Origin of the sequence: Candidatus Vagococcus giribetii, assembly GCF_017316185.1 — a bacterium.
Lineage (GTDB): Bacteria > Bacillota > Bacilli > Lactobacillales > Vagococcaceae > Vagococcus > Vagococcus giribetii.
Genome location: NZ_JAFLVX010000016.1, coordinates 57178 through 114848, shown reverse-complemented (window position 1 = coordinate 114848; position 57671 = coordinate 57178). Strand labels below are relative to the sequence as shown.

Sequence of the window (57671 nt, the reverse complement as noted above, 5' to 3'; positions counted from 1 at the left end):
AGGAACATTAAAAGGATGAATTAGGTTGTTTTAAAAAGTCGATTTCTTCCGGTGTTGACGCTCTACCTAAAACCTCATTACGGTGAGGGTAACGACCAAATTGTTTAATAATATCAAAATGACGGTGCTCAAAGTCTAAGTTGTTTTCTAGTCCAGGCTCAGAAAATAAGAGAACAGCTCTCTCGTGAATTAGATAAGATTCTGAATGCATGAAGGGCATATAAAGAAAAGCTTTTTCTTCGATACTTAAGTCATTTAAGTTGGGTTGCTTCAATGCTTCTTGAGCCAGAATCAAAGCTAAAGAATCATAAGCAAAAGACTCAGGTGTCCCGCGAAACATATTGCGTGAAAATTGATCAAGAACAATGATTTCAGCTAATCGACCGTGAATATTTTGACGCCAAGCGTCTGTTTCACCAGCATCAATACTTTTGTGAATGTCTTTAAACTCTGTTGTGATACGTTTGTCGAGTTCTTCATTTTTTGTGAAATGATCAGTAGGTGTTAATTCGTTAAACCAAAAATCTAAAATAACTTGTGGGTTCATAAGTCAGGCTCCTTTTTTGTTAAATTGTCTTAATAGTTGATTTGAGATTGTGCTTTTAATTCTGTTAATTCTTTGTTTAAATCATCATATTTTTTAGCAAGCTCGTCGATTTTTTTATCGGCACGTTCGTTTGCTTTTAATAATTTTTTATTTTCTGAATCTAGTTTTTGATTTAATTCAGTCACTTGTTTCAAGTCTTTTTTGGCATTTTGCATTTGGCTAAAAGCAAAAATAGATGATAAAGCCAGTAAACCAATCACAGTGATGGTAATAATTTTTTTCATATCCATTAGTAGTAGCCTCCTTTTTGAAGAGTTTCCTTATTATAACGTCTTTTAAGGGAGAAAGACAAAGGATATGGTATAAATTGAGCGGACTTAGGAGGATGAAAAAAGTATCAGTTAAAATTTGTTTATTGATACTACAACCTAAATCTAAGTAAGTACTATAAATGAAATCGTTATTTTGTTATTCTTTGTCCAGGAGCTCGAAAAATTAATAGGAGTGAAAGTAAAGATGACAAAGAATATTGTAGCGGTTACAGCTTGTGCTGCAGGAATTGCCCATACTTATATGGCAGCAGAGTCTTTAGAACAAGCGGGTAAAAAGTTAGGTTATAACATAAAAGTTGAAACAAACGGAGCTATCGGAGCAGAAAACGTTCTTACTGCAGAAGATATTGAAAACGCTGACCTAGTATTAGTGGCAGCAGATATTAAAATTGATCCAATGAGATTTACAGGTAAGCCCTTATTTGTTACTAAATCAATTCCAGCAATTGAAGACCCGGAGGCTTTAATCGCAAAAACACTTGAAGAAGCTGAAGTTTTTGGTAAAAAAGGATCTAAAGTTGGTAAAATTCAAATTGGTAACGATAAAGAAAAAGTAAATTTCTTTACACATATAATGAGTGGTATTTCTTATATGGTACCAATGGTTATTGCAGCTGGACTTATTCTAACAATTGCTAATCTTTATGCGTTTCAAAAAGATGACTTAGGTCGTATTGTTGAGTGGGGATTTAATACAGATACTCAGATGGGACTATTAATGTCTAAATTATTTTATGTTGGTCAAGTAGGATTTAAGTTAATGATTCCTTTATTTGCCGGATTTGTTGCTAATTCAATTGCCGATAAACCTGCAATTGCACCAGCTATGATTGGAGCATACTTAGCAAATGATCCTGAATTTTTAGGTGCTGATGCTGGTGGTGGCTTTATTGGAGCTATTGCAGTGGCCTTTATTGTCGGTTACATGGTAAAGGGTTTGAAAAAAATCAAATGGCCAAAACTTGTTAGACCAATTGTACCAATTATGATTATTCCTTTTCTTGCAACGCTAGCGATTACTTTGATTGTACTTTATGTCATTGGAACACCGATTTCAATAGCTATGGATGGAATGTATGAAGGGTTAACAGCATTGAATGAAAATTATGCTGGTGCTCCAATTCTGATAGGTGCTATTTGTGGGGCAATGATTGGTTTTGACTTAGGTGGACCAGTAAACAAAACAGCTTTAGTTTTTGGTACAGCTATTTTTACAGATACATTAACTAAATATGGAATCGAAGGAGCTAACTTTGTTCCTGGTACAGCAACTCAAGCAGCTATTTCAGTCGCGCCATTAGGTGTGTGGTTAGCAACTATTATCTTTAAAAATAAATTTAGTAAAGATGAGAAAGTCGCAGCAAGTGCCGCATTTGGTATGGGGATTGTTGGTGTAACAGAAGGTGCTATTCCTTTTGTTGCAGCAAATCCAATTCGTATGATTTTTGCTAATGTCACAGGTTCTGCTGTTGCTGGTGGATTAGTAGCTGCAACAGGATGTAAATTCTATGGTGGTATTGGTTCTCCATTGGGAACATTTATAGGCTATATTGAACAACCAATTCCATTTGTTACTTGGATTTTATGTGTAAGTGCTGGTATATTAACAACAGCATTACTAATTGGATTTATGAGAAAACCAGTTGAGGAATTAGCTCCTGTACAAGACTAAAATTATTAATGAGGTGTAGACAAATGAATCAAGAGATTTTTAATAAAACACATATTTTATTTGATACAGAATCAACAACGCAAGAAGAAGCGTTTAAAGCTATTGCAATTTATGCTTATGAAAAAGGGTTCGTTAATGACGCAGAAACTTTTTTCCTTGGTTTGAAGGAAAGAGAAAAAGAAGCAACAACAGGCTTTAAAGACGGTATCGCTATTCCTCATAGTAAAAACAAGTCTGTTATTAAACCAGGGATGTTTTTAGTTAAATTTGAACATCAGATACCTTGGAATGCTTTAGATGGAAAAGATGTTAATGTAGCGTTTGCTTTAACTATTCCTGAAGAAGGAGCAACAGAACATCTAAAATTATTAAGTTTAATTGCAAGAAAATTAATTGATAATAGTTTTAGAGAAGGTATTTTAAATGAGAATGATCCTGACAAACTAGCAGAAATCATTGATCAAATTTCGTTTTAATTTTTGTGAATGAATCAGGCTTGATGGCTTGGTTCATTTTTTATTATAAAGGAGCTAATTTTTATGAAGAAAAAAGTTCATGTCATTCATCATACTCACTGGGATTTCGAATGGTACTTTACCAATCATGAATCATTTATCCAATTAACCTATCACCTTGATGAGGTGATGAATGCCTTAGAAACTAATATGATTGACGTTTACTTATTAGATGGTCAATTAAGTATTTTAGATGAGTATTTACAAAGTTTTCCGGATCAAGAAGAGCGCATCAAACAGTTAGTAACGTCAGGAAAACTGATTATAGGTCCATGGTACACCCAAACAGATGAATTAATTGTAGCTGGTGAATCGATTGTTAGAAACTTAGACTTAGGGATTAGCTTGGCTGAAAAGTTAGGCGGTTACTTTAATGTAGGTTATTTGCCAGATTCTTTTGGACAAGGAAAAGACATGCCGAAAATATATAATGGATTCGGTATGGATAAAACTGTTTTTTGGCGTGGAGTTCCTAATTATATTACAGAAGATAGAGAATTTTTCTGGTCAAGTGAAGATGGCTCAGAAGTATTAGCTTCAAATATTAAAAATGGTTATTTTATTGGCGGTGGTCTCATTTATAGTGATGATGCTCAGGGATTAATGAAAACGATTGAGGAAGGGGCACCGACAGATCAATTGGTATTACCAGTCGGTGGTGACCAACGATATGTTGATTACAATTTAAGAGAACGCATAGAGCTATTTAATAACGAATTAGAAGATTATGAATTAGTGGAAAGTTCATATGATACATTTTTTGATAGTTTAGATACAACGGATTTACAACATGTCTCAGGAGAATTTATTTCAAGCTCTGTTTCTAAAATCCATCGATCGATTTATTCATCGCGCTATGACCATAAATACATGAACGATAAAATTGAGAGACGCTTAATTTATCAACTAGAGCCTTTAATGCTTATGGCTAAAAAACAAGGAATACCATATAAACAAGGCCTATTAGACCGTATTTGGAAATTATTAAGTAAAAATCAGGCCCATGATAGTGCCGGTGGATGCAATAGTGATAAAACAAATAAAATTATTTTAGATCGATTTATCGAGGCGGATCAATTATCGTATTCAGCAGTTGATTACCTAACACGTAAACTAGCAGAATCAAGAGCAGTTGTCTGTGAAAATGATTTACTATTATTTAATACCTTACCTTATAGCCGAAAAAAAATAGAAAAAATAGCTATTTCAATTGAAAGTGAGTATTTTAATCTTGAGTATAATGGGGAAAAAATACCATATCAATTAATTCGAACAACAAAAGAAAATGCAGGGTCTATCCGAAAAAAAAGCGAGGATATGGATCCAAATAAATTTTATTTCATTCATGATATATTAATTGACATTGAGGTGCCTGCTTTAAGTTTTGTTGAGTTAACTATTATCGAAAGAAATGAGCCTAATGAAACTAGTTTGAATGTAACTGACGAAATGATTGAAAATAATTACTATCAGATTAGTTTAGTTAATGGGGATATCGAATTAAAGGATAAAAAAGCAAACATAGTATATGATCAATTTATTTCTATTGAAGATAGTGGAGATGAAGGAGATACATACGATTACTCGCCGCCAGAAGAAGATAAGGTGTATAAATTAGATTTTTCCAATACAAAAATTACGACAATAAAAGGTAAGTTACAAGAAACCTTAGAGATTCAGGGTAAATGGCAGTTACCCAAAGATTTAGCAGCCAGAGTAACAGGAGAAGTCTTAAAAGAAATAAAATATGTTTTAACACTTAGTTTAGAGAGCGATAGTAATTATATTAATGGGCATTTAGTTATTGATAACACTGTTTTAGATCATCGAATGAGGTTACTAATTAAATCAAATATGTCGAATAAACTATCTTATAGCAATACACCTTTTGGAACCGTTGAAAGAGAGGTTATTGATCCTTATTTAGACAGATGGAAAGAATTAGGATGGAGAGAGGAACCAACATCTATTTTTCCCATGTTAAATTATGTCAACGTGCATAATGATGAGACAAATCTAACAGTCTTTTCAAAAGGAATTAAAGAATACCAATTAGTAGGGGATTCTTTTGAAACAGTGGCTTTAACTCTTTTTAGATCAGTTGGTTTTTTAGGCAGACCAGATTTAATAAGAAGACCAGGAATTGCGTCAGGCAATGAGTTTAAATATGTGCCAACACCAGATAGTCAATTAGAAAAAAGACTAAGTTTTAAATTTGGTATTCAATTAGCAGATTATTATGATCCAAGTCAACTAATGAAAGAATTTCAACAACAGGTGGTGACACTTCCTTTTTATCAAATTCAAGAATTGAATCGTTTTACAACGACGTTGAAATATTTTGTGTCTAACCCATTACTTCATGATGTGGTTAAGCAGGAAATGCCAACTATTGAGTTAGAGAAATTGAATTTTAGCTCAATCCGTCAAAGTAGAGATGGTAAGGGAATAGAAATTAGAGTATATAATCCCAACCTTGTTGAAAGTGTCTCTGGCAGTGTCATCGAATTACCACAGGCAACCAAGTGGCATTTTGTCAACCTAAAAGGAGACCAATTAACAGAACCAAGAGTTAATGATAAGATAGAAATAGGTATCGTAAAACCTGGGGAAATTAAAACAATAAAACTTTATTAGGACGTGGTGTTAGTGCAAGATGATATTTTTATACTCATCGAATCTTACAGACTAGAATTGACAGATGTCGAGCAAGTAATTGCCAATTATTTTTTGAGTAAAAAAGCACCATTAACAATTGATAAATTATCAAAGGTATTAGCTGTTTCTAAAGCATCTATTACGAGGTTCTCTAAAAAAATAGGTTTAAATAATTATAAAGAACTCATTTTTTTATATAATTTATCTATGAGAAAAGATGAGGACGAAGCACTGGTTTCTAATACTGTGACAAGTCTGTATCATTCATTAGCAACAAGAAGTTCAAGTAATTATGTGGAAGAAGATGTGGATAAATTTTGTCATTATATTCATGAGCATAAGATTATTCATTTTCTTGGTATGGGGTTTAACTCATATGCGGCAATGGATTTTCAATTTAAATTTTCTAGGCTAGGGAAGTATGTCCGAGTCATTTCAGATGAAAATTCAATTTCAATGTCTGCTGAGTTTGCGGAAAAAGGTGAACTAATTATCGCTTGTAGCTTACGTGGTGTAGATGACAATATGCTTAAAGCTATTAAAGTTGCTAAAAGTAGAGATATTTCTGTGTTACTTATTACTGGAAATGCCAACTCACCTCTAATAAAAGAGGTTGATGTGACTCTGTTAGCAGCAACTTTAACAAGAGAAGAGTCTCTAGGGAGTATCTCGCCGCAAATACCTATCTTAATTCAACAAGATATTGTCTATGAAAGATATATCCATTTATACTCAGATTCAGTCAAGAAATGGTTACAATCAGAGGCTATTTTAACGAATAAATTTGATAATAAATAGAGGGAGTAGTGATTTATGTTAACATTTCCAAAAGGTTTTCTATGGGGGGCTGCAGCATCAGCGCCACAAACAGAGGGACATGCTCTAGGCGGTGGTAAAACAGCGACAACTTGGGATAAATGGTTTGAGTTAAATCCAGAAAAATTTAACAACAATCAAGGTCCAGAAGTGACTTCAAATGTATATGAATTTTATAAAGAGGATATCCAACGTATGAAAGAAATAGGGATGAATTCGTACCGAACATCGATTTCTTGGGCACGATTACTTCCAGATGGTAAAACACTTAACAAAGAAGCTGTTACTTTCTATAGAAGCTATTTTCAAACATTAAGAGAGAATGGCATTGAGCCGATTATTAACTTATTCCATTTTGATATGCCATGGTGGTTAATGGAAAAAGGTGGTTGGGAAACTCGTGAATCTGTAGAGGCTTTTGCATTTTATGCTGAAACAGCTTTTGTAGAATTCGGAGATTTAGTTAAGAGATGGGCAACTTTCAATGAGCCTTTAGTTCATATTGAGTGTGGTTATTTATATGGATTTCATTATCCAGCTATCGTTGATTTTAAAAAAGCAATTCAAGTTGGTTATCATACCTTAATGGCCCACGTTAAAGCTGTTGAAGCTTTTAGACAAGGTCATTTTGAAGGTGAAATTGGGATTATCTTAAATGTCACTCCAACTTATGCTAAAAGTAATGAAGATAGAGATATGGAAGCTAAAAACAAAGCAGATTTATTAATTATCAAAAGCTTTTTAGATCCTTGTGTTTTAGGAGAAGTATCAAAGGATTTAGTTGAACTACTGAAGGACAATGAATTAATACCAACAACAATTGAAACAGATAAAGAAATCATAAAACATAATCGAGTTGATTATATTGGTATTAATTATTATCAACCAATGAGGGTTAAGGCGCCTGAAACAAGCCAAGTACCTGCTCAAACACCAGCAGATTTCTTTGCATCATATGACTGGCCAGAAAAAAGAATTAATCCTTACCGTGGTTGGGAGATATATCCAGAAGCTCTCTATGATGTTGCTATGATGATGAAAAATGACTACAATAATATTCCGTGGTTTGTTTCTGAAAACGGCATGGGAGTGGCTGATGAGGAGAGATTCCTAGATGAAAAAGGGATGGTCCAAGATGACTACCGTGTTGATTTTATGAAGGAGCATTTAGGACAACTTTATAAAGGAATACAAGAAGGTAGTAGTTGTTTTGGCTATCATACTTGGACATTTGTTGATTGTTGGTCATGGCTAAATGGTTACCGAAATCGATATGGATTTTATCGTGTTGATTTAGATAATAACTTGAATAGAAGTTTAAAGAAGAGTGGCTTATGGTATAAAGAATTAAGCCAACATAATGGTTTTTAGGAGGCAATCTAATGGGATTAGCAGTATTTGATATTGGTGGCTCTGCTGTTAAATATGGTTATTGGAATGATAAAGAGTTAACCCAACAAGGTAAGTTTAAAACTCCGGATACATTTGAAGAGATGAAAGCACACTTAAAACAAGTTGTTACGTCATTTGAAGGTACTGTTGAAGGGGTTGCTATGAGTGCACCTGGGGCTGTAAATGAAAACAAACGAGTGATTGAAGGAATTAGTGCCGTTCCATATCTACATAATAGACCAATTTATAAAGAGTTAGAAGAGTACTTATTGCTACCAGTCACCATTGAAAACGATGCTAACTGCGCAGGAATTGCTGAAATTGAATTGGGGTCAGGAAAAGATAATCAACATGTTGTTTTTGTTGTTTTAGGAACAGGTGTTGGGGGCGCGGTTTTTATTAACCGTCAACTGTATAAAGGCGCTCATTTATTTGGTGGAGAATTTGGCTTGATGATGAATCGGACGGAAAATATTTTTAGCTCAAATGGTACAGTTGTAAAGGTAGCTGATAAGTATAAAAGATTAACTAATAATGTTGTTAATGGAAAAGATATTTTTGAGAAAATAGATAAAAACGATCCCTTAGCTTATAAATTATTAAATGATATGTATGATAATGTGGCTAATGCTTTATACAACATTCAAGTATCATTAGATCCTGAATTGGTGATTATTGGAGGTGGCGTTTCAGCTAGACCAGAAATTGCTAACCAAATAAAAAGTCGTTTGAAATGGCTATTAGAAGAGCAAGGTGTCAGTGCGATATTACCAGAAGTTCGTACGTGCTATTTTGGAAATGATGCCAATTTAATTGGAGCTGCGATGAATTTTTATAACAAGCAACACTAATAAATAAAGAAGGATTCTTACTTGATAGTAGGAATTCTTCTTTATTTAATCAAATCATTAATACCGACAGTTATGTTATAATGTGTTCTTGAAATTTTATTTAATGTGAGATATATTTGGATTAAAGGATAAAATGTATGGAAAAATAAAACGAAAGCAGGTTTTATTATGTTAAAAGACAATCATCAAGATATTCCTATTTTTGGTTCTTTATTATCAGATGAAGAGGTGTTATTAAATAGCCTTAGAAAAGAGCCGGTTAATTCAAAGATTGCATACCAATTATTAAAAGATCAACTAATCAACGAGGGCAATGCCCGTCAGAATTTGGCTACATTTTGTCAAACTTATATGGAGCCAGAAGCAGCCCTTTTAATGGCTGAGACTATGGAAAAAAATGCCATTGATAAATCAGAATACCCAGAGACAGCAGCAGTTGAACAAGCTTGTGTTAATATTTTAGCGGATTTATGGCAAGCTAAAAAGTCAGAAAAACCAATCGGTACCTCAACAGTAGGGTCGAGTGAAGCTTGTATGTTAGCTGGTTTAGCGATGAAATTTAGATGGCGAGACAGCCTTAAGAAGAGAGGACTCGATGTGACAGGTCGCACACCTAATTTGGTAATCTCGTCAGGATACCAAGTTTGCTGGGAAAAATTCTGTGTATACTGGGACGTTGAGCTTCGAGAAGTTCCTATGGATAGTACCTGTCTAAGTTTAAACCCTGAGCACGTACTGGACTATGTAGATGAGAATACTATCGGGATTGTTGGGATTTTAGGAATCACCTACACAGGAAAGTTTGATGATATTAAAGGCTTAAATGATGTTGTTAATGAATACAATCAGTCACATGAGCATCAGTTAGTCATTCACGTAGATGGTGCAAGTGGTGCTATGTTTACCTCGTTTATTCAACCAGAGTTACCTTGGGATTTTAGATTAAATAATGTTGTCTCCATAAATACATCTGGGCATAAATATGGATTGGTCTATCCTGGTGTTGGCTGGGTGTTGTGGCGTGGAGAAGCCTATTTACCAAAAGAGCTAATGTTTGAAGTGAGTTATTTAGGTGGTAGTATGCCAACCATGGCGATTAACTTTTCAAGAAGTGCTAGTCAAATTATTGGTCAATATTATAACTTTTATCGTTTTGGTTTTAATGGTTATCGTGACATTCACAGTCGAACACGCGATGTAGCGATGAAAATTGCTCAAGCTATTGAAGCCACTAATCGTTTTGAACTTTTTAACACAGGGGACAATATTCCTATTGTTTGCTACACTCTAAAAAAAGAAACAGATGTCAAATGGACTCTTTATGATTTAGCCGATCGTTTGCAAATGCGAGGCTGGCAAGTCCCTGCGTACCCGCTGCCAAAAGAACTCGATGACATCATCGTTCAACGAATTGTGTGTCGAGCAGACTTAGGAGAAAATAGAGGAGAAGCCTTTATTCGAGATTTCCACGATTGTTTAGAAGAGTTGGATAAAGCTCATATCTTATTCCATGATGATAATAAGAAAGAAACACAAGGATTTACTCATTAAAAAAACACGAGAAGAATTTGATTCGATCAATTCTTCTCGTGTTTTTATTGGTCAGATTTTTGTTTGTTTTTCAAAAATTTCTCGCGCATTTCTTTTAGTTGTTGTTTTTTATCTGCTTTTTCAGGTAAATGCTTTTCATGATATTTCGTTACGGCTGTTTTCCCTTTAGTATCTAATTGGTATTTTCCCATTTTGTCTCACCTACTTATCTAATTTTGAAAGAGTAGCGACTCATCTCTACTAATATACCTTATTTTGTAGAGATTATCAGTAAAAAAAGCCAAGGTCTTGTGTGTAAGCAAGACTTTGGCTTTTTTCGTGTTAATTCAATTGAACAAGTGTGTCATTCTTTTTCCCTTTTCTGACAATGATGTAGGTATCATCAATGGCAAGAAGGGGTGTGACTTCAAGTTCTGTATCAGTGACTTTATCACCATTTAAAGAAATAGCTCCATTAGTCACGTCTTCTCGAGCTTGACGTTTGGAAGGCTCAATGCCTGTTTCAACTAACCAATCAATCAAGTTAAGAGGCTCTTTTGAAATAGTAGAGCTTGGCATGTTGCTTAGGTTGTCCTTGATTTGACGAGCGCTTAGTTGTTTGATGTCTCCAGAAAATAAAGCATCTGTAATAGCTAGAGCTTCTTCCAAAGCTTCTTTTCCGTGAACAAATAAGGTCATCTCTGTTGCTAGTGTTTTTTGTGCTTCTCGTTTATGTGGCTCAGTAGCTACTTTTTCAGCCAGAACGCTAATCTCTTCTTGTGTTAAGAAGGTAAAGAATTTCAAGTAGCGAACTACATCATGATCATCTTGATTTAACCAAAATTGGTAGAATTCGTATGGAGATGTTTTATCATGGTCAAGCCAAATTGCGCCACCTGCTGTTTTACCAAATTTAGTACCATCTGCTTTTAGCATTAAGGGAATCGTCAACCCAAATGCTTTAGCTTCAGCACCTTCTTTTTTACGAATTAAATCTAGACCTGCTGTAATATTTCCCCATTGATCAGCACCACCAATTTGCAAGCGCACATTTTCATGGCGAAATAGATGTAAGTAATCCATGGATTGAAGAATTTGGTACGTAAACTCAGTGAAAGAAATCCCTGTGTCTAAGCGACTAGAGACAATGTCTTTTGCTAGCATGGTGTTGATATTGACGTGTTTACCGTAATCACGTAAGAAATCAAGTAAGGTTAAATCGTGAGTCCAGTCATAGTTATTAACCATAGTTAATTCTTGCTCATTACTGTCATCAAAGAAAAGGTGCTTCATTTGATTAGTTAAGCAAGTCACATTGTGTTGTACTTGATCCATAGTTTGAAGCTGACGCTCACTTGTACGCCCACTAGGGTCTCCAATAGTCCCAGTAGCACCACCAATAAGAATATAAGGATGGTGTCCTAGTAATTGAAATCTTTTAAGCATCATAAAAGGAATTAAGTGTCCGATGTGCATACTGTCTCCAGTTGGGTCAACACCGCAGTAAAGAGAAATTTTATTGTTTTCTACATACTCACGCAAACCTTCAGCATCTGTTTGTTGATTGATAGCATCTCGCCATAATAGTTCATCAATAATGTTGGTACTCATTTGATATCACCCGTTTCTTTTAAATAGAAAACTCCTTATAAACAACCTGTTTATAAGGTAAAGCCAATCAATTAAGTGGTACCACTTAGCCTGTGTTGAAACCCACAGGTAACGCAGCTGATATCGGTATCTCACCGATTGTTAACAAGCACTAGTGTTGAGTCTTTTTTAGCCAAAAGTCTATTATCTAGCGATAGATTAGTGGTTAATTTGCTCAAATGTTATCAATGTATATACGTTTTATAAATGTATCCTAGAATAAAAGGATTTTTTTGTCAAACGGCCTCAAAAAAATAATCCTAAAAAATGATGAGCATTTGGTGAGCAAATACTCATTTTTTTTATGTTCGTAAAATAATATCTATTTTCATTTTTTTGAAAACCTTGAAAATACAAGGAAATACCTGTGTTTTGCGAATTATCGATTTAAAACTTTAACGCGATGAAGCGTGCATGAATCTATTGTTTTTGCTCATTTTTCTCTCATAAAAATCTTATTTCTTTAATGAAAAGTGCTTTGTGAGAACTTATACTTATCCCCGTTAAGACAACTTCAAACAAGTTACTTAGTTAATTAGGCCTAATGAAAACACAACTTATTTTGAAGAAGAGCATTTGTTTTGGGAAGGGGAAAAAACAATGAGTCAAGGAAATAAAAAATTATCCCTAGTTGGTTTAATTGGGATAACCATGGCGTTCTTCGGAACAGTTCGTAGTGTACCAACATTAGCATCGACTGGTTGGACACAAATATTTTACATGTTAATTGCAGCTTGTGCGTTTGCATTGCCAATCGCTTTAATGTCTGCGGAATTATCAACAGCATGGCCTGAAGAAGGTGGCCCTCAAGTTTGGGTTAAAAATGCATTAGGTGAGAAGTGGGGCTTTGTTACTTCTTGGTTACTATGGGTTCAAATGTTTTTTGGAATGGTAATGGTAGCCTCAACAGTAGGTGTGTTACTAGGATATGTGATCAACAAACCCGAATTAGGACAAAACAGTTACTTTATATTAGCAATGATTTTAATTTCATATTGGACCATCACATTACTTAACTTGAAATTTGATATGGTCAAAATCGCAGGAGACTGGGGTGCTGTGATTGGGGTATACATTCCTTTTCTAGCTTTAGTAACTCTTGGTGTTATGTACACAATTAAAAATGGGATTAACCCAGCCGGATATTTAGCTGATTTTTCAGTAGATAAATTATTACCAGACTTAAGTGATTTAGGTAGTTTACCAACATTAACAGGGATTATCTTTATTTTTGCGGGAGTAGAAATTTCTTCTGTTCACGCCAACAATATTGACAACCCTAAAAAGAACTACCCAATAGCCGTTATTGTTTCTGTATTAGTTTTAGTTTTCTTCAACTTAGTAGCAGGTTTAACAGTTGCCAACTCAGTACCAGCTGGCGAAATGAACTTAGCTAATATCACTCAACCATTTGTCATTATGACAGAGGATTTAGGTATTCCAGCTATCTTCAATAACATTATTTCATTAATGATTTTAATTGGTGTTCTCGTTCAATTGAGCGCTTGGGTCTTAGGACCAAGTAAATCAATGATTAAAGTGGCAGACGAAGGTAACTTACCTCCATTCTTCCAAAAGAGAAACAAACAAGGGATTCCAATCAACATTGTATTAGTTCAAGCAACAGTTATTTCTATCGTGTCTTTACTATACGCCGTTATCCCAGATGTTAGTTCAGCCTTTTTAATTATCACGATTACGACAACGATTCTTTACTGTATTGTTTACTTACTTATTGCGATTTCAGCTATCAAACTACGTTACAAAATGCCTGAAATTGTTAGACCATTTAGATTAGGTGCTAAAGGAAATGGCTTAATGTGGTTTGTGGCAGGAATTTCAATCCTTAGCGTTATTCTAACGATTGCGGTGAGCTTAATTCCACCAGCATCAGTAGCAGCTAACCAACACACAGCCTACATTATTTACCAAGTCGTTGCGACAGTGGTTATGGTAGCAATAGCGTTAATTATCTTTAAAAACAAAAAAGAATCTTGGAAAAAGAAATAAATTTAATGAACAGATAAGGGGAAGAATATCATGACTGACAAACACATTATTGATCCAACAAATACAAATTTAAAAGCATTGTTCCTTGGGGACAAAGGAGAAAACGTTGATATTTACAAACGTATCTTAAACCGTATGATCGATGAGCATGTAGGTTGGAGACAAAACTACATGCCTCAAGATTTACCTGTCATCACACCACAAGATCGCCGCGAAGAATCATTCCAAGCGACAGTTGATAATATGGAACAAGTATTTAACGTATTAAGCTCTCGTTTACGTACAGATTCACTACCTTGGCATTCAGCAGGTCGTTTCTGGGGACATATGAACTCTGAAACATTATTACCTTCTATTATTGCTTACAACGCAGCAATGCTTTGGAATGGTAACAACGTAGCTTACGAATCTTCACCAGCTACTTCAAAAATGGAAGAAGAAGTTGGCTTAGATTTCGCTGCTTTAATGGGATACAAAAAAGGTTGGGGTCACATTGCTTGTGATGGTTCAATCGCTAACTTAGAAGGTATCTGGTATGCACGTAACTTCAAATCAGCTCCACTTGCTATTAAAGAAGTGATTCCTGAAGCTGTTGCTGGTAAATCTGACTGGGAATTATTAAACATGTCAGTTGATGAAGTTCTAGATATTTTAGAAGCTCATCAAGATAAATATGACGAAATCAAAGAAAGAACAGCAAGAAGTGGTAAAAACTTAGACAAACTAGGTAAATGGATTGTGCCACAAACAAAACATTATTCATGGTTAAAATCAGCTGATATTATTGGTGTTGGTTTAGATCAAGTTATCGCTGCAGAAGTTGATAACGAATACCGTATGGACGTTGAAAAATTAGAAGAAACAATTCGTGGCTTAGCAGCAGAAGGTATCCCAACATTAGGTGTAGTAGCTGTTGTTGGTTCTACTGAAGAAGGTCAAGTAGACCGTGTAGACCAAATTGTTGCTTTAAGAGAAAAATTAGCTAAAGAAGGTATTTACTTCTATATTCACGTTGATGCTGCTTACGGTGGTTATGGTCGTTCAATCTTCTTAGATGAACAGGATGAATTTATTCCTTACGAAAATATTCAAGATGTTTACGAAGAATATCATATCTTCCAAGGAGAAAATCATTGGTTAACAAGAGAAGTTTACGAATCATTTAAAGCGATTGAAAGCTGTGAAACTGTGACAATCGACCCTCATAAAATGGGTTATGTTCCTTACTCAGCCGGTGGAGTTGTTATCCGTGACGTACGTATGCGTGATATGATTTCTTACTTTGCGACTTATGTATTCAAAAAAGGAGCAGACATTCCTGCTTTGCTTGGAGCATACATGTTAGAAGGTTCTAAAGCTGGAGCAACTGCCGCAGCTGTATGGGCAGCGCATAGAACATTACCACTTAACGTGACTGGTTTTGGTAAATTAATCGGAGCAAGTTTAGAAGGAGCATTCCGTTTCTACAACTTTATCGATGGTTTAGAATTCAACGTTAATGGTAAAGTCATTGAAATGCATGCTTTAACTCGTCCAGACTTCAACATGGTGGATTATGTCTTCAATGAAAAAGGCAACACTGACTTAGAAAAAATGAATGAATTAAATGAAGAGTTCTATAACTACGCATCATATGCTAAAGGTGGTACTTATCACAACGAATTCATTACATCACATACAGACTTTGCTGTACCAGATTACGGCAATAGCCCATTATCATTTGTTAAAGGCTTAGGTTTCTCAGATGCTGAGTGGGAAAAAGAACAAAAAGTAACGATTTTACGTGCATCAGCTATGTCACCATATGCTCATGACGAAAAAGTCTTTGCAGAGTATTCAGAAAAAATCAAATCAGCTATTCAAAGTAAATTAGAAGCAATTTACGCAGAGTAGAATTCATACCAGGTAAAAACCAATGTAGAACCAAATTGCATTGGTTTTTACCGGTTATTGATAAAACAAGAGAGAAAGAGGCAGACTATGGAAAAAGAAGTCACATTTAAAGAAGCTTGCTTGTTATTAGTGTTAGTGCTACTTACAATTGGTTTTAGTATTATCGGCTTTCAGTTGCCAGCCCATGTGGGAATTTTAGGAGCAATTTTTGTATTAGTTCTTTTTATGATTTATAAAAAAATGTCTTGGGATGACTTACATGAAGGGATTATAGATGGTATCAAACCTGGATTAATTCCGATTATTCTTTTTTTACTAATAGGATCATTAATCAGTATTTGGATTGCCTCAGGGACTATTCCAACGATTATGGTTTACGGCTTTTCTTTTTTATCTCCTAGTTACTTTTTAGGGGCAGTTTTTCTAATTTGTGGGATTGTTGGAGCAGCAGTGGGGAGCTCATTTACAACTGTTTCAACGATTGGGATTGCCTTTATTGGTATGGGACAAATGATGGGATTTGACTTACCAGTCATTGCCGGTGCCATTGTTTCAGGTGCTTTTTTAGGTAATGTCATTTCACCTCTTTCAGATACAGCAAATCTAGCAGCGGCTACTGCGAATATTGATATTTTTACTCATTTAAAAAACGAGTTAAAAACAACGTTACCTGCAGCCGCTGTATCTCTTTTATTCTTTACTTTCATGAGTAGAAGCGGCAACGGAAGTGCCAACCTCTCTGAAATTGATACACTAAATAACGTCTTAAAAGAGTCATTCGCCATTACACCAGTGATGCTATTACCTGTTGTTCTATTATTTGCTTGTGCGTGGAAAAAAATACCAGCCATACCGTCCCTTCTATTTAATATTGTCTTTTCATTAGTCCTTTTAAAAATCTACGAACCAAGCACAACCTTAGCTAATATGGGAGCTTGGATTCAAGATGGTTATGTGGCATCAACTGGCAATCAAGTGATTGATACATTGCTTTCAAGAGGAGGCATTCAAAGTATGATGTGGTCAGTATCATTAATCCTTTTAGCCTTATCACTAGGTGGTTTATTGATAAAGACACATGTAATTGATATAATACTCAAGAAAATGGAGAGCGGCTTAAATACGCCAGTTAAATTAGTGTTTGCAACAGCTATTACAGCTGTGGGGGTAAATCTTTTAATTGGTGAGCAATATTTATCCATTATCTTGCCAGGAGAAGCTTATAAGGGGAGCTTTTCTAAGCAACATATTGCACCTATCTACCTATCACGAACCTTGTGTGATGCGGGGAGCACCATTAATCCACTTGTTCCGTGGGGAGTAAGTGCCGTCTTCATTTCCAGTGCCTTAGGTGTATCAACGCTAGCTTATCTACCATTTGCTATTTTTTGTTACGCACTACCGCTACTATCAATAATTTTTAGTTTCTTTATCAAACCAGATACAGAAGCGAAGGGGAGAAAATTATGAGAATTGACAAATTATCAAAAGAGGAAACCAAACATTTTTTCGACGCTGTTCTTGCTTTAGAAAATGTGGACGAGTGCTACGGTTTTTTTGATGATTTAATGACTTTGAAAGAAATGAAAGTCTTTGTCACAAGACTCACTGTAGCAGAGATGTTGCTTGAAGGAAAAACGTATCAAGAAATTGAGAAAAGAACACAAGCAAGCACAGCCATTATCTCTCGAGTAAAACGCTCGATTGAAGAGGGAAATGGTTCCTACGAAATGTTAAGAGAACGTGTTATGAATGACAAATAACATAAAAAAAGAAACTAACAAGAAATTGTTGGTTTCTTTTTTTAGTTAGGTATGTCTAGAATGCTTAATAAGAAATAGTAACGGGACTTTTAATAGTTATGTATACTATTTAATAGAAGATACTAGTATTTGCTTAGATAGAAATAGATAAAAAAAGACTCTAGTGTCTGTTTATTTTTAATCCATACCAAAATAGAGAGGATTAGTTTAATGAAAAAGAATGTGTTTATAGGGTTAGTTAGTTGTAGCTTATTGTTACTGTCACCAATGAATACTCAAGCTGTTGAAGAGACATCTCCATTAACTAGTGAGAGTAGTTCATCTCAAGAATTATTAGAAACAACTGATTCAACTGTTGTAACATCAGAGTCGTCAACTCAGGAAGAATCAACAGTAACTAGTACAGAAAACTCAGACTCGACAAAGAAAGAACAGCCAATTGAAGAGATAAAAAATGTAGAAAAAGCAGCTAGTCAAATTGTACAAGAAGAGGTACATACTTACATTAGTCTTAAGGTTGATCGTCCTGTGTTATTCTCAGATAAAGAGCTAACACAACAAATAAACAATGACTTTATAGTTGGTCAAACGTTTTTAGCTAAAGAAAAAATAAAAACTGCAACTAATGGTAGTTATTATGGGGTGTTTAACCACCTAGACCAGTTTGTAGGCTACATTGCAGAAAAAGAAGTTGATGTAGCAGCAAATGAAGGAGGTGTGTATCAATCCTATTGGAAATACGTATCAGTCACTAATCCAAATGTCTCAACTTATTCTAATTTTTCTGGAAAAGTAAAAGGTAATCTACAAGGCTTTACCAATCAAACCTTAAGAGCAAAAGGAAAGTACCATCACTTTGACGGTACTGTGTATTATTCTCTTTATGATAATAAGGACAATTGGTTAGGTTATGTGACATCAGAAAGTGTGGAAATATCAGAAGGAGCTCAAGGTAAATGGTACAGCTCGAATCAATACATTACTATTAGAAGTGGAAACTATACCATCTGGCAAAATTTTTCTTGGCAAAAGAAAGCAAGCAGTTCTGAGTTTCTAAAGAGAACATTTATAGTTAAGGGAGAATACCATCACTTTAATGGAGATACTTACTACTCACTATATGATAGTAACGATAAGTGGTATGGCTATATCAATCAAGCAGGAATAACTAAAACAGCAAGTGCTCAAGGTGATTACGTTGATTTTGGCAAATACGTAACAGTAAAAAATAGTAGTGGTAGTTTGTGGAACAACTTTAGTTGGGATGAACGACAATCAGCTAAGAATGTATCAGGTCAAACTTTCTTGGCAAAAGGTGTGTACTATCATGCCAATGGGTCAGATTATTATTCCTTATACGATAACAATAATAAATGGCAAGGTTATATCAATAAAGGTCTTGTTTCTGTAGCAGAGGGTCCACAAGGTGTGTACCAATCAAAAGGAAGTTATGTGTCAGTAACCAGTAATAATTATACGATGTGGCAAAATTTCAATTGGAAAGAAAAAGGAAATACTAAAGCTATCTATCAAAAGACACTATTAGCAAAAGGTGAATACAAACATTTTAATGGTTCGATTTACTACTCTCTTTATGATAATCAGGGAAAATGGTATGGCTATGTCAATCGATATGCGACACAAGAAACAAATCGGACAGGTCATGCGATAGGCATTAAAAATGTTGTGACAGTGGCTAATGGCAATTATGACATGTGGCAAAACCTAGAATTTTCTGCTCGAAAAGGCACAACAAAAAATATGGTCAATAAACCTTACGAGGCTCGATACAAATATGAACATTTTAATGGTTCTACCTATTATTCACTTTATGATTCAAAAGGCAAATGGCAAGGTTACCTCAATAAAAATGCTATTAAAGAAGCAGCAAGTAGTAATTCTACTTATGTGATGTTAAATGCGCCTCAACACAATCAAAATGATGCAGGAGCACCCATGGGATGTGAGGCGGCTAGTTTACTACAAGCTTTACAATTAAAAGGTTTTGCAATGAACTACAAATTGATGCCTTTCTTAAAAGAGATGCCTGTTTCTAAAGAAGGTAATCCTCATAAAGGTTTTGGTGGATCACCTTTTGTTGTGACGTACGGCATTTATCAATCTATTTTCCCTAAACCCTTAACAGATTGGGCTAATGATTATGCTAAAGGGAATGCAGTAGATATTACAGGAACTTCTTTTGAGAATCTATCAAAAGAATTGGAAAAAGGAAATCCTATGGTGATTTATGTGACGTTGAACTATAACTCACCTATCTATTCTAATTATTTCTGGGGACGTGGGGTGGATAATGCCCACGTGGTTACGCTAGATGGTTATAATAGTCAGACGAATCAATACCATGTGTCAGATCCTAACAGTAAATATACTTATTGGGTCAATGGTAACCAAATGAAAGCTGCTTATAATGCTAATGATAAACGAGCAGTTGTTATTAGATAAAAATATCGATGAAAGAACTCTTTAATAGAGGAACTTTCATCGGTATTTTTTATGGCATAAAATTAATAAGTTGATCAAAGTAGCATAGAGACATATGACAAATCTTAAAATTTAAGCCATAAAAAGTGTATGCTTTTTCAGAAGTAAAGATATATAAATGACAATATTATGTTCATAAATAATAATTAATGGATAATATTTCACTAAGTGATGGCGTAAATTTATAAATTTATCATATGCTAAAAGAGCCCAGATAGGTGATTAATCAAGAAAAAAAGGCTTGTGGAAAATGTATCGAGATAGACAATTCTTTAGATAGTTCATTAATTAGTGCTAATTTTTATCTGTTTTATTAAAGAATCATGATTAACTCGTGAGATATAAGTTAGAAATAGCGTTGACTTCTGTTTGTTTGTGAATTATAATCGAGATGAAAAAATAAATAGATATTAACTGAGTAAGAAATAAAGACACTCTTTTCACATGGTTGACTCTCATTGACCATTGTTTAAAGGTGTCTTTTTTTATGTGTAAAAAAGGAAAGGATGGAGAAGATGGAAAAGAATATGCGAATGAAGAAGATTTTCAAGAGAGATGGTAAGGCAATTGTCGTCGCTTTAGATGGATTTGGTTTTTCTGCTAATACACAAGGGATAGACCGTACCATAAAAAATTTAGATCAGTTGATCGAACAGGGATTAGATGCAGCATTAGTAACTTTTGGACAAGCCGTTACTTACAGTGATGAATTAAGCCAGCTAACAAGTATTTTGAGGGTAGACGCTACGACCAATGTATTTGATAACTCAGTCCCCGATACGGATGGGTATTTTGGGATAGAAGAGGCACTGATGTTAGGCTGTGACGGTGTAGTCTGTATGACTTTTCCTGGAGCAGGGCAAAGAGAAGCTACTTCACACAAGCTATTAAGTGAGTTGGCAAAAACAGGGGCGAAGTGGAGAGTACCTGTTATCGCAGAGACTCTTCCTTTTGGTTATCCTGTAACAAGTCAGGAATCAAATCAAGGCGAAGTGATTGCCACAGGAGCACGTCTAGGTACAGAGTTTGGTGCGGACATTATTAAAACTCGTTTTTCAGGAACAGTTGAGGATAAATTAATTGTTGAGAAGGCGGATCGACCTGTTTTGGCATTAGGAGGACCAAAAACAGATACTCTGAGTTATTTTAAGTTTGTCAAGCATTGTATGGATTCAGGTGCAAAAGGTGTAGCAGTTGGTAGAAATATTACCCAAGACGAAAATCCTATTGGAATGGTTGCGGGTTTGAATGTCATCATACACAAAAATGGCAGTGCTGAGGAAGCATTTGAAACTTACAACAAAGTTTATTAATTGAAGGAGGTTGAATGAATGTTTACGAAGAAAAATATTATACCATCCGTTAGAAACCTGAAATATCTATCAAAAGCATTGAATTCAGCTTCAGAATATATTTTACTGTCAGAAGTCACTATCGGCAACTTAAAAGAATTAACAAAAGTGTGTCACAAGGCAGGTAAAAAAGTGTTAGTTCATGCTGATTTGATTGGTGGGTTTAAAGGTGATAAGGAGGGAATGAATCTACTTAAAACATTATTTAAAGTGGACGGAGTGATGTCGACTAATGTCACAGTGTTAAGACAAGCAAGGCAAAAAGGACTGTATACTATCTATCGTTTGTTCATGATTGACTCACGCTCATTGGATAGGTCCATACACATCTTAGAAAATGAGGCCTTCGATTGTGTAGAGGTATTACCTGGAGACTACGCACTTCAGCAAGAAGGAGATATAAAAAAGTATATTGGAAGCGCTAACTTGATTGCTGGAGGATTTGTTACAACACCGGAATTGGCAAATGAAATTTTATTAGGGAGTTTTATAGGGTTAACAACTAGTGACCCTCAAATTTGGAAATAGGAGTGATGAACGTGTCAAAACGCTATATATTGGGAATAGATAATGGTGGAACAAATACAAAAGCAGCCATTTATGATATGAGTGGTAAAGAATTAGCTGTCTCATCTCGTGGAACCAAAATGCTAACGCCGCGACCATTCTTTACAGAGAGAAGTATTCCTGAATTGATTGAAGCCACAATAGAAGTGATAAAAAACGCTATAAATAAGTCTGGAGTTGATCCTGAAGCAATCGTTGGAGTCTCCTGTACAGGTCATGGAAACGGCTTGTATTTAATGGGTGAAGAGTTCACTCCTGTTAGAAATGGCATTATCTCAACAGATAGTCGTGCTATTGATTATATTGACAAGTGGTATCAGGAAAAAGGTTTTGAAGAAAAAATTCATCCATTAACTATGTCTTCAGTTTGGGCAGGTCAGCCAGTAGCCTTATTAGCTTGGTTGAAAGACAATGAACCAGAGATGATAGATAGAACGAAGTACATTTTCATGGTGAAAGATTTGGTTCGTTATTATCTGACGGGAAAAGCAACCTTAGAAATAACCGATATTTCAGGAACTAACTTGATCAATTTAAAGACAAAAAACTACGATGATGATATCTTCGACTTTTTTGATATTTTAGATTGGAAAGACAAATTACCACCACTTGTCAATTCAACAGAAGAAGCGGGCAAGATTTCTAAAAAAATGGCTGAATTAACAGGCTTAGTCGAAGGGACTCCTGTAGCAGGAGGGGTCTTTGATATCGCTAGCTCAGCAGTGGCTACAGGCTTAGTTAACGATAATCAATTGGCTATTGTGACAGGTACTTGGTCTATTAATGAATACATTACCTCAGAGCCTAAAGCAGAAGCAGATTTATTTATGACATCTATCTATCCAATCGAGGATAAATGGCTTGTAACAGAAGCCAGTCCAACTTCTGCTAGTAACTTAGAGTGGTTTATCAATACCTTTTTAGCTAATCAACCTATTACTACTGGACAATCTATTTATGACTATTGTAATGACTTAGTATGTGACACTACAGTAGATGAGGGTCAACTACTCTTTTTTCCATTTATTTTTGGTAGTAATAGTATTGCCGATGCTACTTCAGGCTTTGTAGGTATCAATAGCTACCACGAGTTAAAACACTTTGTTAGAGCTATCTATGAAGGGGTGATTTTCTCACATATGTACCATATTGAAAAGTTGAGAACTTTTAACCTTAATCTTGAAGGAGCAGCTCGTATTGCTGGAGGTATTACCAACTCAGATGTGTGGTTACAAATGTTTTCAGATGCTTTGGGGATTCCTCTAGAAATCGTTACTGTTAAAGAAAGTGGTACTTTAGGAACGGCAATGGCTGCAGCGGTTATGTTAGGTGAGTACCCATCTTTTGTGGAAGCGGCTGATGAAATGATCCATGTAGCTAAAATAATAGAGCCTGATCTTGAAAAAACCAAAGTCTATCGAAAGAAATATACGAAATACGCAGACGTTGTAGATAATATGGCAAGTCCGTGGAAAATCATGAATGAATCATAAGAGAGGAGGGACATCTTGGAGCTAAAATTAGCACAAAAAAACGCCATTGTAACAGGTGGTGCAAGCGGCCTGGGATCACAAGTTATCAGACAACTCGCTAAAGAAGGGGTAAATATTGCTTTTTCTTATTTATCTAGTGAAAAAGAAGTTCATCAATTTGTTGAGAGCATTCAAAATGACTATGATGTCAAAGTTGTGGCTATAGAAGCTGATTTGGCTGATGAAAAGCAGCTTAATCATTTTTTTGAAGCCAGTGTAGATTATTTAGAAACTATAGACATTCTCATTAATAACGCAGCTATTTGGCTAACAGGTCAAGTGGAAGAAATAACATCAGAAGAGTGGGATTTGACGATGATGGTCAATCTAAAATCTCCTTTTTTACTAAGTCAGTTGTTTGTAAACCACAAAAAGAAATTAAAAAGTGCTGGTCATATAGTAAATATTACCTCACAAGCAGCTTTTCATGGCTCAACAACGGGACACGCGCATTACGCAGCTAGTAAGGCAGGATTGGTGACATTTTCTATTTCTCTTGCTCGAGAGGTAGCGCAGTATGGTATTAATGTAAATAATGTAGCAGTCGGTATTATGAGAACAAAAATGATTGAGAAAAAATTTACTGAAAATCCTGATTATTATCTTAATCGTATTCCCGTTGGTCGAGTCTCAGAACCAAAGGAAATCGCAAAAATTGTAGTCTTTCTAGCGTCTGAGGTAGCAAGTTATATGACAGGAGCCACAGTGGATGTAACAGGTGGTATGTTGATGAGATAGGAGTGGAAATAATGAAGGTTTTAGCAATTTCAGATAATTTAATCAATCAAGAGATGTTAAAGAATGGATTAAAAGAGTTGGTAGATCAGGGGGCTGAAGTAACTATAAAAGATTGGTCTCATGACACTATTGAAAATCTACAAAATGATAACTTAGCTATTGAGCAACACGGGGCTAATGCAGTCGAATTAGGCAAAGAATTCTTTGAAAGTATTGATGAATATGACGTGATTATCACGCAATTTGCACCTATTGGTAAAAAGTTGATCGAGAAAGCTCAAAAGTTACACTATATTGGTGTGTTAAGAGGTGGTATAGAGAATATCGACCAAGAAGCAGCAGCAAAACAAGGCATTGAGGTTGTTAATACACCTGGTAGAAATGCTCGAGCTGTTGCAGAGTTTACGGTGGGGTTGATTTTAGCAGAGATACGTAATATAGCTCGAAGTCATGAAGGGATGAAAAATAATATCTGGCTAAAAGATTTTCCGAATAAAGAAGCTATTCCAGAGCTTGGAGAGCAAACTGTTGGATTAGTTGGTATGGGAAATATCGGGAAATATGTGGCTCAATTTTTAGAAGGGTTTGGGACAAAGATTGTTTACTATGACCCATTTCTAACTAATGCGTTAGACTACGAACAAGCGAAAACTATCGATGAGCTAGTGGAAAAGTCAGATATAGTGTCTCTTCACTTACGTTTATCAGAAGATACCCATCGTATTATTAACCGAGATGTTCTAGAAAAAATGAAACCAACGACCTATTTAATTAATACTGCTAGATCGGGATTGATTGATGAGAAAGCTTTGTTAGACGTATTGAAGAATAAAAAAATCATGGGGGCGGCTCTTGATACGTTTGATGATGAGCCACTTCCAGCAGATAGCCCTTTTCTTGAGCTAGATAATGTCACTATGACACCACACCTTGCGGGAAGCACTATTGATGCTTTTAAAAATACACCTCGACTGCTTGCGAAGATACTATTAAGCAAAATAGAGTTGCCGTAGTTTGTTGTGATAATATTGTTAGGGGGTTAGATAGATGGAAATTATACAAACGATTATCGGCTTAGGGGCTTCGGTAATGATGCCAATTATTTTCTTTATTGTCTCATTGGTTTTTGGTGTTCGAATCAGCCAAGCCTTTAAAGCCGCTATGTATGTTGGGATTGGGTTTGTCGGTGTTAGTATGGTTATTACGCTATTACTAGATAACTTAGGGCCTGCCTCACAAGCCATGATTGAACGAGTTGGCTTAAATCTAGTCGTAGTGGATACTGGTTGGCCAACAGCGTCAACAATTGGTTGGGGTTCTGCGATTATGCCTATTGTGGTGATTGGCTTTTTACTGATAAACATCATTCTACTAGCACTTAATTTAACGAAAACAGTTAATATTGATATTTTTAATTACTGGTTGTTCTTATTGGTAGGCGCTGTTATTTATGCTAGTAGTAAGAACTTTTGGATATCAATCATCATCACCTATGTACTTTTCATTTTAGCGTTAATAGCAGCAGACAAAACAGCACCTTACATGCAAAAAGAATTTGATTTAAAAGGAATCTCCTTCCCTCACTTAACATGCTTAGCATGGGTTCCTTTTGGTATTGCCATTAATTGGATAGTCGATAAGATACCAGGCGTTAATAAAATTGACTTAAATCCAGAAACAATTAGTAAACGTTTTGGGATTATCGGTGAGCCGATTTCTCTTGGTATGATTTTAGGACTTGGCATTGGTCTGCTAGCAGGTTATAGCGTACCAAATATATTAACTTTAGCGATAAATGTTGCAGCTGCGATGCTTTTACTTCCAAAAATGATTAATATTTTAGTTGAAGGACTAATCATTGTCCGTGACGCTGCTGAAGTGAAATTAAAAAAATGGTTTCCAGATAGAGAATTTTACATCGGTATGGATACTGCTCTTTTAATTGGGGAACCTTCAGTACTAGCAAGTGGGTTAATCTTAATTCCGATTGCTATCTTATTAGCCTTTATCCTTCCAGGAAACAAAGTACTGCCATTTGTTGATTTAGCGTCACTTATGTTTTTACTAGCTATGGTGACACCATTTGTTAAGCGTAATATGTTCCGAATGATTCTATCAGGGACAGTTATCTTAATTTGTATTTTTTATGTCGGAACAGCCATTGGACCTGAGTATACAGAAGCAGCCCTCATGTCAAAAATTGAAAAACCAGAAGGCATTCAATACATGACAAACATTGTAGGGACAGCAACTACTTGGATTGGTTGGCTAGCGATTAAAGTAGGAGACTTGTTGCAAAGTGTGTTTAGTTAAGTAAGTTGTTAAAACAGTTGTTTACAAAACTGAAAGTAAGAGGTTGTGACTTATCTTTGGTCACAACCTTTTATTTTTTTTAGTTTTAAGACATTATTAGTAGAATTTTCTGAAAATTCTGTTGACTATTTGACTCTAGTTAAGGATAATGGTTTTTAATTTAAGGAGGGAAATAAAATGAAGGTTGTTAGTAAAACAGATGAAATGATGACTATTTTCTTTAACGAAGATAATCAAGCGAACAAACGAGTGTCAATGGGATTAGTTAAGTTAAAACCAGGAGAAAAAATTCCTAGTGAAGGCTTTTCTCGTCATGAGCAAGATGAGTATTCTTATGTAATCAAAGGGAATGTTCATACGATTTTAGAAGATGGTTCTGATATAGCGGCAACAGTTGGGGACGCTCAATTGATTGAAGCAAACGAAGGTCATATTAATTACAATGACGGAGATGAGGAAGCAGAAGTTGTTTGGATGCTAGTGGAAAGAGAGGGGGAGGCAGATGAAGAGACTCAGTAAAGCAATCTTATTAGGTGGTTTATTAGTAACCTTTGTCAGTGGTTGTTCAGGAAAAGAAAAGGACAAGCCAGACAAACAGGAAAGTAGCTCTATTCATATGATGTTAAATTCCGAGTTGTCATCTCTTAACACCTCAGCTATCTTAAACACACCAGACGCCATTATTCATACTGGCGTATTTGAGGGATTGTATGAATTAAACGAAAAAGAAGAACTCGTTCCTGCTGCAGCAAAAGAGATGCCAGAGATTTCAAAGGATGGTCTGACTTATACGATTAAGTTACGGGAAGATGGCAAGTGGAGTAATGGCGATCCTGTGACAGCGAAGGATTTTGAGTTTGCTTGGAAAGAATTAATCAAGCCAGAAAATGCTTATGTCTACAGCTTTCTTATGTCTGAAACCATAAAAAATGCGGCAGAGATTAATTTAGGGGAGAAGCCAGTGGAAGAGCTAGGTGTTAAAGCATTAGATGACTACACACTAGAGGTTGTTTTGAAAGAACCTAAGCCTTTCTTCACGTCCTTATTAGCTTTTTCCGCCTTTTTCCCACAGCACCAAGAAACCGTTGAAACCTATAAAAAAGAATACGGCACGTCGTCAGAAAAAGCCGTATACAATGGTCCTTACACCATTAAAGATTGGGATCAAGCCAAAACCACATTTGTTTTAGAAAAAAATAAAGATTACTGGAATAAAGAAGTCGTTAAAGTAGACACTATCCAGTTTGAAGTTATCAAAGAGCCATCAACAGCTTTTAACTTATTTGAAAGTGGTCAATTAGATGTCGCGAATTTATCTGGAGAGATGGCGAATCAAAATAAAGATAACCCTAATTTCAAAGCTTACCCATCAGCTACTATGAATTACATTCGCTTAAATCAAGAAAGACAACAGAAAAAAACACCTTTAGCAAATCTCAACTTGAGAAAAGCTCTGGCTCTTTCTGTGGATAAAGAAACATTAGTTAATAACATTATTGCTGATGGTTCTACTGTCTTGAATGGTGCGATTACAAAAGATTTTGTTAGTAACCCAGTGACCAATAAAGATTTTCGTGAAGAGGCAGGAGACGTCTCTGTTTATAACTTAGACGAAGCTAAAAAATACTTTGAAAAAGCTAAAGCAGAGCTAGGAGATAAGATTTCATTAGAGCTTATGACAGTTGATGAAAGTTCTTACCAAAAAATGGCAGAAAGTCTGCAAGGACAATGGCAAGATAACCTAAATGGCTTAACAGTGACTGTTAAATCCTTACCCACTGAAACAGCTCTTAATCTGAGTACAGAAAGTGATTACGACATGTTTTTGATTTACTGGACACCAGATTATCAAGACCCGATTTCAACTCTTAATACCATGAAATCACCAAACAATCGCCATTATGTCAGCAAAGAATTTGATGCGGCATTAAATGAAGCAGCCGTAACTTATGCTAATGATTTAGAAAAGCGTTGGAGTTCGCTTATTGAAGCTGAAAAGATATTAATGGAGGACACGGCAGGTATGATTAGTCTTAGTCAAAATGCCAATGCAGTCTTACAAAACCCAGATATCGAAGGCTTGAGCTATCATACATTTGCGTCACCTATTTCGTTGAAGTATTTGTCTAAGAAGTAAAGAGGAGTGATTGATAAAATTGGGATAGAAATGACAAGATATTCAATCGTTAATTGATTACTAAAATAAGAATATGTAAAAAATCACCCTAATAACTATTCCTTTCACTGGTAAAAAAATCAATGAAAAAGTGATTAGTTGCTAGGGTGATTTTATTTATATAGATAACTTATCATGGAATAGTGATATGACTACTTATCCGTCAAGCTTAAATTATAATTAGTTTCTTCGAACAGACTAAATAATGTCGCTCTCTTATTTATATCAAGTTTCACATAAATATTATGGACATGGGTTTTTACTGTTCCGATGGATAAAAATAATTCATCTGCTATTTCTTGGTTACTGTAATGTTTAAGTAATAGAGCCAAAACCTCTTGTTCTCTTTGTGTTAAATCATATTTTTTTGAAAATTGGGAGAGTTCTTCTATTTCATTAAGATTGTCATCTTTATTATTCTCTTGTTTTGAACAGAATATAATAATAAAAGAAGACATAATAGTTGAAAAAATATCTTCGGAAATATTTCGATTATAGATTTTTAGTTTTAAGTTGGAGTACTGATCAATATTGAAAATGACATAAGAATCCTCTAATAAAATACAAATGCCAGAGAGAACAAAAAGATAACCGAAAAATTGAAGTATTTTTTTATTGTTTAAATTGTCTTTTTGTTTTGATAAATAAAAAGCATAACAACCTAAATAAATTAAAAAAAGTTGATTTGGGAGATAGTAAAGCCAAACATTTAATGCTGAATCCATATAAAAAGGAATACTCATCATCCAAATAACCAATACAACAAGTAATCCAATCTGATAAGGTTGGATTTTTTTATTACCTAAAAATGAAATACACCACAAACAAAAAACATGGTTTGTTAAGAAAATAATAGTTTTTATTATGGGTAAAGTCATAAATAATTGGTTGTATGAGTTGGCAAATGTTTCTAAAAATTCAGTCATGTAGATAATGATATTATCACCTAAAAAAGAAAGCATTAATAAAAAAAATATAAGATAAATACGATTATTATTTTTTTTGTAGTTAATTAATGAGAATGTCATTGAAAATGAATATAAAATGATTAGTAAAATATTATAGATAAATACAGCGACCATCACTTAATCTCCTCTCTTAGGCTGACAAAGTTACCACTTCTACGCTATTAATTATACCATTACTTCTGTTGTAAATATTAAAAAAAATGTGAGAAACATCACTAAACTTTTCTAAACCATTACTATGATAAGGTTATACACCTTTAAATAAACCTTATGAGAAAGCATCTTTCTTATTTAAGGAAAACGATTTCAAACTTTTAGTTGATAGTAAACTCTGGACTAATCTTGCTAAGGTAGTTGTGTAATAACCAACAACTATTTTAGGAGGATTTACATGATGAAAAGAGATTACATTACAACAGAAGATTATACAAAAGAGGAGATGAGTTATTTAGTTGAATTGTCTCTAACTATTAAAGAATGTATTAAAAATGGCTACTATCCACCTCTATTAAAAAACAAAACTTTAGGAATGATTTTTCAACAATCGTCAACTCGAACAAGAGTATCTTTTGAAACTGCGATGACTCAACTAGGTGGTCATGCGCAATACTTAGCTCCAGGACAAATTCAATTAGGAGGACATGAAACGATTGAAGATACAAGTCGTGTACTTTCAAGATTAGTTGACATTTTAATGGCACGAGTAGAAAGACATACAAGTATTCATGATTTAGCAGAACACTCTACTATACCAGTTATTAATGGTATGTCTGATTATAATCATCCTACTCAAGAGTTAGGTGATTTATGTACTATGATTGAGCACCTTCCAGAAGGTAAAAATATAGAAGATTGTAAAGTAGTTTTTGTAGGCGATGCTACGCAAGTTTGTTTTTCGTTAGGTCTTATTGCTACTAAAATGGGAATGACTTTTGTTCATTATGGACCTAAAGGATTTCAATTAAATGATAGTCATCAAGAGAAATTAGCAAAAAATTGTGCTATCTCAGGAGGATCATATTTAGTAACAGATGATGAAGCGTCTGTTGTAGGAGCTGATTTTATTTATACAGATGTTTGGTATGGCTTGTATGAAGCTGAACTATCAGAAGAAGAGCGCATGAATATCTTCTATCCAAAATATCAAGTGGATGCTGAAATGATGGCTTTAGCAGGGGAAAACTGTAAGTTTATGCATTGTCTACCTGCTTCTCGTGAAGAAGAAGTAAGTAACGAAGTTATTGATAGTCCAAATTCTATTTGTTTTGATGAAGCTGAAAACAGATTAACGTCTATTCGTGGACTACTTGTTTATTTAATGAATGACTATGTGGAAAAAAATCCAGTTGATTTAAACAAGCAAGTAAAAGGAAAAACTGATCTAGAATTATTACTTAATAAAGTTCTTTAATACGTTGTATCAATTTATGGATTGGGAAGAACGGTTAGTTGTTTTTTATTAGTAGGTATCAAAAGCTACGTGATAGTGACTTAGCATTTTATGATCGTAGCTTTTGATTCAATCGTTTTGCTTATTTCCATTTACCTTAAGGAGAGGAAACATATGGAAAGTAAAAAAAAATTTAGCTTAATGAGTGCTATATTGTCAGTGATTTGTGTGGTTTTTGTTGCAGAAGCAGCGGCTCCTGTAGCAGCAATTGGAAATTCTCAATTTTTTTGGTGGGTATTCCTTTTAATTACGTTCTTATTACCTTACGGATTAATTTCATCAGAATTAGGAACGACGTACATTGGTGATGGGGGGATTTATGACTGGGTTACAAAGGCATTTGGACATCGTTGGGGAGCAAGGGTATCTTGGTACTATTGGATTAATTTTCCATTATGGTTAGCTTCTCTCGCTGTAATGACACCTGAACTCATTCATACGATGACGGGAATTGAGATTTCAACACCAGTTGCAATTATTATTGAACTCATTTTTACTTGGTTAATTGTTTGGATTAGTTTCTTTCCTGTAAGTGACAGTATTTGGATACTAAATGGCGCAGCGATTATAAAAATGGTTTTAGCATTGCTAGTTGGTGGGTTAGGAGTATATGTGGCTTTGACAAAAGGAATTGCTAATGAGTTTACACCCCAATCAATGTTGCCAACATTTGATTTAAGAAGTTTGTCATTTATATCTGTCATTATTTTTAATTTGCTTGGATTTGAAGTTATTTGTACATTTTCAGATCAGATGGAGAATCCAAAAAAACAAATACCTCAATCGATTATTGTTGCAGGACTTGTTATTGCAGCAATTTATATTTTTTCTGCTTTTGGTATTAGTGTAGCTATTCCTACAGATCAAATCAGTACAGGTAGCGGTATGATTGATAGTTTCAAACTCTTAACAGGTTCAACAGATGGTTGGTTTATCATATTAATGGCATTTCTGTTTCTATTAACACTTTTTGGAAACATGATTTCTTGGTCTTTAGGTGTGAATAATACAGCATGTTATGCAGCAGAAAATGATGATATGCCCTCATTTTTTAAAAAGAGAAGTAAAAAAAATCAAATGCCAATTGGAGCTTCTTTAATGAATGGAATTGTTGCTTCAATTGTCATTATAATGGCACCATTTCTTCCAAATCAAGATTTATTCTGGGCATTCTTTTCATTGAACTTAGTGATGTTTTTACTTTCATATGTGCCTGTATTTCCAGCATTCTATCGATTACGTCAAATCGATCCTGATGTACAAAGACCTTTTAAAGTTAGTGGGAAACCAGCTTTCTTAAAAGTGTTAGTTATTCTACCAATGATTATGATTATTATTTCATTAATTTTCACAGCTGTTCCACTCGATTTTAGTCCTGATGCTTTAACAGAAAAATTGCCAATAACAATTGGAGCTATTATCTTCATTCTATTTGGTGAAGCAATAATAAAAATAAAACATATTAAGAAGGAGAAATAAACATGTCAAAACGAATTGTAAACACAACCCCAAAACAAGATGGATTCAGAATGCCAGCTGAGTATGAAGCTCAAGAAAAAGTTTGGATGATTTGGCCTGAAAGACCAGATAATTGGCGCGATGGTGGTAAACCTGCTCAGGAAGCATTCACAAATGTGGCAATTGCAATAAGTGAATTTACACCAATGAATGTGGTTGTTTCGCAACAACAATATCAAAATTGTCGTCGTCAATTGCCAGATAATATCTCTGTGTATGAAATGAGTAATAATGACGCTTGGATCAGAGATTGTGGACCTACTTTTATTATTAATGATAAAGGTGAGCTTCGAGGTGTAGATTGGGCATTTAATGCATGGGGAGGATTAGTAGACGGACTTTATTTTCCTTGGGACCAAGATGATTTAGTTGCTCAAAAAATATGTGAAATTGAAAAAGTAGATTCCTATCATACACCTGATTTTGTTCTTGAAGGAGGATCTATTCACGTCGATGGTGAAGGAACAGTTCTTGTGACTGAGATGTGTTTGTTAAGTGAAGGAAGAAATCCTCATTTAACAAAAGAAGAAATCGAGGAAAATTTATGCCAGTATTTAAACTGTGAAAAAGTTTTATGGTTAGGAGATGGGATTGATCCAGAAGAAACAAATGGTCATGTAGATGATGTAGCTTGTTTTGTTGCACCAGGAGAAGTAGCTTGTATTTATACTGATGACGTAAATAGTCCATTCTATCAGGCTTCACAAGATGCGTATAAACGTTTAATAACTATGACAGATGCTAAAGGGAGACAGCTAAAAGTTCATAAAATTTGTTGTCCTGTTGACAACGTTACTATTAAAGGTGACTTCAAAATTGATTTTGTAGAAGGAACTATGCCACGAGAAGATGGTGACATTTGTATTGCTTCTTACATGAATTTTTTAATAACCAATGGAGGAGTTATTGTTCCTCAATACGGAGATAAAAATGATTCACTTGCTTTAAATCAAATTCAATCGATTTTTCCAGATAAAAAAGTCGTAGGAGTAAACACAGTCGAAGTTGTTTATGGTGGAGGAAATATTCACTGTATTACTCAACAACAACCTAAACGTTCTTAATAGGAGAGATAATTATGTCTAAAATTGTTATTGCATTAGGAGGTAATGCTCTAGGTAATTCAGCTAAAGAACAACTTCAAAAAGCATATGTAGCTGCAAATTCGATTGTGGATTTAATTGAATTAGGTCATCAAGTTGTGATTGCTCACGGAAATGGTCCTCAAGTTGGTCAAATTAAATTAGCTTTCGATAATTTGAGTGAAGATACTCTAGAAGAAAGTATCCCTTTTGCTGAATGTACAGCAATGAGTCAAGGTTATATTGGCTATCATTTACAACAAGCGCTTGAAAACGAGCTATGCAATAGAGGAATAAATAAAGTGCCAGTTGTGACTATGCTTACTCAAGTACAAGTTGATCCAAAAGACATTGCCTTTTTAAATCCAACGAAACCCATAGGTAGATACTACGATGAAAGCACCGCTAAAAAGCTATCTAGTGAAACGGGATGTGTGTATAAAGAAGATTCTGGAAGAGGTTGGCGTCGAGTTATCGCCTCCCCGAAACCAATTGATATTTGTGAGAAGGAAAGCTTAAATGCATTAGTAAATGCAGGTCACTTAGTAATTGCTTGTGGAGGAGGAGGTATCCCTGTAGTGAAAACTCCACATGATTTAGAAGGTGTTAATGCAGTAATTGATAAAGATTTTGCTGCAGAAAAGATGGCAGAGCTTATTGATGCAGATCTTTTTATTGTACTAACAGCAGTTGAGCATGTGTACGTTAATTTTAATACAGATAATCAAAAAAAATTGGAAGAAGTAACTGTTACTCAAATGAGTCAATATATTGAAGAAAATCAATTTGCTCCAGGAAGTATGTTGCCAAAAGTGGAAGCAGCTTGTCAATTTGCCAATAGCCGTGAAGGACGTGTCTCAATTATTGGTCTCTTAGAGTCGGCTATTAATGCAATTGAAGGAACAAGTGGCACACGTATTAAACAGTAAGTGGCTGTATTTTTTAATGTTATGAAACCTATCAAAAAAGTCAAAGCAGTCAGATTTTTTTATTTATGATTAAAACTAGCCCTAGCAGTAGGTATTTTCAAACTACTGCTAGGGCTTTTGTGTGTGTTTATTTTAAAGAGTTGAACTTGATTTTTTCTCATTATAGAGAAGGCTTGCTTGATTATATAGTTTTGATAATGAATTGGCATTTCTAATAGTCATCAATGGATAGGCTTCGTGTTTAATCAATTGACGATATTGACTTTTGTAATATAGACTGCGATCTGAAAATGCAGATGACCATAAAATGGTATTGTTTACGACAGCGACCTTTTCAATGCTACTATCTAATGAAGGTAAATTAGTCATAATATTGTTAGAAGGATAGTTTTCGAGTAACAAAATAACGTTGTGTCTCCAATCTGTATTCTCATTCCACCAGTCTGGCAAGTGCTCCATTAAAAAGCTTAATTCATCAAAGGACATGGAAATATATTGTGTAGCAACAGCCGTTTGATTAAAAACTTCAGTAGCAATTTGATTATCAGTCAGTTTGTTTTTAGAATCTTTCTGGCAATAGAGAATTATGCCAGTGTTTCCCTGAGTCTGGACATCTGCAAAGTCTAGGTCTAGAAAAATTTGTTTCAAATCAGTCATTGAAAGTTTATTTTTTCCACCCACATTTAATCCACGAAAAAAACCTACTCTGATTTCCATTATGTCACTCCCTTTTTTTGTTAGAAATTAACTGTTGTTTATTGGAAGTATAGCATTGATTAAAAGTAGTAACTAGTTTGATAAAGAATTAATAGCTTTTTTATGCTATAAAGTATCAACAAAAATTATGCGATTAGTTTTCGAAATTGATTACGTTAACCATTGCAAACTATACTATATTCCAGAATATAGAAATGGTGTAGAACCTTCTACTTGGAAATCTAGGAAAGGTGTTTTACTTGAATTAAAAGAGGTGTTTGGGAAAAGGAAGCCTAGAGACATCACAACTTTAGACATTTTAGATTATAAAAACAAACTATTGGAAAAGCACTCGCAGAATTATGCTCGTTTAAAATTTGGAATGTTTTCACGTTCTTTGAAGCATGCTAAAAAACACGGATTGATAAAAGAAAATTTAGTTGAAATTGTGGAAGGTATACCGAAAAAGAAACCAGAGGTAGAATTTTGGACAAAGCAAGAATTTGAAAAAGTGATTGAAACATTTAATATAAAAGATTTTTATGAGCATATGTCATTTACAATGATTTTTATGTATTACATGACAGGATTGCGTGTAAATGAATTAACAGCATTGTATTGGAATGATATTGATTTTACTAATGCTCAAATTAACGTTTATCATAATTTAGATTTTACAAACAGTGATGTTTGGACGAGAAAAACTAAAATGAAAACTGAAGCAGGTAGAAGAATAATTTCTTTAGATGATGACACAATATCAGTTTTAAAAGCTTGGAAGAAACGCCAAAAATTTATGGGGAAATACGACTTTGTTATATCTTATACAGGCGCACCATTGGGGAAATCAACAATAAATAGAATTGTGAGAAGGCATGCAAAACTAGCGCATGTAAAGGAAATACAGCCGAAAGGATTAAGGCATAGTCATGCTAGTTTACTGATTAATGAGTTGAATGCTAATCCTTTAGCAGTTCAAAAGCGACTTGGACACTCTGATATACAAATAACGTTAGGAACGTATTCTCATCTTTACCCAACTATTGATAGAGAAGTTGCGGATAATTTGAAAAATATTATTCAGATTAAAACATCTAATAAATCATTGGTAAATTGGAACGGGAATCAAGCATACAAAATGGAAACTAAAATAGATTAATATTATTGATGGATAATATTATTAAAAATGATAAGATTGTATATATTATTATTGAGGAGATATACAATGGCAAATTTAAAAGAAATGTTTCCAGAATTTTTTCAAAAACTAATAGCTACTAAAGATTTAAGTAAAAAAGCAAATAATATTATTGTTTTAGATACTAATTATTTACTAGAGATTATTAAATCACCTACAGTTGTTTCAAAAGAATATGTTAAAGCGATAAGAAAAGTAAAAGATAATATTTATATTCCCTATCTTGTGGCTTTGTAGTTTAATTTTAATAAAAGCGAATTAAAAAAGATAAAATCACAAAATATACATAATTATAAAAATGAGGTAAAGCAAAAAGTAGATGAAATAAAAGATACAGTTGATGGAATATCTTTTATTAATAAAGATAATAAAAATGAATTCACTGAAGATATTATTGAATTAATAAATAATTTCTCAGAAGAATTGCAAACAACAATAGATAAAAAGATACATACTTTAATAACAGATGAGCAAGAATCACTTTATTTAGAATTAATTAATATTATTGAGGACAGAATTGGTGAGTTATATTCGCAAGAATGGATAGATAGTATTGAACAAGAGGGAAAAGAACGTTTTGAAAAGAGTATTCCCCCAGGATTTAATGATAAAGGTAAGGATAATTCCAAATTAAATGGTGAAGATATTAGAAGATATGGTGAAATATCATATAGAAGAAAGTATGGAGATTTAATTATATGGAAAGATATTTTAAAGTATGCAACAGGTAATGAAAATGGAAGGAAGGTTATTTTTGTAACAGATGACGGACAATCTGAGAAAAAGAATGATTTGCTTTATAAAGTTAAAGGAATGACGTTAGGACCTCATATACACCTGATGAATGAACTGAATGTTGAATGTAAAAAAGAACTTTATATACTGAAGAATTTACGTTTTATTCAACTTGTTAATAATTTATCAGATGAACAAGTCAATAATTTGAAAACTAGTTTTATTACTGAAGGGGATAACAATACTTACTCTAAAGAATTAATGAAATTACGAAATTTAGAAAAAATAATAGCAATGGCAGACCAAGTTCCTTCTCCTATTGAGAGTAATACGAATGAATCACATACATTAGATGTAGGTGATATAGAAAAACTTAATAGAATTCTTAGCGTTTACAATGAAGATAATGAAGTATATAGAGAGCTTATAAAAATGAGAAATCGTCTTGTTCATTCTGACAATGAACAAATAATAAATAGAGCCAAGAAAAATTATGAAGAACTATTCTTAGAACGATTGGCTAAAGATTTCAAGACGGATTTAAAAACAACCGAATATAATAAAATTGACTTTAAAGACTTAAATGATGATAACAATAACTTGTTAAGCTAATATGAAAGGCTGATTATGTGGATAGGTACCAAAGAGTAAAGGAAAAGACCTATAACGCTGAATTATCAACGTTTAGGCCTTTTTTTATACTATTCCCACTCAACTGTTGCTGGTGGCTTGCTCGTAATGTCATACACGATACGGTTAACGTGAGCTACTTCGTTTACGATACGAACTGAGATTTTTTGTAATAAGTCCCAATCAATACGAGCGAAGTCAGCAGTCATTCCATCAATTGATGTGATAGCACGGATACCAACTGTGTAGTCATAAGTACGACCATCTCCCATAACACCAACTGAACGGATGCCAGGAAGAACTGTAAAGTATTGCCAGATGTCGCGGTCAAGACCAGCGTTAGCAATTTCTTCACGTAAGATAGCGTCACTTTCGCGAACGATTTCTAATTTTTCTTCAGTGATCTCACCAAGAACACGGATACCTAATCCAGGTCCTGGGAATGGTTGACGCCATACTAATGATTCAGGCATACCAAGCTCAATACCTAAAGCACGTACTTCGTCTTTGAATAATGTGTTTAATGGTTCGATTAATTCGAATTCCATATCATCAGGTAAACCACCAACATTATGATGTGATTTGATTACTTCGGCAGTATCAGTACCACTTTCAATAACGTCTGTGTAAAGAGTACCTTGAGCTAAGAAGTCAATACCTTCTAATTTAGCAGCTTCATCATCAAATAAGTAGATGAATTCATTACCAATAATTTTACGTTTTTGTTCTGGATCAGATACACCAGCTAATTTATCCATGAAACGTTTTTTAGCGTTCACACGGATAATGTTTAAGCCGAATTTACCAGATAGGCTATCCATTACTTGATCGCCTTCGTCTTTACGTAGTAAACCATGGTCTACAAAGATACAAGTTAATTGGTCACCGATTGCTTTTTGTAAAAGTACACCAACAACGCTTGAGTCAACGCCACCTGAAAGAGCAAGTAAGACTTTTTTGTCTCCAACTTGTTCACGGATTTTGTTGATTTCAACTTCGATAAAGCTCTCCATTGACCAGTCGCCTTTAGCATGACAAATATCAAAAGCAAAATGACGTAACATGTCGTTACCATGCTCTGAATGACGTACTTCTGGGTGGAATTGAACGGCATATAAGCCTTTTTCATGGTTTTCCATAGCTGAGATAGGGCAGTTAGCACTTGTTGCAACAACGTCAAATCCAGTAGGAACTTTAGTGACTAAATCACCATGGCTCATCCATACTTGATGAGTTTCTGGTAACCCTTTGAATAATTTAGTTGAAGGATCAGTAATGTCTAACATAGCTTTTCCGTATTCAGGTGCTCCAGCGCTCTCAACAACTCCACCTAATTTATGAGTCATTAATTGCATACCGTAGCAAATCCCTAAGATTGGGATACCTAATTCAAAAATTTCAGGGTCGATTGAGAAACTTTCCTCGTCATACACACTGTTTGGTCCACCTGAGAAGATGATTCCAATAGGTGCGATTTCCTTAATTTCTTCCACAGTGATTTTGTGGCTCATAAGTTCAGAGAATACTCCAAATTCTCTAATGCGGCGTGTAATTAATTGATTGTATTGGCTACCAAAATCCAATACGATGATTTTTTCCATGTCTTTAAAATCTGACGTGTTTGTCACTTGCTTCACCCTATCTTTCTTTATATTTTTTTCTATACTAGAACTTCCTTAATGAGATTTCATCAATGGCATGGTTCGTTGTTTTATGTAAGACAACGTCTGCACGACTTCTCGTTGGTAAGATGAACTCTTCTAAGTTCTTCAAGTTAACATCTTTCCAGACTTCACGTGCAAATGCCAAAGCGTCTTCTCTTGGTCCATTCGCATATTCATAATAATAGTTAGTTTTGTCATCTTTTGCAAGGTCTAATAGTGCTTCAAAGCGTTCTAAGTACCAAGTTTCGATTAATTCTGGCTCTGCATCAACAAAAACAGAGAAATCAAAGAAATCACTAACGTAAATTTGTTGATTAGCAGGAAGTTGTAAGACATTAATCCCTTCAACGATTAAAATATCCGGTTGGGTAATTTCTTCAAACTCATCCGGAATAATATCATAAATCTCATGAGAGTATTTAGGGATTTTTAAGTTGTCTTTACCATTCTTCACTGCATTTAGAAAATCAAGTAATAGCTCCATATCATAACTTTCAGGGAAGCCTTTTTTATCTAAGATACCACGTTTTTCCAATTCTTCAGTTGAGTACAAGAAACCATCTGTCGTAATTAGTTGTACGTTGCGTCGTTTAAAGGTTCTTGAAAGCATCATTTGTAGTAAGCGTGATGTGGTACTTTTTCCAACAGCCACGCTTCCAGCTACACCAATGATGAATGGTGCTGGTGGAACAAATTCTTGCATGAACATACCCTTACTTAAGTGAAGTGATTCATATTCCTTCATATAAATGTGAATTAAATGAGTGAGTGGAATATAAATATCTTGTACGTCTTGTAAGGAAATGCGGTCATTGAAACTTTTTATCTGTTGTAACTCAGAATCAGTCAGTGGGGCAATACCGTTTCGATAAAAACTTTGCCACTCATCACGAGTTAAATGATAGTAGTTTGTTTTTTCAGTCATAGTTAAACTCCTAAATAAGATTCATGTGGTATGCTACTATTAGAAAGCTGTAAACGAGTAGTCTTAACAAGAATCTGTTCTTTTTGATTGATTGTGGATAAAAGGATAAACATGTTTACAACTCCTTAATTCATGCTATGATGTTAAAGTCTTCATGATTATATCACAAGGGTGTATTAGTTTAAAATAAGAGGTGTTAATCATGGTAAAAATTATTCTATTTGGGGATAGTATTACAGCCGGTTATGAAGAAGGTCTAACAGACTTTCGTTTAAATGAAAAAATCGAAGCAGTTTTTGACGAAATTGAAGTCATTAACGCAGGGATTCCAGGAAATACAACAAAAGAGGCCATAGAACGAGTAGAACGTCATGTGTTAAGATATGAACCTGATTTAGTCACTGTCTTTTTTGGAGCAAATGATGTGTCTCTTATAAGAGGCGTGTCCTTAGAAGCTTACAAGAAAAATATGTTAGCTTTAATAGAAAGAATTGGTTCTGATAAAATGATTTTAATCGGGACGCCTTATGCCAGTCAAATATTTTACGCAACAGAGCGTCCTCTAGAAAGACTAAAAGAATTTAGCGACTGTGTAAGAGAAATCAGTCTAGAACAAGGTATTAGCTACATTGACCTACTAGAGGCCATGTTAGCTGATCAACCAGAGAGTTATTTACAACGAGATGGGCTTCATTTTTCTGAAGCTGGCTACGAGTTATTAGCTCGCTTAATCAACGAAGAGATAAGAAAAAAGAAAGAAGGCTAGTTATGAGTCATTACTACACTAATCAACCTGAAACAGCCCACAACCGCAAACAGTGGGAGTTTCCATTAAAAGGAAAAAACTTTAAATTCATTACAGATACCAATGTCTTCTCAAAGGCAACTGTTGATTTTGGCTCAAGAGTCTTAATTGATGCTTTTAGTGAAGAAGACATCCCAGAAGGAGCTATCTTAGATGTGGGCTGTGGTTATGGTCCTATTGGATTGTCATTAGCTTACAGTACAAATCGACCTGTTGAGATGATTGATGTGAATGAGCGCGCAGTGGCTTTAACAACTGAAAATGCAGCACTTAATGGTGTTTCAGGAGTGAAGGCTTATGTGTCTAACATTTACGAAAGTGTGGAGAAAACAGATTTTGCAGCCGTTGTGAGTAATCCACCAATTCGCGCAGGCAAATCAGTGGTTCATGGGATTATTTCTGGCGCTTATGACCAGTTAGTAGAAGGTGGCACTCTAACAATCGTCATCCAAAAGAAACAAGGGGCGCCAAGTGCTCAAAAGAAAATGGAAGACGTGTTTGGTAACGCTGAGATTGTTACTAAGGAAAAGGGCTATTTTATTATTGTGAGTCAAAAATAATTAATCAAAAAGAGAGTGTGACTAATTGAGGTCGCACTCTCTTTTCCCTAAGATGAAACAATATTGTTTTAGTAACTTTCGTTATTTTTAAAAGGTGAATGTGAATTAAATAATTTGATTTCTGTCAATTTTCTTGTAAATTTCACGAAAATTAAAAGAGAAAAAGAAGGATAGAAAGAAGAAATAAGTTGTTATCTTCATTGGGAGTGTGATAAGTTTTGTTTTTTAAACGTATAAAAACAAAAAAGTTTTTTTGAGGGTAAAAAAGAACAAATTCAGAAACTGTGAAACAATAGCGATTGTAAGCGGATAACTTTGAGAAAAATGTTCAATTCCCATATTTTACCTATCCATAAGAAAATAGTGATAACTTTTTTAAAAAAGATACTATATAATAAATATTGCGGTTCCGTTTTAGTGTTTTGTGCTTTTTCTAATTATTTTCTTCTCTTCTAATAGAAAGAAGATTTTCTGCTAATTTGTTTTTTTATAAAATGGTTATTTTAGAACGTATTGTTTATCGAAATGGGGATTATAAGGGGCGATAAACAAGACGGTTACCTTTAATTTTTATCAATCAGCAAATTAGAAGAATTTTCCGATACGTTCTACATGTTAAAGCAGTAGACGGGTGATAGATAATGAAAAGACAAAACGGGAACTTATAGTCCTGTTGTTTTTAAGAAACATCAAAAGCAATAGCCACGTTTATGTAACAAAACGAAGGCAGGGATTAATGGGGAGGAAAGCCAGATGGGGATCTGGCTTTTTTTGTTGTTGACAAAAGATGCTAAAGGCGATAAAATGATTAGTTGCAGAAGGTTTTATGTTTACAGATGAAAAGGGGCGTGAAATATTGTCCATGACCCTTTATTATAGGAAAACAAAAGTAGATCGACCATATTTTATGAGTTCTCTGTCTATTTTTGGTTTTTTTTTGCTTAAAAACTGTTTATTACATCTATTGTAATATAAGTTTAATATTTGTAACATAAGATTATTTTTGAAGCAAACTCAGAAGGGGTGACTTAATTTGGTTGGACACGTTGTCAAATACGGAAAACACCGAGAAAGACGCAGTTATTCAAAGATTAGTGAAGTATTGGAACTGCCAAATTTAATTGAAATTCAAACAGATTCTTACAAATGGTTCTTAGATGAAGGTTTAAGAGAAATGTTTGAGGATATTATGCCAATTACAGATTTTAGTGACAAGTTATCATTAGAATTTGTAGATTACGAAATGAAAGAACCTAAGTACACAGTAGAAGAAGCTCGTGCTCATGACGCTAACTACTCTGCACCAATTCATGTGACATTAAGACTAGACAACCAAGTAACTGGTGAAATCAAATCTCAAGAAGTATTCTTTGGAGATTTCCCACTAATGACTGAAATGGGTACATTTATCATTAACGGTGCGGAACGCGTTGTCGTTTCTCAGTTAGTAAGATCACCTGGTGTTTACTTTAATGGTAAAGTTGAAAAAAATGGTCAACAAGGTTTTGGAACAACAGTTATTCCTAACCGTGGAGCTTGGTTAGAATTAGAAACTGACGCTAAAAATTTATCATACGCTCGTATTGACCGTACGAGAAAAATTCCATTTACAGTAGTTGTTCGTGCTTTAGGATTTGGATCAGATTCTACTATTATGGAGATTTTTGGTGAAAGCGAAAGTTTACAAGCAACTATCGAAAAAGATATCCACAAAAATTCTGGAGATTCTCGTACTGAAGAAGCTCTTAAAGATGTTTATGAAAGATTACGTCCAGGCGAGCCTAAGACAGCAGAAAGTTCAAGAAACTTATTAAACTCTCGTTTCTTCGATCCAAAACGTTATGACTTGGCAGCTGTTGGTCGTTACAAATTAAACAAAAAATTAAACTTAAAAACACGTCTATTAAATCAAACATTGGCTGAAACATTAGTTGATCCTGAAACAGGAGAAATCGTTGCTGAAAAAGGAACTGTTATCTCTCGTCAAGTAATGGATAACTTAGAAGAATACTTAGACAATGGTATTAACAGTGTGACTTACTACCCAAGTGAAGATGGTGTTGTGACTGAACCAATGACTGTCCAAGTGATTAAAGTTCTTTCACCAAAAGACCCTGAACGCGTTGTTAATGTGATTGGTAATGGTAATTTAGAAGATAAAGTTAAGACAGTTCGTCCTGCTGATATTATTGCAACAATGAGCTACTTCTTAAACTTACAAGAAGATATCGGAAACGTAGACGATATTGACCACTTAGGTAACCGTCGTATCCGTTCAGTTGGTGAGTTATTACAAAACCAATTCCGTATCGGTTTATCTCGTATGGAACGTGTGGTACGTGAGAGAATGTCTATTCAAGACACTGAAACATTAACACCTCAACAGTTAATCAACATTCGTCCTGTTGTTGCGTCAATGAAAGAATTCTTCGGTTCTTCTCAGTTATCTCAATTCATGGACCAAACAAACCCATTAAGTGAGTTAACTCATAAACGTCGTCTATCTGCCTTAGGGCCTGGTGGTTTGACTCGTGACCGTGCCGGATATGAAGTACGTGACGTTCACTACTCTCACTACGGTCGTATGTGTCCGATTGAAACGCCTGAGGGACCAAATATCGGTCTTATCAACAGTTTATCAAGTTATGCGAAAGTGAATAAATATGGATTCATCGAAACACCTTATCGCCGTGTAGACCGCGCTAACGGTAAAGTAACTGCTCATATTGATTACTTAACAGCTGACGAGGAAGACCATTACATGGTAGCCCAAGCAAACTCTCCATTAAATGAAGATGGTAGTTTCGCTGAAGAGTTAGTAATGGCTCGTATCCAAAGTGAAAACTTAGAAGTTTCAGTTGAAAAAGTTGACTACATGGACGTTTCTCCTAAACAAGTAGTTGCGGTAGCGACAGCATGTATTCCTTTCTTGGAAAACGATGACTCTAACCGTGCGCTTATGGGAGCGAACATGCAACGTCAAGCGGTGCCTTTAATCCAACCACGTTCTCCACTTGTAGGAACAGGTATGGAATACAAAGCCGCTCATGACTCTGGTGCAGCTCTTTTATGTAAACATGATGGTGTAGTTGAATATGTTGATGCTAAAGAAATCCGTGTTCGTCGTAACAATGGTGCTTTAGATAAATACAACGTGATTAAATTCCACCGTTCAAATGCTGGTACTAGTTACAACCAACGCCCAATTGTTAAATTAGGTGAAATCGTTGAAGCTGGAGATACATTGGCAGATGGTTCTTCTATGGAAGAAGGAGAAATGGCTTTAGGACAAAACGTTTTAGTAGCATTCATGACGTGGGAAGGTTATAACTACGAGGATGCGATCATTATGAGTCGTCGTCTGGTTAAAGATGATGTGTATACATCTATCCATATTGAAGAATATGAATCAGAAGCTCGTGATACTAAGCTTGGACCTGAAGAAATTACTCGCGAATTACCTAACGTTGGGGATGACGCACTTAAAGATTTAGATGAAATGGGTATTATCCGAATCGGTGCTGAAGTTCATGATGGTGACCTATTAGTAGGTAAAGTAACACCTAAAGGAGTTACTGAATTATCAGCTGAAGAGCGTTTATTACACGCTATCTTTGGTGAAAAAGCCCGTGAAGTTCGTGATACATCATTACGTGTACCACATGGTGGTGGCGGTATTGTTCATGATGTTAAGATCTTTACTCGTGAAGCAGGCGACGAGTTAGCACCTGGTGTTAACATGTTAGTTCGTGTGTATATCGTTCAAAAACGTAAAATCAACGAAGGTGACAAAATGGCCGGTCGTCATGGTAATAAAGGGGTAGTATCTCGTATTATGCCTGAAGAAGACATGCCGTTCTTACCAGATGGTACACCTGTTGATATCATGTTAAACCCATTAGGGGTACCTTCTCGTATGAATATTGGGCAAGTACTTGAGTTACACTTAGGTATGGCTGCTCGTTCATTAGGTATTCATGTAGCAACTCCTGTATTTGATGGAGCTGACGAGGAAGATGTATGGGCAACTGTTGCAGAAGCAAACTTAGCTCGTGATGCTAAAACAATCCTTTATGATGGACGTACAGGTGAACCATTTGATAACCGTATTTCTGTTGGGGTTATGTACATGCTGAAACTTGCCCACATGGTAGACGACAAACTACATGCAAGATCAATTGGACCTTACTCATTAGTAACGCAACAACCACTTGGAGGTAAAGCTCAATTTGGTGGACAACGTTTTGGTGAGATGGAAGTTTGGGCTCTTGAAGCATACGGAGCTGCATACACGTTACAAGAAATCTTAACTTACAAGTCAGATGACGTTGTAGGTCGTGTGAAAACATATGAATCAATTGTTAAAGGTGAGCCTATTCAAAAACCTGGTGTACCAGAATCATTCCGAGTTCTTGTTAAAGAATTACAAGCTTTAGGATTAGATATGCGCGTATTAGATGCGGATGATAACGAGCTTGAATTACGCGACATGGATGACGAAGATGATGATTTAATTACAGTTGACGCTTTAGCTAAATACGCTAAAGAACAAGCTGAAAAAGAGAAATTAGAACAATCATTAAAAGATGCACAAGAAGGCAAGGAATAGTCAAAACTTGACCAATAGTTATTTCTGATAGATTAAGAAACGGAGGGACATCTTTTGATCGATGTAAATAAATTCGAAAGCATGCAAATTGGCTTAGCTTCTTCTGAAAAAATAAGAAGCTGGTCATACGGTGAAGTAAAAAAACCTGAAACAATTAACTACCGTACTTTAAAACCTGAACGTGATGGTCTTTTCTGTGAACGCATTTTCGGTCCTACTAAGGACTGGGAATGTGCTTGTGGAAAATATAAACGTATTCGTTATAAGGGAATCGTTTGTGACCGTTGTGGGGTTGAGGTAACTCGTTCGAAAGTTCGTCGTGAGCGTATGGCTCATATCGAGCTTGCAGCACCTGTTACTCATATCTGGTACTTTAAAGGAATCCCAAGTCGTATGGGTCTTGTCTTAGACATGAGCCCACGTGCCTTAGAGGAAATTATCTACTTTGCATCATACGTTGTAACTGATGCAGGAGATACTTCTTTAGAAGTAAAACAATTATTAACAGAGCGTGAGTACCGTGAAAAACGTCAACAATACGGACAAGGTTTCCAAGCGTCTATGGGGGCAGAAGCCATCAAACGCTTATTAGAAAACGTTGATCTTGAAAAAGAAGTTGTTGAATTAAAAGAAGAATTAAAAACAGCACAAGGACAAAAAAGAACTCGTGCTATCCGCCGTTTAGATATTTTAGAAGCATTTAGAACTTCTGGAAATGAACCAAACTGGATGGTAATGGACGTTGTGCCAATTATTCCTCCAGATTTACGTCCAATGGTTCAATTAGAAGGTGGACGTTTTGCAACAAGTGATTTAAACGATTTATATCGTCGTGTGATTAACCGTAATAACCGTTTGAAACGTTTATTAGACTTAAATGCACCAGGAATCATCGTTCAAAATGAGAAACGTATGTTACAAGAAGCAGTAGATGCTTTGATTGATAATGGTCGTCGTGGCCGTCCAGTAACTGGACCAGGTAACCGTCCACTTAAATCTTTATCTCATATGCTTAAAGGTAAACAAGGTCGTTTCCGTCAAAACTTACTTGGAAAACGTGTTGACTATTCAGGTCGTTCGGTAATCGTTGTTGGACCATTCTTAAAAATGTACCAATGTGGTTTACCAAAAGAAATGGCAATTGAATTATTCAAACCATTTGTAATGCACGAATTAGTTAAACGCGAAATTGCAAGCAACATTAAAAATGCTAAACGTCAAATCGAACGTCAAGAAGACGCTGTTTGGGACGTTTTAGAAGATGTTATTAAAGAACATCCAGTATTACTTAACCGAGCACCTACACTACATAGACTTGGTATCCAAGCGTTTGAGCCAGTTTTAGTTGAAGGTCGCGCGATTCGTCTTCACCCATTAGTATGTGAGGCTTACAATGCCGATTTCGATGGGGACCAAATGGCGGTTCACGTTCCTTTAAGTGAAGAAGCACAAGCAGAAGCTCGTTTACTTATGTTAGCAGCTCAAAATATCCTTAACCCTAAAGATGGTAAACCTGTTGTTACACCATCTCAAGATATGGTTCTTGGTAACTACTATTTAACAATGGAAGAGCCAGGACAAATCGGTGAAGGTATGATCTTCAGAAACTTAGACGAAGTTGTCTTAGCATGGAGAAATGGTTACGTTCATCTACATTCACGTATTGGTTTACAAACAAGCTCAATGCCTGAAAAACCATTTACTGAATGGCAACGTGATCGTATTTTAATTACAACTGCTGGTAAAGTTATCTTTAACGAAATTATGCCACCAGAATTCCCTTACTTAAATGAACCAACAGATTACAACTTAACAGTTCAAACACCTGATAAGTATTTTGTTGAAGCAGGTACTGATATTCCAGCACATATTGCTAAACAAGATAAAATTGGTCCATTCAAGAAGAAAAACTTAGGTAATATCATTGCTGAAGTCTTCAAACGCTTCAAGATTACCGAAACATCTAAAATGTTAGATAGAATGAAAGACTTAGGTTACAAACATTCTACTTATGCAGGTATGACTGTAGGGATTGCCGATATCGTTGTCTTACATGAAAAACAAGGCATGATTGAAGAAGCTCATAAACAAGTAGATGCTGTTACAAAACAATTCCGTCGTGGTTTAATCACTGATGACGAGCGTTATGAGCGCGTTATTGGTATTTGGAATGCAACAAAAGATGCTATCCAAATTAAACTGATGGAAAGCTTAGATGACCGTAACCCAATCTTCATGATGTCTGACTCTGGAGCCCGTGGTAACATTTCCAACTTTACTCAGCTTGCTGGTATGCGTGGACTTATGGCAGCTCCTAACGGACGTATCATGGAGTTACCGATCGTATCTAACTTCCGTGAAGGATTAACAGTCTTAGAAATGTTTATCTCAACTCACGGTGCTCGTAAAGGTATGACGGATACGGCCCTTAAGACAGCCGATTCAGGTTACTTAACTCGTCGTTTAGTAGACGTTGCCCAAGATGTTATCATTCGTGAAACAGATTGTGGTACTGATCGCGGTCTTGATATTAAAGCAATCAAAGAAGGTAATGAAATCATTGAAACACTTGAAGAGCGTATGTTAGGTCGTTACACTCGTAAATCAGTGGTTCACCCAGAAACTGGTGCTAAAATTATTGGCGCTAACGAAATCATTACTGAAGATATTGTTAAAGAAATTACTGAAGCTGGTATTGAAGAAATCTCAATCCGCTCAGTTTACACATGTAATACAAAACACGGTGTATGTAAACACTGTTATGGACGTAACTTAGCAACTGGTTCTGAAGTAGAAGTTGGGGAAGCAGTTGGTACAATTGCCGCTCAATCTATCGGTGAGCCAGGTACTCAGTTAACAATGCGTACCTTCCATACGGGTGGGGTTGCCGGAGATGATATCACTCAAGGTTTACCTCGTATCCAAGAGATCTTTGAAGCACGTAATCCTAAAGGGGTTGCTGTTGTTTCTGAAGTTGCTGGGGAAGTTATTGAAATTTCTGAAGATGCATCAGATCGTACGAAAGAAGTTATTGTTAAAGGTAAAACTGATACAAGAACTTACAGTGTTCCTTACACTTCTCGTATGAAAGTTGCTGAAGGGGATATCATTGAACGTGGTACTCCATTAACAGAAGGTTCTATCGAGCCAAAACAATTATTAACAATTACAGACGTGTTAACTGTTGAAAACTACTTACTTAAAGAGGTACAAAAAGTATACCGTATGCAAGGGGTAGAAATCGGCGATAAACATATTGAAGTAATGGTACGTCAAATGTTACGTAAAGTACGTGTCATGGATCCAGGTGATTCTGATATCTTACCAGGTACATTACTTGATATTAGTGAGTTTAAAGAACGTAACTACAATACATTAGTAGCTGGTGGAACACCTGCAACAGGTCGTCCTGTGTTACTTGGTATTACAAAAGCGTCTCTTGAAACAAACAGTTTCTTATCAGCAGCGTCATTTCAGGAAACAACTCGTGTGTTAACGGATGCAGCGATTCGCGGTAAGAAAGACCACTTACTTGGACTTAAAGAAAATGTTATTATCGGTAAGATTATTCCTGCCGGTACTGGTATGCCAAAATACCGTAACATGGAACCAAAAGAAGTGGGCGTTGCTAGTGACAATGTTTACAGTATCAGTGACATTGAAGCACAAATGGCAGCAGCAGATGCGTTAAAAACAAAAGATTAATGTTTAAAAGTTGAGTTAGAGCATGTCTCTAACTCAACTTTTTTAGTTTATCCACAAAGTCGCAAGAATTAAGCCAAGTGTCAAAAAGGGTACAAAGGGAAGTTTATCCACACGTTTACCCGTTGTTATGTGGACAAGTAAAATGAATAGAAGACCGCTAAGAGAAGCGATTAAAATGAGGTAGAGAATCTGTTGGAAGGACAGAAAAAAGCCATAAATCATTAGCAGTTTAATATCGCCACCACCGATTGAATCATTCATAAATATATCCAGACAACAAAAGAAGAGGTATATACCGCAAGGTAATAAGAATTGCACGAGGTTAAATGGTTGATAAGAAACAAAAAAGATAAAAGTAATTAAGGCAAATGGATAAAGAATGAATGGTTCAACCATTAGGCTAAGATAGTCTGTAAGGCTTAAGGTAAAGCTCATTAGCCACAGGGATAGTAAATAGATTGATTCAGGCAACGGGAACAAATGATGAAATAAATAGATTAACAAGATGAGACTTATCTCCCATAGGATAATGATTTTTCTGATAGTTAGAGTTGGCGTTTTTGTTAAAAAACATGCCAGTCTGGATAAGAAGAAACTGGCTAAAAAAGACAGAGTAATGAGCACAAAAGAACCCCCTTTTATATAAAATTAGAGAAATATGGATTTTTGTATCCAAAAATCATTGTTTTTTCAATGTTTTGTGATATAGTGTATTTGAATTTTAGTGAAAGGACCAATTTATGAAAAGAAAAACATACCTATTGTGTAGTTTAATTATCTTAGTCATGACTCTTGGCGCTTGTGGAAAAAAAGCTCTCACTTCAGAAGAGGTTGGCTCTTTATTTGTGGATCATTTTATTTATCAACAGCAAGATGAGGCTTTTAAGGAAACTTTTGTAGAAGGTGAGTTATTAAGTAAACAATTGAAGCTAATGACAAATGTGTTTGAAGATTCTTTTTCAGATGTATTTGATTCCGTTGTGGATAATTTAACAGATGCGGAAAAAGAGCAGTTGTCCACAGATTTAATGAGGACTGTTAGAAAGAAAAGTAGTTATGAGTTAAAGACACAAGAAATAGATAAAAAAAGAGTAGAAGTAACTTATACCATTCATGGATTTGATTACAGTCATTTAGTGGAGCAGACGTTAGAGACTGTGTTTCGTGAGTTGATGAAATCCCCTAGTTTATCGAGTGATAATAAAAAGACGGGGTTATTGTTAGCTTATGAAGAGGGATTAGAAAAAGGCCAAACGAAAAAAGAAGCTACAAAAGTGTCATTGATTTTTGAGAAGGATAAAAAGAAATGGCAACTGGCAGATAATCAAGACGATGAGTTAGAAAAGTTATTACTAGCCTTTATTTCAGGGATTAACGATAAAGACCAATACAATAAAGAAATGAGTGACATGCTGAAAAGAACCATTGATAGTGTGTCTTAGAGAGTTAAAAAGATTGTATCCAGGTGTGTAACTTGGTGCAATCTTTTCTTTTTTTAATGTTGACACCGCTTTCTAGACATGTTAAAGTTGACTTACATAAAACACACGGAGTGTAACTGATACGATCAGGCACCACCAAACAAGAAGTAATCAATGGAGCTTCTTTTGTTTGGTGTTTTTTTGTATAGGGAGTGATCATATTTACATTACTGTAAAATCGCTAAATAACAATTTAGTCTTAGCACACAATGATCAAAGAAAAGAGTATGTCTTATTTGGTAAGGGAATTGGTTTTAAAAAGAAGAAAAATGACCCGATTGATGAGTCTTTAATCACTAAAGTATTTCAAGCAAATGCAAATCAAGATATTTCTGCCTTAATGGAAAATGTCACACCAGATGTGTTGGCAGTGACTGAATCTATTATGGAGCTTGGTGAAAAGCGAATGGGTAAAAAACTTAGTGCAAGTTTACTTGTATCATTATCAGATCATATTCAAAGTGCTATTTCGCGTCAAAAAGAAGGAATAGAATTAGCCGACAGTACCCTACAATGGGAGATTCCTTTTTTGTATTATGAAGAAGCCAATCTAGGTAAGGAAGCTTTGACTTTAATTGATAACGAATTAGGGGTGAAGTTACCTGAGGTGGAGTCTGCTTTTATTGCTCTTCACTTTGTTAACGCTCAAGATGGCTTAGAGTCAATGGATGAGACCATGTTGATTACCAAGATAACCAAAAGCATGGTAAAGATTATTCAATCCTTGTTTAATGTGTCATTGAAAAAGGATAGTCTTAATTATTCACGGTTTGTCACACATATTCGTTACTTTATGAATCGTCAGCTTCATAATCAAGAAGTGGTTCAAGAAACGAATCAGAAATTATATGATATTATCCAAGAGCAGTATCCAAAAAGCTATGCATGTAGCTTAATGATTCGTGAGATGTTAAAAAGAGAGTATCAACTAGACGTCAATGACGACGAAATGATTTACTTGATTATCCACATTGAGCGAGTTGTTTCAGAAACTAAATAATCATATTAGGTGTGTAACGTAACACAGGCATTAACCTAAACAAAGTTACCTTTATCTCTTCGGAGTGACAGGCTTTGTTTAGGTTTTTTTCTATACTTAAAAAGGAAAGCAGGAGTAATAATGACTAATCAAGAATTAGCAAAAGAGCTTATTGAAAAAATTGGCGGCGTTAGTAATATCAATCAACATTGGCACTGTATCACGCGACTTCGTTTTAATTTAAAGAACCCTAATATAGTGCAATTAGATGCTATTAAAGAGTTAGACGGGGTTATGGGAGCTCAATTTCAAAGTGGTCAGTTCCAAATTATTATTGGTAGTGAAGTGGCTAATGTATATCTAGAAATCAGTCGTTTAACTGATGGGCAGTTAAGTGAAACTGGTAATGAAGGCCATCAAAAAATGAATCCAATCGAATATGTTTTTGATGTTATTTCAGGTATCTTTACACCGATTCTAGCAGCAATTGTCGGAAGTGGGCTACTTAAAGGAATCATGGCAATGCTAGTATTTTTCAATGTGTTGTCAGATAAGAGCTCAACATATGCTGTTTTAGATGCGATTTCAAATGCAACATTTCACTTTTTACCTTTCTTAGTAGCTTTTTCTGCCGCTAAGAAATTTAAAACCAATCAATCCTTAGCAGTAGCATTAGCAGGAATATTAATGTATCCCACATTTATGGCAAATGCCGCAGCAGGAGAGATTACTAGTCTGAAATTTATTGGCATAACAATTCCGATGAATAGTTATGCTTCAACGGTAATTCCCATTATTTTAGGCGTTTTACTATTAAGCTACGTTGAGAAATATGCGACTAAATTAGTTCCTAAATCATTAAACATTGTGTTTGTTCCTTTAATTAGTTTACTTGTCACAGCACCGATTTTATTAGCTTTTATTGCGCCACTAGGTAATTTAATTGGTTCTTATTTAGAAAGTTTCTTTACGATGTTATTTACTGTGGCAGGACCAGTTGCAGGTGCCCTAATGGGTGGCTTAATGCCTCTAATCGTTATTACTGGTATGCACTATGCCTTCTTCCCGGGAACTTTTACAAGTTTAGGGAAACTTGGCTATGACATTATGCTGTTACCTATGAACTTAGTAGCTAACCTAGCTCAAGCAGGTGCTACTCTTGGGGTTATTGTTAAGACTAAGGACCAAAAAATGAAGCAAGTAGCCGTTTCAGCTTTTATTCCAGCTATTTTTGGGATTACCGAACCAGCCATTTACGGTGTAACGATGAAACTAAAAAAACCATTTTACGCTAGTATGCTAGGAGGCGCAGTGGGAGGAGCTATTTTTGGGACCTTTGCAGTGAAAACTTTTAGTTTTACTTTACCTGGTATTTTAGCGATGTCGACTTATATTGAAAGTGGTACGAATAACTTTCTGTTTGCCTTGATTGGGGCTGTCTCAAGTTTTGCTGTTGGTTTTGTCGCGACTCTCTTTTTAGGATTTGATACAGGGGAAACAAAAGTAGAAGCAACACATTCTGTGAGTACTACTGAAGAAGCTTCTAGTCAAATTTTGTCACCACTAACAGGTGTTGTGAAAGAATTAAGTACTTGTCCTGACGAAACATTTGCCTCAGAAATCGTGGGTAAAGGGATTGGTATTATCCCAAGTGAAGGTGAAGCAGTAGCACCTTTTGATGGGGTGATTACGATGACAACAGACACAAATCATGCTATTGGCCTTGTTTCAGATGCCGGTGTAGAGGTATTGATTCATGTGGGCATTGACACAGTTGAGCTTAAAGGTGAAGGTTTTAAACGTCTAGTCAATCAAGGTGACAGAGTGACTGCTTCAGACACATTACTGACATTTGATAAAGAGTTGATTGAAGCTAAAGGCTTAAGTTTGTTTTCACCTGTTGTGATTACAAATACACCAAACTACTTAGATGTCTTACCAGCTATTAAGAGTGATTCAAAAGTAACAAGTGGTAAGGAAGAAATATTAATCGTTGTTAACTAATAGAGTTAAAAAATAAATTAACTAAACTTATATAGGAGGAATTTTTAATGAAAGAATTACAAACAGGATTTCCAAAAGGATTTTTATGGGGTGGGGCAACTGCTGCTAACCAAATCGAAGGTGCTTATAACGAAGGCGGCAAAGGGATGTCAACGTCAGATTATGCAGCGTATAAAGATCCTTATGCAACAGGAAAAGTGGATAACTTTACCTTTAATGTAACGTCTAAAGAATTAGCTGAATACAAAGAAAACGAAGCGAACTATTTATTCCCGAAACGTTGGGGGATTGATTTTTACCATCGTTACGAGGAAGATATCGCCTTATTTGCAGAAATGGGCTTTAAAACGTTCCGCTTATCTATTTCTTGGGCACGTATTTTCCCAACTGGTTTAGAAGCTGAACCAAATGAAGAAGGATTAGCTTTTTATGACAAGGTATTTGATACATGTGCTAAATACGGAATCGAACCATTAGTAACTATGTCTCATTACGAAATGCCTATTGCGTTAACTGAAAAGTACAATGGTTGGGCAAGTCGTGAGTTGATTCCTTTATTTGATAAATATGCTCGTGTGTTATTCAATCGCTACAAATCAAAAGTGACTTATTGGATTACGTTTAATGAGATGAACATGAACTTAAACAGTCTTTACACAGGAGCAGGTATCTTAGAAGATTTAATCGATCCTGAGAAAAAATTAGAAGTAACGTATCAAGCAAGTCACCATCAATTTTTAGCAAGTGCTTTAGCTGTAAAGGCTGCTCGTGAGATTATGCCAGAAGCTAAAGTTGGTTGTATGATTAATCAAATCGAATCATATGCACTAACAACAAAACCAGAAGACCAACTACAAGCTTTAAAATCAAATCAATTGAATATGTTTTATCCAGACGTTCAAGCGCGTGGTGAGTACCCAAGTTATATGGCTCGCTACTTTGCTGATAATAACATTCATGTGGCTATGGAAGAAGGCGACGAAGAGATTCTTAAAGCTGGTAAAGTGGACTACGTAGCAATTAGTTACTACATGTCTCACGTAACGGAAGCTCGTGAAGATGCTTCTGAATTAGCCGGTTCATTTGATAGCCCAATTAAAAATGAGCATTTAGAGTTATCCCAATGGGATTGGCCAATTGATCCAATCGGCTTACGTATTTCTTTAATGAAATTATATGACCGTTATGAAATTCCTTTATTCGTGTGCGAAAACGGCTTAGGTGCAAAAGATGAATTAACAGAAGACGGAAAAATTCATGATGAGTACCGCATTGATTACATCAGAAAACACGTGGAACAAATGAAAGAAGCGATTAAAGATGGTGTTGATTTAATGGGTTACACGACTTGGGGTTGTATTGACTTAATTAGTTGTGGTACGTCTCAAATGTCTAAACGCTACGGATTCATTTATGTAGATCAAGATGATAAAGGACAAGGAAGTCTAACACGTTACCGTAAAGATTCATTTAATTGGTACAAAGAAGTAATCGCTTCTAATGGTGAAGTGCTTTAAAAATAGCGAAAGGCTAAGGAACATTTGAGTTCTCTTAGCCTTTATCGTGTCTTTCGTTTATAATAAAGGAGAGTATGTTAAAAGAGAGGACGAGTCGTAAGATGACAATTGCATTTTTTGATGTGGACGGCACACTTTGCAACAGCAGTGGTGTCGTATTAGAGTCGACAAAACAAGCTATTCGTAAGTTTAGACAAGAGGGACATTTAGCCTTTATTTGTACAGGGCGATCAAAACCAGAAATTCTAGATGAGATACTGAGCGTTGGATTTGATGGCGTGATTGGCGCTGGCGGTGGTTATATTGTGATTGGAGAAGAGGTCGTCAAACATCAAACCATGCCAAAAGAAGGTGTGCTAGAGATTATCGACTTCTTTCATCAACATGATATTGGCTATTATTTAGAATCAAATGATGGGCTATTTAGTAGTACCAATTGTGTGAGGAAAATTCAAGAAGAAGTTCGAAAAGTAGCAGATCAAGAAGGTGTTTCGTTTGAAGAGATGGACGAAAAAACACAGTGGTTTTATGAATTACTAGCTAAACAAGACAATGAGGAAGTAGATCATAGTAATGTGAATAAAATTTCTTTCATCAATAATACGATTCCTTTTGCCAAAATTGCTGAAGCTTTTGGCGAGGTCTTTCATTTATATCACTCAACAGTGCCTTTATTCGGACCTGAAAGTGGTGAAATTGCAGTGAAAGGCATTGATAAAGAAAAAGCTGTTTCTTTTGTTCTTGAACAATTAGGTTTAGAGAAACAGGACGCGATTGCCTTTGGTGATGGTGATAATGATTTATCTATGTTTGAAGCAGTAGGTTATAAAATTGCTATGGCAAATGGAACTGATAATCTGAAAAAAGCGGCTCATGAAGTGACGCTAGACGTTGATGAAGATGGTATTGCAAAGAGTTTATCAGACAAAAATTGGTTATAAAAAAACATGGTATCAATCCTCAGGGATTGATACCATGTTTTCTTTTTTTCTTGTTGAAAAGTAGTAATAGCATCCGTAAACTAACAGGCCAATGAAGAAGAGACTAACACCTATCACAAAGCCTGGTGGTAAGAAGGACAAGGTAATCGTATGGTCACCTTTAGGCACATCAAAGGTTAGAAAAGCTTTTTCTAAAGATTTCGTTGGGACTTTTTTACCATCAATTTTGACAGTCCAACCTTTGTCATAAGGAATAGTGGTCATTAAGACACTATCTTCAGGTGTAGAGATTTTGGCAGACGCTTTGCGTTTATCCACATTAAAGTCTACTCCTTTTTGTTGGATTTCTTTCATGGCGCTTTGGTATTTATTAGTATCCATTAAAACAACTGGAGGGTCGATTAACTCTACTTCTTTTGTCCCGTATAGTTCCAAAGTAAAGCGTAGTGTTGTATCTTTTTCAAAG

Annotated in this window: 45 protein-coding genes and 1 pseudogene (1 of these 46 running past the window's edge); 36 read left to right on the top strand and 10 right to left on the bottom strand. The window is 35.2% G+C overall.

All coding sequences use genetic code 11. From position 1 onward, the window contains the following. Positions 1-7: 7 nt before the first annotated feature. Together DOK76_RS06475 and DOK76_RS06470 are read right to left on the bottom strand one after the other, a co-directional pair. Entirely contained in the window at positions 8-547 is a 540-nt protein-coding gene (locus DOK76_RS06475; protein WP_206965966.1) for a DUF924 family protein, read from the bottom strand. A gap of 29 nt (positions 548-576) precedes the next feature. Then, the gene (locus DOK76_RS06470) at positions 577-837 is read right to left on the bottom strand and encodes a hypothetical protein (RefSeq protein ID WP_206965963.1); all 261 of its coding nucleotides are present in this window, start codon (positions 835-837) and stop codon (positions 577-579) included. 226 nt (positions 838-1063) lie between these two features. On the opposite strand from DOK76_RS06470, the gene DOK76_RS06465 reads away from it, so the two are divergent. From DOK76_RS06465 to gad, 7 genes are all read left to right on the top strand, one after another. Further along, positions 1064-2551: a PTS fructose transporter subunit IIC gene (locus DOK76_RS06465; protein WP_206965961.1), complete on the top strand. Its 1488-nt coding sequence runs from the start codon at positions 1064-1066 to the stop codon at positions 2549-2551. Between the two features lie 23 nt (positions 2552-2574). Then, positions 2575-3027, top strand: a complete 453-nt coding sequence (locus DOK76_RS06460) for a PTS sugar transporter subunit IIA (RefSeq protein WP_206965959.1) — start codon at positions 2575-2577, stop codon at positions 3025-3027. Between the two features lie 63 nt (positions 3028-3090). Then, entirely contained in the window at positions 3091-5703 is a 2613-nt protein-coding gene (locus DOK76_RS06455; protein WP_206965956.1) for a glycoside hydrolase family 38 N-terminal domain-containing protein, read from the top strand. Positions 5704-5715: 12 nt separating this feature from the next. Continuing rightward, entirely contained in the window at positions 5716-6522 is an 807-nt protein-coding gene (locus tag DOK76_RS06450; RefSeq protein ID WP_206965955.1) for a MurR/RpiR family transcriptional regulator, read from the top strand. 15 nt (positions 6523-6537) lie between these two features. Continuing rightward, a complete protein-coding gene (locus DOK76_RS06445) occupies positions 6538-7911 on the top strand; it encodes a glycoside hydrolase family 1 protein (RefSeq protein ID WP_206965953.1) in 1374 nt (457 codons plus the stop codon). 11 nt (positions 7912-7922) lie between these two features. Beyond that, complete coding sequence (locus DOK76_RS06440) at positions 7923-8783, top strand: ROK family protein (protein WP_206965951.1); 861 nt, start codon at positions 7923-7925, stop codon at positions 8781-8783. A 168-nt stretch (positions 8784-8951) separates the two neighbouring features. Next, positions 8952-10334, top strand: coding sequence for a glutamate decarboxylase (gene gad, locus DOK76_RS06435; RefSeq protein WP_206965949.1), 1383 nt, complete (start codon positions 8952-8954; stop codon positions 10332-10334). Between the two features lie 44 nt (positions 10335-10378). Here gad and DOK76_RS06430 read toward each other — a convergent pair whose 3' ends face one another. Together DOK76_RS06430 and tyrS are read right to left on the bottom strand one after the other, a co-directional pair. Continuing rightward, positions 10379-10525: a hypothetical protein gene (locus DOK76_RS06430; protein ID WP_206965947.1), complete on the bottom strand. Its 147-nt coding sequence runs from the start codon at positions 10523-10525 to the stop codon at positions 10379-10381. Positions 10526-10655: 130 nt separating this feature from the next. Then, positions 10656-11924 carry a tyrosine--tRNA ligase gene (tyrS, locus tag DOK76_RS06425; RefSeq protein ID WP_206965944.1) on the bottom strand — a complete coding sequence of 423 codons (1269 nt, stop codon included), beginning with the start codon at positions 11922-11924 and terminating at the stop codon, positions 10656-10658. 639 nt (positions 11925-12563) lie between these two features. Between tyrS and tyrP the strand changes: the two genes are divergently transcribed. The 13 genes from tyrP (at position 12564) to DOK76_RS06360 (ending at position 28770) form a co-directional block, all read left to right on the top strand. Next, positions 12564-13973: a tyrosine-tyramine antiporter gene (tyrP, locus tag DOK76_RS06420; RefSeq protein WP_206965942.1), complete on the top strand. Its 1410-nt coding sequence runs from the start codon at positions 12564-12566 to the stop codon at positions 13971-13973. Positions 13974-14003: 30 nt separating this feature from the next. Then, complete coding sequence (tdc, locus tag DOK76_RS06415) at positions 14004-15866, top strand: tyrosine decarboxylase (protein ID WP_206965940.1); 1863 nt, start codon at positions 14004-14006, stop codon at positions 15864-15866. 87 nt (positions 15867-15953) lie between these two features. Further along, the gene (gene nhaC / locus DOK76_RS06410; RefSeq protein ID WP_206965938.1) at positions 15954-17336 is read left to right on the top strand and encodes a Na+/H+ antiporter NhaC; all 1383 of its coding nucleotides are present in this window, start codon (positions 15954-15956) and stop codon (positions 17334-17336) included. Continuing rightward, entirely contained in the window at positions 17333-17629 is a 297-nt protein-coding gene (locus DOK76_RS06405; RefSeq protein WP_206965936.1) for a YerC/YecD family TrpR-related protein, read from the top strand. The genes nhaC and DOK76_RS06405 overlap by 4 nt, the downstream gene beginning before the upstream one ends. 210 nt (positions 17630-17839) lie before the next feature. Next, positions 17840-20092 (top strand): C39 family peptidase, encoded by a 2253-nt coding sequence (locus tag DOK76_RS06400; RefSeq protein WP_206965934.1) that lies wholly within the window; start codon positions 17840-17842, stop codon positions 20090-20092. A 554-nt stretch (positions 20093-20646) separates the two neighbouring features. Further along, positions 20647-21444, top strand: coding sequence for a class I fructose-bisphosphate aldolase (locus DOK76_RS06395; RefSeq protein ID WP_206965997.1), 798 nt, complete (start codon positions 20647-20649; stop codon positions 21442-21444). 18 nt (positions 21445-21462) lie between these two features. After that, positions 21463-22011, top strand: a complete 549-nt coding sequence (locus tag DOK76_RS06390; RefSeq protein ID WP_206965932.1) for a glycerol-3-phosphate responsive antiterminator — start codon at positions 21463-21465, stop codon at positions 22009-22011. Between the two features lie 11 nt (positions 22012-22022). After that, positions 22023-23543 carry an FGGY-family carbohydrate kinase gene (locus DOK76_RS06385; protein ID WP_206965930.1) on the top strand — a complete coding sequence of 507 codons (1521 nt, stop codon included), beginning with the start codon at positions 22023-22025 and terminating at the stop codon, positions 23541-23543. A gap of 15 nt (positions 23544-23558) precedes the next feature. Next, positions 23559-24320, top strand: coding sequence for an SDR family NAD(P)-dependent oxidoreductase (locus tag DOK76_RS06380; RefSeq protein WP_206965928.1), 762 nt, complete (start codon positions 23559-23561; stop codon positions 24318-24320). Between the two features lie 11 nt (positions 24321-24331). Beyond that, a complete protein-coding gene (locus tag DOK76_RS06375) occupies positions 24332-25333 on the top strand; it encodes a 2-hydroxyacid dehydrogenase (RefSeq protein ID WP_206965925.1) in 1002 nt (333 codons plus the stop codon). A gap of 34 nt (positions 25334-25367) precedes the next feature. Beyond that, positions 25368-26633: a PTS transporter subunit IIC gene (locus DOK76_RS06370; protein WP_206965923.1), complete on the top strand. Its 1266-nt coding sequence runs from the start codon at positions 25368-25370 to the stop codon at positions 26631-26633. Positions 26634-26810: 177 nt separating this feature from the next. Next, positions 26811-27152 carry a cupin domain-containing protein gene (locus tag DOK76_RS06365; RefSeq protein ID WP_242542225.1) on the top strand — a complete coding sequence of 114 codons (342 nt, stop codon included), beginning with the start codon at positions 26811-26813 and terminating at the stop codon, positions 27150-27152. Beyond that, positions 27136-28770: a peptide ABC transporter substrate-binding protein gene (locus DOK76_RS06360; protein WP_206965921.1), complete on the top strand. Its 1635-nt coding sequence runs from the start codon at positions 27136-27138 to the stop codon at positions 28768-28770. The genes DOK76_RS06365 and DOK76_RS06360 overlap by 17 nt, the downstream gene beginning before the upstream one ends. A gap of 191 nt (positions 28771-28961) precedes the next feature. Here DOK76_RS06360 and DOK76_RS06355 read toward each other — a convergent pair whose 3' ends face one another. Then, complete coding sequence (locus DOK76_RS06355) at positions 28962-29771, bottom strand: response regulator transcription factor (RefSeq protein ID WP_370590103.1); 810 nt, start codon at positions 29769-29771, stop codon at positions 28962-28964. Between the two features lie 400 nt (positions 29772-30171). On the opposite strand from DOK76_RS06355, the gene ptcA reads away from it, so the two are divergent. From ptcA to arcC, 4 genes are all read left to right on the top strand, one after another. After that, positions 30172-31188 carry a putrescine carbamoyltransferase gene (gene ptcA / locus DOK76_RS06350; protein ID WP_206965993.1) on the top strand — a complete coding sequence of 339 codons (1017 nt, stop codon included), beginning with the start codon at positions 30172-30174 and terminating at the stop codon, positions 31186-31188. A 153-nt stretch (positions 31189-31341) separates the two neighbouring features. Further along, the gene (locus DOK76_RS06345; protein ID WP_206965915.1) at positions 31342-32706 is read left to right on the top strand and encodes an APC family permease; all 1365 of its coding nucleotides are present in this window, start codon (positions 31342-31344) and stop codon (positions 32704-32706) included. A 2-nt stretch (positions 32707-32708) separates the two neighbouring features. After that, positions 32709-33809, top strand: a complete 1101-nt coding sequence (gene aguA, locus DOK76_RS06340; RefSeq protein ID WP_206965913.1) for an agmatine deiminase — start codon at positions 32709-32711, stop codon at positions 33807-33809. Positions 33810-33823: 14 nt separating this feature from the next. Beyond that, the gene (arcC, locus tag DOK76_RS06335; protein WP_206965910.1) at positions 33824-34756 is read left to right on the top strand and encodes a carbamate kinase; all 933 of its coding nucleotides are present in this window, start codon (positions 33824-33826) and stop codon (positions 34754-34756) included. A 132-nt stretch (positions 34757-34888) separates the two neighbouring features. Here arcC and DOK76_RS06330 read toward each other — a convergent pair whose 3' ends face one another. Further along, positions 34889-35473, bottom strand: coding sequence for a DUF1697 domain-containing protein (locus DOK76_RS06330; RefSeq protein WP_206965907.1), 585 nt, complete (start codon positions 35471-35473; stop codon positions 34889-34891). A 127-nt stretch (positions 35474-35600) separates the two neighbouring features. On the opposite strand from DOK76_RS06330, the gene DOK76_RS06325 reads away from it, so the two are divergent. From DOK76_RS06325 to DOK76_RS06315, 3 genes and pseudogenes are all read left to right on the top strand, one after another. Beyond that, positions 35601-36611, top strand: a complete 1011-nt coding sequence (locus tag DOK76_RS06325; RefSeq protein ID WP_206965906.1) for a tyrosine-type recombinase/integrase — start codon at positions 35601-35603, stop codon at positions 36609-36611. Positions 36612-36677: 66 nt separating this feature from the next. Beyond that, entirely contained in the window at positions 36678-36887 is a 210-nt protein-coding gene (locus DOK76_RS06320) for a hypothetical protein (protein WP_206965904.1), read from the top strand. An 18-nt stretch (positions 36888-36905) separates the two neighbouring features. Beyond that, positions 36906-37997 (top strand): annotated as a pseudogene (locus DOK76_RS06315) (PIN-like domain-containing protein); the annotation flags it as partial. An 89-nt stretch (positions 37998-38086) separates the two neighbouring features. Here DOK76_RS06315 and guaA read toward each other — a convergent pair. Then, a complete protein-coding gene (guaA, locus tag DOK76_RS06310; protein ID WP_242542230.1) occupies positions 38087-39616 on the bottom strand; it encodes a glutamine-hydrolyzing GMP synthase in 1530 nt (509 codons plus the stop codon). Between the two features lie 64 nt (positions 39617-39680). Then, complete coding sequence (gene coaA / locus DOK76_RS06305; protein WP_206965900.1) at positions 39681-40604, bottom strand: type I pantothenate kinase; 924 nt, start codon at positions 40602-40604, stop codon at positions 39681-39683. Positions 40605-40806: 202 nt separating this feature from the next. On the opposite strand from coaA, the gene DOK76_RS06300 reads away from it, so the two are divergent. The 4 genes from DOK76_RS06300 (at position 40807) to rpoC (ending at position 50283) form a co-directional block, all read left to right on the top strand. Beyond that, positions 40807-41370 (top strand): SGNH/GDSL hydrolase family protein, encoded by a 564-nt coding sequence (locus DOK76_RS06300; protein WP_206965898.1) that lies wholly within the window; start codon positions 40807-40809, stop codon positions 41368-41370. A gap of 2 nt (positions 41371-41372) precedes the next feature. Beyond that, a complete protein-coding gene (locus DOK76_RS06295) occupies positions 41373-41969 on the top strand; it encodes a class I SAM-dependent methyltransferase (RefSeq protein WP_206965895.1) in 597 nt (198 codons plus the stop codon). A 1033-nt stretch (positions 41970-43002) separates the two neighbouring features. Further along, complete coding sequence (gene rpoB, locus DOK76_RS06290) at positions 43003-46578, top strand: DNA-directed RNA polymerase subunit beta (RefSeq protein WP_206965893.1); 3576 nt, start codon at positions 43003-43005, stop codon at positions 46576-46578. Positions 46579-46632: 54 nt separating this feature from the next. Next, entirely contained in the window at positions 46633-50283 is a 3651-nt protein-coding gene (gene rpoC / locus DOK76_RS06285; protein WP_255521667.1) for a DNA-directed RNA polymerase subunit beta', read from the top strand. Positions 50284-50325: 42 nt separating this feature from the next. On the opposite strand, the gene DOK76_RS06280 is transcribed toward rpoC, so the two are convergent. Continuing rightward, positions 50326-50787 (bottom strand): prepilin peptidase, encoded by a 462-nt coding sequence (locus DOK76_RS06280; protein WP_206965891.1) that lies wholly within the window; start codon positions 50785-50787, stop codon positions 50326-50328. A gap of 236 nt (positions 50788-51023) precedes the next feature. On the opposite strand from DOK76_RS06280, the gene DOK76_RS06275 reads away from it, so the two are divergent. From DOK76_RS06275 to DOK76_RS06255, 5 genes are all read left to right on the top strand, one after another. Then, positions 51024-51725: a DUF5105 domain-containing protein gene (locus tag DOK76_RS06275; protein ID WP_206965889.1), complete on the top strand. Its 702-nt coding sequence runs from the start codon at positions 51024-51026 to the stop codon at positions 51723-51725. A 172-nt stretch (positions 51726-51897) separates the two neighbouring features. After that, positions 51898-52764: a PRD domain-containing protein gene (locus DOK76_RS06270; protein WP_206965886.1), complete on the top strand. Its 867-nt coding sequence runs from the start codon at positions 51898-51900 to the stop codon at positions 52762-52764. A gap of 120 nt (positions 52765-52884) precedes the next feature. After that, positions 52885-54747, top strand: a complete 1863-nt coding sequence (locus DOK76_RS06265; RefSeq protein WP_206965884.1) for a beta-glucoside-specific PTS transporter subunit IIABC — start codon at positions 52885-52887, stop codon at positions 54745-54747. A gap of 47 nt (positions 54748-54794) precedes the next feature. After that, positions 54795-56264 (top strand): glycoside hydrolase family 1 protein, encoded by a 1470-nt coding sequence (locus tag DOK76_RS06260; RefSeq protein ID WP_206965882.1) that lies wholly within the window; start codon positions 54795-54797, stop codon positions 56262-56264. A gap of 101 nt (positions 56265-56365) precedes the next feature. After that, complete coding sequence (locus tag DOK76_RS06255) at positions 56366-57205, top strand: HAD family hydrolase (protein ID WP_206965880.1); 840 nt, start codon at positions 56366-56368, stop codon at positions 57203-57205. Between the two features lie 12 nt (positions 57206-57217). On the opposite strand, the gene DOK76_RS06250 is transcribed toward DOK76_RS06255, so the two are convergent. Further along, a protein-coding gene (locus DOK76_RS06250; protein WP_370590102.1) for a YfhO family protein crosses the window boundary here: on the bottom strand, positions 57218-57671 show its end. 2171 nt of this gene lie beyond the right edge of the window; 454 of the gene's 2625 nt are visible here — the last part of the coding sequence; its start codon lies beyond the right edge, outside the window; the stop codon is at positions 57218-57220.

Bases quoted from the DNA above. Each gene is read 5' to 3' on its own strand.
- DOK76_RS06475 (WP_206965966.1), bottom strand. From the start codon at position 547: ATGAACCCACAAGTTATTTTAGATTTTTGGTTTAACGAATTAACACCT.
- DOK76_RS06470 (WP_206965963.1), bottom strand. From the start codon at position 837: ATGGATATGAAAAAAATTATTACCATCACTGTGATTGGTTTACTGGCT.
- DOK76_RS06465 (WP_206965961.1), top strand. From the start codon at position 1,064: ATGACAAAGAATATTGTAGCGGTTACAGCTTGTGCTGCAGGAATTGCC.
- DOK76_RS06460 (WP_206965959.1), top strand. From the start codon at position 2,575: ATGAATCAAGAGATTTTTAATAAAACACATATTTTATTTGATACAGAA.
- DOK76_RS06455 (WP_206965956.1), top strand. From the start codon at position 3,091: ATGAAGAAAAAAGTTCATGTCATTCATCATACTCACTGGGATTTCGAA.
- DOK76_RS06445 (WP_206965953.1), top strand. From the start codon at position 6,538: ATGTTAACATTTCCAAAAGGTTTTCTATGGGGGGCTGCAGCATCAGCG.
- DOK76_RS06440 (WP_206965951.1), top strand. From the start codon at position 7,923: ATGGGATTAGCAGTATTTGATATTGGTGGCTCTGCTGTTAAATATGGT.
- gad (WP_206965949.1), top strand. From the start codon at position 8,952: ATGTTAAAAGACAATCATCAAGATATTCCTATTTTTGGTTCTTTATTA.
- DOK76_RS06430 (WP_206965947.1), bottom strand. From the start codon at position 10,525: ATGGGAAAATACCAATTAGATACTAAAGGGAAAACAGCCGTAACGAAA.
- tyrS (WP_206965944.1), bottom strand. From the start codon at position 11,924: ATGAGTACCAACATTATTGATGAACTATTATGGCGAGATGCTATCAAT.
- tyrP (WP_206965942.1), top strand. From the start codon at position 12,564: ATGAGTCAAGGAAATAAAAAATTATCCCTAGTTGGTTTAATTGGGATA.
- tdc (WP_206965940.1), top strand. From the start codon at position 14,004: ATGACTGACAAACACATTATTGATCCAACAAATACAAATTTAAAAGCA.
- nhaC (WP_206965938.1), top strand. From the start codon at position 15,954: ATGGAAAAAGAAGTCACATTTAAAGAAGCTTGCTTGTTATTAGTGTTA.
- DOK76_RS06405 (WP_206965936.1), top strand. From the start codon at position 17,333: ATGAGAATTGACAAATTATCAAAAGAGGAAACCAAACATTTTTTCGAC.
- DOK76_RS06400 (WP_206965934.1), top strand. From the start codon at position 17,840: ATGAAAAAGAATGTGTTTATAGGGTTAGTTAGTTGTAGCTTATTGTTA.
- DOK76_RS06395 (WP_206965997.1), top strand. From the start codon at position 20,647: ATGGAAAAGAATATGCGAATGAAGAAGATTTTCAAGAGAGATGGTAAG.
- DOK76_RS06390 (WP_206965932.1), top strand. From the start codon at position 21,463: ATGTTTACGAAGAAAAATATTATACCATCCGTTAGAAACCTGAAATAT.
- DOK76_RS06375 (WP_206965925.1), top strand. From the start codon at position 24,332: ATGAAGGTTTTAGCAATTTCAGATAATTTAATCAATCAAGAGATGTTA.
- DOK76_RS06370 (WP_206965923.1), top strand. From the start codon at position 25,368: ATGGAAATTATACAAACGATTATCGGCTTAGGGGCTTCGGTAATGATG.
- DOK76_RS06365 (WP_242542225.1), top strand. From the start codon at position 26,811: ATGAAGGTTGTTAGTAAAACAGATGAAATGATGACTATTTTCTTTAAC.
- DOK76_RS06360 (WP_206965921.1), top strand. From the start codon at position 27,136: ATGAAGAGACTCAGTAAAGCAATCTTATTAGGTGGTTTATTAGTAACC.
- DOK76_RS06355 (WP_370590103.1), bottom strand. From the start codon at position 29,771: ATGCTTTCTTTTTTAGGTGATAATATCATTATCTACATGACTGAATTT.
- ptcA (WP_206965993.1), top strand. From the start codon at position 30,172: ATGAAAAGAGATTACATTACAACAGAAGATTATACAAAAGAGGAGATG.
- DOK76_RS06345 (WP_206965915.1), top strand. From the start codon at position 31,342: ATGGAAAGTAAAAAAAAATTTAGCTTAATGAGTGCTATATTGTCAGTG.
- aguA (WP_206965913.1), top strand. From the start codon at position 32,709: ATGTCAAAACGAATTGTAAACACAACCCCAAAACAAGATGGATTCAGA.
- arcC (WP_206965910.1), top strand. From the start codon at position 33,824: ATGTCTAAAATTGTTATTGCATTAGGAGGTAATGCTCTAGGTAATTCA.
- DOK76_RS06330 (WP_206965907.1), bottom strand. From the start codon at position 35,473: ATGGAAATCAGAGTAGGTTTTTTTCGTGGATTAAATGTGGGTGGAAAA.
- DOK76_RS06325 (WP_206965906.1), top strand. From the start codon at position 35,601: ATGCGATTAGTTTTCGAAATTGATTACGTTAACCATTGCAAACTATAC.
- DOK76_RS06320 (WP_206965904.1), top strand. From the start codon at position 36,678: ATGGCAAATTTAAAAGAAATGTTTCCAGAATTTTTTCAAAAACTAATA.
- guaA (WP_242542230.1), bottom strand. From the start codon at position 39,616: ATGGAAAAAATCATCGTATTGGATTTTGGTAGCCAATACAATCAATTA.
- coaA (WP_206965900.1), bottom strand. From the start codon at position 40,604: ATGACTGAAAAAACAAACTACTATCATTTAACTCGTGATGAGTGGCAA.
- DOK76_RS06300 (WP_206965898.1), top strand. From the start codon at position 40,807: ATGGTAAAAATTATTCTATTTGGGGATAGTATTACAGCCGGTTATGAA.
- DOK76_RS06295 (WP_206965895.1), top strand. From the start codon at position 41,373: ATGAGTCATTACTACACTAATCAACCTGAAACAGCCCACAACCGCAAA.
- DOK76_RS06275 (WP_206965889.1), top strand. From the start codon at position 51,024: ATGAAAAGAAAAACATACCTATTGTGTAGTTTAATTATCTTAGTCATG.
- DOK76_RS06265 (WP_206965884.1), top strand. From the start codon at position 52,885: ATGACTAATCAAGAATTAGCAAAAGAGCTTATTGAAAAAATTGGCGGC.
- DOK76_RS06260 (WP_206965882.1), top strand. From the start codon at position 54,795: ATGAAAGAATTACAAACAGGATTTCCAAAAGGATTTTTATGGGGTGGG.
- DOK76_RS06255 (WP_206965880.1), top strand. From the start codon at position 56,366: ATGACAATTGCATTTTTTGATGTGGACGGCACACTTTGCAACAGCAGT.